Annotated in this window: 47 protein-coding genes, 1 pseudogene and 1 riboswitch (1 of these 49 cut by a window edge); of the genes and pseudogenes, 28 read left to right on the forward strand and 20 right to left on the reverse strand. The window is 58.7% G+C overall.

Features of this window, described 5'->3' with window-relative positions; translation table 11 throughout:
• Positions 1-263 precede the first annotated feature (263 nt).
• The 6 genes and pseudogenes from GJT30_11790 to flaF all read left to right on the forward strand — a co-directional run bounded on the left by GJT30_11790 (position 264) and on the right by flaF (position 5,681).
• Positions 264-1,370 (forward strand): annotated as a pseudogene (locus GJT30_11790) (glycosyltransferase).
• 773 nt (positions 1,371-2,143) lie between these two features.
• On the forward strand, positions 2,144-3,220 hold the full coding sequence (locus tag GJT30_11795) for a hypothetical protein (protein ID MSM40291.1): 1,077 nt from the start codon (positions 2,144-2,146) through the stop codon (positions 3,218-3,220).
• Between the two features lie 107 nt (positions 3,221-3,327).
• Positions 3,328-4,188: a flagellin gene (locus GJT30_11800; GenBank protein MSM40292.1), complete on the forward strand. Its 861-nt coding sequence runs from the start codon at positions 3,328-3,330 to the stop codon at positions 4,186-4,188.
• A 75-nt stretch (positions 4,189-4,263) separates the two neighbouring features.
• On the forward strand, positions 4,264-4,851 hold the full coding sequence (locus GJT30_11805; GenBank protein MSM40293.1) for a hypothetical protein: 588 nt from the start codon (positions 4,264-4,266) through the stop codon (positions 4,849-4,851).
• 40 nt (positions 4,852-4,891) lie between these two features.
• A complete protein-coding gene (locus GJT30_11810) occupies positions 4,892-5,290 on the forward strand; it encodes a flagellar protein FlbT (GenBank protein MSM40294.1) in 399 nt (132 codons plus the stop codon).
• Complete coding sequence (gene flaF / locus GJT30_11815; GenBank protein MSM40295.1) at positions 5,271-5,681, forward strand: flagellar biosynthesis regulator FlaF; 411 nt, start codon at positions 5,271-5,273, stop codon at positions 5,679-5,681. Before GJT30_11810 ends, flaF begins: the two co-directional genes overlap by 20 nt.
• Here the strand turns inward: flaF and GJT30_11820 are convergent.
• From GJT30_11820 to GJT30_11910, 19 genes are all read right to left on the reverse strand, one after another.
• Positions 5,678-9,991, reverse strand: a complete 4,314-nt coding sequence (locus tag GJT30_11820; protein MSM40296.1) for a glycosyltransferase — start codon at positions 9,989-9,991, stop codon at positions 5,678-5,680. The two genes, flaF and GJT30_11820, sit on opposite strands and share 4 nt — an antisense overlap.
• A 329-nt stretch (positions 9,992-10,320) precedes the next feature.
• On the reverse strand, positions 10,321-11,394 hold the full coding sequence (locus GJT30_11825; protein MSM40297.1) for a tetratricopeptide repeat protein: 1,074 nt from the start codon (positions 11,392-11,394) through the stop codon (positions 10,321-10,323).
• Between the two features lie 80 nt (positions 11,395-11,474).
• Complete coding sequence (locus GJT30_11830; protein MSM40298.1) at positions 11,475-16,529, reverse strand: glycosyltransferase; 5,055 nt, start codon at positions 16,527-16,529, stop codon at positions 11,475-11,477.
• A gap of 2 nt (positions 16,530-16,531) precedes the next feature.
• Positions 16,532-20,875 (reverse strand): glycosyltransferase, encoded by a 4,344-nt coding sequence (locus GJT30_11835; GenBank protein ID MSM40299.1) that lies wholly within the window; start codon positions 20,873-20,875, stop codon positions 16,532-16,534.
• 7 nt (positions 20,876-20,882) lie between these two features.
• Positions 20,883-21,830: an NAD-dependent epimerase/dehydratase family protein gene (locus tag GJT30_11840; protein MSM40300.1), complete on the reverse strand. Its 948-nt coding sequence runs from the start codon at positions 21,828-21,830 to the stop codon at positions 20,883-20,885.
• A 1-nt stretch (position 21,831) separates the two neighbouring features.
• Positions 21,832-22,794 (reverse strand): NAD-dependent epimerase/dehydratase family protein, encoded by a 963-nt coding sequence (locus GJT30_11845; GenBank protein ID MSM40301.1) that lies wholly within the window; start codon positions 22,792-22,794, stop codon positions 21,832-21,834.
• Positions 22,791-23,786: an NAD-dependent epimerase/dehydratase family protein gene (locus tag GJT30_11850; protein MSM40302.1), complete on the reverse strand. Its 996-nt coding sequence runs from the start codon at positions 23,784-23,786 to the stop codon at positions 22,791-22,793. Before GJT30_11850 ends, GJT30_11845 begins: the two co-directional genes overlap by 4 nt.
• A gap of 18 nt (positions 23,787-23,804) precedes the next feature.
• A complete protein-coding gene (locus tag GJT30_11855; GenBank protein ID MSM40303.1) occupies positions 23,805-24,869 on the reverse strand; it encodes a glycosyltransferase in 1,065 nt (354 codons plus the stop codon).
• 14 nt (positions 24,870-24,883) lie between these two features.
• Positions 24,884-27,220 (reverse strand): hypothetical protein, encoded by a 2,337-nt coding sequence (locus GJT30_11860; protein MSM40304.1) that lies wholly within the window; start codon positions 27,218-27,220, stop codon positions 24,884-24,886.
• Between the two features lie 19 nt (positions 27,221-27,239).
• The gene (locus tag GJT30_11865) at positions 27,240-28,448 is read right to left on the reverse strand and encodes an aminotransferase class I/II-fold pyridoxal phosphate-dependent enzyme (GenBank protein MSM40305.1); all 1,209 of its coding nucleotides are present in this window, start codon (positions 28,446-28,448) and stop codon (positions 27,240-27,242) included.
• A 16-nt stretch (positions 28,449-28,464) separates the two neighbouring features.
• A complete protein-coding gene (locus GJT30_11870; protein MSM40306.1) occupies positions 28,465-29,967 on the reverse strand; it encodes a radical SAM protein in 1,503 nt (500 codons plus the stop codon).
• Between the two features lie 53 nt (positions 29,968-30,020).
• Positions 30,021-30,608 (reverse strand): crotonobetainyl-CoA--carnitine CoA-transferase, encoded by a 588-nt coding sequence (locus GJT30_11875; GenBank protein MSM40307.1) that lies wholly within the window; start codon positions 30,606-30,608, stop codon positions 30,021-30,023.
• A gap of 201 nt (positions 30,609-30,809) precedes the next feature.
• Positions 30,810-31,733, reverse strand: coding sequence for a transketolase (locus GJT30_11880; protein MSM40308.1), 924 nt, complete (start codon positions 31,731-31,733; stop codon positions 30,810-30,812).
• Positions 31,734-31,744: 11 nt separating this feature from the next.
• Positions 31,745-32,584: a transketolase gene (locus GJT30_11885; protein MSM40309.1), complete on the reverse strand. Its 840-nt coding sequence runs from the start codon at positions 32,582-32,584 to the stop codon at positions 31,745-31,747.
• Positions 32,581-33,651 (reverse strand): kinase, encoded by a 1,071-nt coding sequence (locus GJT30_11890; protein MSM40310.1) that lies wholly within the window; start codon positions 33,649-33,651, stop codon positions 32,581-32,583. Before GJT30_11890 ends, GJT30_11885 begins: the two co-directional genes overlap by 4 nt.
• Positions 33,648-34,391, reverse strand: a complete 744-nt coding sequence (locus GJT30_11895; GenBank protein ID MSM40311.1) for an NTP transferase domain-containing protein — start codon at positions 34,389-34,391, stop codon at positions 33,648-33,650. Before GJT30_11895 ends, GJT30_11890 begins: the two co-directional genes overlap by 4 nt.
• Positions 34,391-35,329, reverse strand: a complete 939-nt coding sequence (locus GJT30_11900) for an NAD-dependent epimerase/dehydratase family protein (GenBank protein ID MSM40312.1) — start codon at positions 35,327-35,329, stop codon at positions 34,391-34,393. Before GJT30_11900 ends, GJT30_11895 begins: the two co-directional genes overlap by 1 nt.
• 26 nt (positions 35,330-35,355) lie before the next feature.
• Positions 35,356-35,814, reverse strand: a complete 459-nt coding sequence (locus tag GJT30_11905; protein ID MSM40313.1) for a hypothetical protein — start codon at positions 35,812-35,814, stop codon at positions 35,356-35,358.
• Positions 35,811-37,049, reverse strand: coding sequence for a methyltransferase domain-containing protein (locus GJT30_11910; GenBank protein ID MSM40314.1), 1,239 nt, complete (start codon positions 37,047-37,049; stop codon positions 35,811-35,813). Before GJT30_11910 ends, GJT30_11905 begins: the two co-directional genes overlap by 4 nt.
• A gap of 220 nt (positions 37,050-37,269) precedes the next feature.
• Between GJT30_11910 and GJT30_11915 the strand changes: the two genes are divergently transcribed.
• On the forward strand, positions 37,270-37,509 hold the full coding sequence (locus tag GJT30_11915; protein ID MSM40315.1) for a hypothetical protein: 240 nt from the start codon (positions 37,270-37,272) through the stop codon (positions 37,507-37,509).
• Here the strand turns inward: GJT30_11915 and GJT30_11920 are convergent.
• A complete protein-coding gene (locus GJT30_11920) occupies positions 37,506-38,354 on the reverse strand; it encodes an HDOD domain-containing protein (GenBank protein ID MSM40316.1) in 849 nt (282 codons plus the stop codon). The genes GJT30_11915 and GJT30_11920 overlap by 4 nt on opposite strands.
• 134 nt (positions 38,355-38,488) lie before the next feature.
• On the opposite strand from GJT30_11920, the gene GJT30_11925 reads away from it, so the two are divergent.
• The 21 genes from GJT30_11925 to cobD all read left to right on the forward strand — a co-directional run.
• Entirely contained in the window at positions 38,489-39,103 is a 615-nt protein-coding gene (locus GJT30_11925) for a YihA family ribosome biogenesis GTP-binding protein (protein ID MSM40317.1), read from the forward strand.
• A 37-nt stretch (positions 39,104-39,140) separates the two neighbouring features.
• A riboswitch (cobalamin riboswitch) is annotated at positions 39,141-39,366 on the forward strand.
• A 300-nt stretch (positions 39,367-39,666) separates the two neighbouring features.
• Complete coding sequence (gene cobU, locus GJT30_11930; protein MSM40318.1) at positions 39,667-40,185, forward strand: bifunctional adenosylcobinamide kinase/adenosylcobinamide-phosphate guanylyltransferase; 519 nt, start codon at positions 39,667-39,669, stop codon at positions 40,183-40,185.
• Positions 40,186-40,229: 44 nt separating this feature from the next.
• On the forward strand, positions 40,230-41,288 hold the full coding sequence (gene cobT / locus GJT30_11935) for a nicotinate-nucleotide--dimethylbenzimidazole phosphoribosyltransferase (GenBank protein MSM40319.1): 1,059 nt from the start codon (positions 40,230-40,232) through the stop codon (positions 41,286-41,288).
• Positions 41,289-41,345: 57 nt separating this feature from the next.
• Positions 41,346-42,089 carry an adenosylcobinamide-GDP ribazoletransferase gene (gene cobS / locus GJT30_11940; GenBank protein ID MSM40320.1) on the forward strand — a complete coding sequence of 248 codons (744 nt, stop codon included), beginning with the start codon at positions 41,346-41,348 and terminating at the stop codon, positions 42,087-42,089.
• 17 nt (positions 42,090-42,106) lie between these two features.
• Positions 42,107-42,709, forward strand: a complete 603-nt coding sequence (cobC, locus tag GJT30_11945; protein MSM40321.1) for an alpha-ribazole phosphatase — start codon at positions 42,107-42,109, stop codon at positions 42,707-42,709.
• 12 nt (positions 42,710-42,721) lie between these two features.
• Complete coding sequence (locus GJT30_11950; GenBank protein ID MSM40322.1) at positions 42,722-44,113, forward strand: cobyrinate a,c-diamide synthase; 1,392 nt, start codon at positions 42,722-42,724, stop codon at positions 44,111-44,113.
• On the forward strand, positions 44,113-45,420 hold the full coding sequence (thiC, locus tag GJT30_11955) for a phosphomethylpyrimidine synthase ThiC (GenBank protein ID MSM40323.1): 1,308 nt from the start codon (positions 44,113-44,115) through the stop codon (positions 45,418-45,420). Before GJT30_11950 ends, thiC begins: the two co-directional genes overlap by 1 nt.
• 65 nt (positions 45,421-45,485) lie before the next feature.
• The gene (locus GJT30_11960; protein MSM40324.1) at positions 45,486-46,205 is read left to right on the forward strand and encodes an energy-coupling factor ABC transporter permease; all 720 of its coding nucleotides are present in this window, start codon (positions 45,486-45,488) and stop codon (positions 46,203-46,205) included.
• A complete protein-coding gene (locus tag GJT30_11965) occupies positions 46,198-46,491 on the forward strand; it encodes a cobalt ABC transporter permease (GenBank protein ID MSM40325.1) in 294 nt (97 codons plus the stop codon). Before GJT30_11960 ends, GJT30_11965 begins: the two co-directional genes overlap by 8 nt.
• Positions 46,492-46,539: 48 nt before the next feature.
• On the forward strand, positions 46,540-47,292 hold the full coding sequence (gene cbiQ / locus GJT30_11970) for a cobalt ECF transporter T component CbiQ (protein ID MSM40326.1): 753 nt from the start codon (positions 46,540-46,542) through the stop codon (positions 47,290-47,292).
• Positions 47,289-48,137 carry an ATP-binding cassette domain-containing protein gene (locus tag GJT30_11975; GenBank protein ID MSM40327.1) on the forward strand — a complete coding sequence of 283 codons (849 nt, stop codon included), beginning with the start codon at positions 47,289-47,291 and terminating at the stop codon, positions 48,135-48,137. The genes cbiQ and GJT30_11975 overlap by 4 nt, the downstream gene beginning before the upstream one ends.
• 310 nt (positions 48,138-48,447) lie before the next feature.
• Positions 48,448-48,831, forward strand: coding sequence for a sirohydrochlorin cobaltochelatase (locus GJT30_11980; protein MSM40328.1), 384 nt, complete (start codon positions 48,448-48,450; stop codon positions 48,829-48,831).
• Complete coding sequence (locus GJT30_11985; GenBank protein MSM40329.1) at positions 48,831-49,466, forward strand: precorrin-8X methylmutase; 636 nt, start codon at positions 48,831-48,833, stop codon at positions 49,464-49,466. The genes GJT30_11980 and GJT30_11985 overlap by 1 nt, the downstream gene beginning before the upstream one ends.
• Positions 49,467-49,491: 25 nt before the next feature.
• A complete protein-coding gene (locus GJT30_11990) occupies positions 49,492-50,586 on the forward strand; it encodes a cobalt-precorrin-5B (C(1))-methyltransferase (protein ID MSM40330.1) in 1,095 nt (364 codons plus the stop codon).
• Positions 50,587-50,692: 106 nt separating this feature from the next.
• Entirely contained in the window at positions 50,693-51,910 is a 1,218-nt protein-coding gene (cbiE, locus tag GJT30_11995) for a precorrin-6y C5,15-methyltransferase (decarboxylating) subunit CbiE (GenBank protein ID MSM40331.1), read from the forward strand.
• A complete protein-coding gene (gene cobI / locus GJT30_12000; GenBank protein MSM40332.1) occupies positions 51,910-52,632 on the forward strand; it encodes a precorrin-2 C(20)-methyltransferase in 723 nt (240 codons plus the stop codon). The genes cbiE and cobI overlap by 1 nt, the downstream gene beginning before the upstream one ends.
• 8 nt (positions 52,633-52,640) lie before the next feature.
• Positions 52,641-53,000, forward strand: a complete 360-nt coding sequence (locus tag GJT30_12005; protein MSM40333.1) for a hypothetical protein — start codon at positions 52,641-52,643, stop codon at positions 52,998-53,000.
• A gap of 9 nt (positions 53,001-53,009) precedes the next feature.
• Positions 53,010-53,795, forward strand: coding sequence for a precorrin-4 C(11)-methyltransferase (gene cobM / locus GJT30_12010; protein ID MSM40334.1), 786 nt, complete (start codon positions 53,010-53,012; stop codon positions 53,793-53,795).
• A 74-nt stretch (positions 53,796-53,869) separates the two neighbouring features.
• A complete protein-coding gene (locus GJT30_12015; protein MSM40335.1) occupies positions 53,870-54,919 on the forward strand; it encodes a cobalt-precorrin 5A hydrolase in 1,050 nt (349 codons plus the stop codon).
• Positions 54,916-57,234: a cobyric acid synthase gene (locus GJT30_12020; protein MSM40336.1), complete on the forward strand. Its 2,319-nt coding sequence runs from the start codon at positions 54,916-54,918 to the stop codon at positions 57,232-57,234. The genes GJT30_12015 and GJT30_12020 overlap by 4 nt, the downstream gene beginning before the upstream one ends.
• Positions 57,234-57,671, forward strand: partial view of a cobalamin biosynthesis protein CobD gene (gene cobD, locus GJT30_12025; GenBank protein ID MSM40337.1) — the beginning only. The gene runs 519 nt beyond the window's last position; the window shows 438 of its 957 coding nt (coding positions 1-438); it begins with the start codon at positions 57,234-57,236; its stop codon lies beyond the right edge, outside the window. The genes GJT30_12020 and cobD overlap by 1 nt, the downstream gene beginning before the upstream one ends.

The following is a 57,671-nucleotide window of genomic DNA, read 5'->3' on the forward strand; positions in this document are numbered from 1 at the left end:
TTGACGGCAGGGCACGGGTCGCCTGTCTGGCAAAAGGGTGGGAGATGCTCGACCCGCAAGGGTTCATGATCCTGCACGATGCCCAGCGTCCCGAATATGCACGGGGCATTCCTTGCGGTGGCTATATACTCAGGATCACGAACAGCAACAAGTCGCTGGAAAACCGAAATATCGAGACCTTGTTCATTGCAAAGAGCCGGGAGCGGATCACCTCTCTGGCAAGAAAACTGTCCAGAGTGCTCACTTCTTCCATAGATGTCGAGATGAGTGCCCTCCAACAACCCATCCAGGGTTCATCAGCCCAGAATCCGCGTTCCCGACGATGCGTCTTTCTGAATACCTATTATCCCGCATTTGTAGATGCCTTTTATCGGTCGAATCCCTCTGTGGCGGGGTTCTCATATGCTGATCAACTGACGGCCCTCTATCAGACCCTGTTCGGAGACAGCGATTTTTATTCCCACGGCCTGAGGGCGGCTGGCTGGGATGCTGCTGATCTCATCCTCAATTGCAGTTCGCTTCAGCAGGCGTGGGCTCGGGAAAACAGCTTTCACGGCTCATTGGAGGAGATTGCCGTAGAGCAGGTCAGACGGGCCAAACCCGATGCGGTCTATCTTCAGGATATGCACTCGGCCAGTCGGGACTTCATTGCTGCGATCAGACCCCATACGCGTTTGATCGTCGGGCAGATCGCATCGCTTGCCAGTCCTCGGATCCCGTTCGATCACTATGACATGATTTTCAGTTCCTTTCCCCATTATGTCGAGTTGTTTCGCAGATATGGCATGACGGCCTACTATCAGCCTCTTGCCTTTGATCCTCGGATTATTGCGGTCATCCCTGCTCTCCCTTACGGAATGCGTCCCGTCGAATGTTCTTTTGTCGGGGGGATATCCCCGCTGCACGCAGGCGCAAACGAGCTGTTCGACCACCTGGCGCGACATGTCCCGATCCGTTTCTGGGGGTACGGTGCTCATTCCCTTCCGGAAGATTCGCCGGTGAGGGAGAAGCACCAAGGGGAGGCATGGGGGAAAGAGATGTTGTATCTCCTGGCCGCATCCAGGGTTACCATCAACCGCCATGTGGATGCTGCGGAGCAGTATGCCAACAATATGCGACTGTTCGAAGCCACCGGATCGGGAGCGCTTCTCATAACAGACTACAAGTACAATCTGGGAGATCTGTTCGATATTGGGGAAGAGGTTGTCGCTTACCGCTCCCCGGATGAATGTGCCGCCTTGGTGTCATATTACCTGGCTCATCCCGAAGAGGCTGCCCGCATTGCCCGCGCGGGGCAGGCAAGAACCTTGAAAGAGCATAGTTACCAGGCAAGGATGGCACAAACTGCCGAGATTCTTGAGCGCCATCTGAGCTACAGGGAAGAGCGGTACCGTTTCAGCACCGTGGATCTGAGCGGGATGAACACCGGTCATACCGTCATTGAGCCTGCAGAGATTACTCCAGCCATGACACATGCCTGGCAGCATGGAGATATTCCGGTTCAGCAGCGCGCATTGGTGCAGAAGCAACTCGAAGAGATGTATGCCGGGTCATCTGCTGCCCCATTCAGGATTCTAGCTCAGGCTCTCAAAGCAATTCTCTCCCCTGGGGGTTCCGTCCTCGAAGTCGGCTGTGCGAGCGGCTACTATTACGAAATCCTCGAGTATCTGCTCAATGCTCGTTTTCGGTACTTGGGCGTTGACTATTCGGAACCGATGATTGCCATGGCTTATCAGTACTATCCGAGGACACCGTTTGTGGTCTCTGATGGTGCCGCCCTCCCATTTACCCGCGATAGCTTCGATTGCGTCATCACGTCGAGCGTGTTACTGCATGTGCCAAACTATCAGGAGCACATCGCTGAAGCGGTTCGCGTGGCACGTGAATACGTTGTTGCACACCGAACCCCTGTCTGTCGGCAGCGAACGACGCACTATCTGAAAAAGCAGGCATATGGAGTGGAAACAGTAGAGTTGATTTTCAACGAGAAACAGATTCTCGCCGAATTTCAGACACAAGGTCTGCTACTGGTAGATGTCTTTGAGATCAATTCTTCACCAGAAAACGACAGCTACGAAATGACTTATCTGTTTGTCCGGCATAAAGATGAGCCGACAGACCGAATACAGTTATTGAACTAACCATGCGACGATATTATTGCACGTTTTTCGATAGGAATTATCTCATAAGGGGGCTTGCGCTCATTGATTCCCTGAGGCGACATGAACGGCAACCTCATACCGTTTTTGTCATTTGTCTGGACGAACTGACACGCATAGTACTCACCCGGCTCGCACTCCCACAGATTGTCATCATTCCTCTTCACCGGGTGGAAGCTCGAAATGCAACTCTGCTGGCAGCCAAATATAATCGTTCGCACATGGAATACTGCTGGACTTTGACTTCATCCATCATCTCCTGGCTTTTGGATGCATATCCTGGGGCTGAGCTTCTTACCTACCTGGATGCAGACCTCTACTTTTTCTCATCAACTGAACCTTTGTACCTGGAATTGGGCGGGGATTCAGTTCTTATCCACGAGCACCGCTACTCTGCTCGAATGCGGGATTATTTGGCTTCTCAGTGCGGCGTGTCGGATGCGGATGAAAGTTATGGTGCCTATAATGTCGGGTTGCTCTGTTTTCGCAATGACCGGAACGGCAGGTATGTGGCACGTTGGTGGCGGGATCGATGTCTTGAATGGTGTTATCAGCATCTGGAGCCGGGCAAATATGGAGACCAGCGATATTTGAATGACTGGCGCGAGATGTTTCCCGGAGTGCATGTGCTCGACAGCATAGGTGGAGGCGTTGCCCCGTGGAATATCGACTCTTACGCCCTTTCGACTTCATCAGGTGTTGCTTCAGTCGATGGGGTGCCAATCATCTTCTACCATTTCCACAGTTTAAAGATATTTCCTCACGGCATCGTGGTGCCTGTCTGGTATCCACAATACAATCCCGTTTCGCCGAGTCTGTTGAGCTGTTGCGTCCTCCCATATGTAAAAGACTTGTTCCGCATGTATGAATTGGTACGGCCATTCCTCCCCGGCTATCAATGGGGAATGGTAGATGATGCTGCGCTTCCCCGAGGGAAAACCCTCGTATGCTCCATGGAAACGTTGCTGTGCTTGAAGCAGATGCTTGATTCTGAAGGTCGACAGTATTATGAAACAATCCTTGATGAACCTTCGTTGGGGGCAATTGTCTGCCAAGAGTAGTAACCATGCCGGCTTATTTTTTTTGTTAAAGTTTTATTGTAAGGCACCGATACCTGACATATAGAACGGCAAGAATGCCGTCATTATCCCCAGAAAGGAGAAGTAACATGGCACTCAACGACATCTCATTGACTTCAGGCATGAGGAACAACCTGCTTTCCCTGCAAGACACAAGCACCCTCATCAACAGGACCCAAAACCGTCTCTCCACCGGCAAGCGCGTCAACACTCCACTTGATAACCCCACCAACTATTTTGCGGCTCAGGGGCACGTGCAGCGTGCAACTGACCTCTCGACCCGCAAGGATGGTATGTCTGAGGCTATTCAGATGGTTAAGGCTGCTGATGCTGGTATCAAAGGGATCACGGCTCTGATCGAGTCCGCAAAAGGTGTTGCTCAGGCAGCTCTTGCAACAAGCAGCTTTACCGACCGTTCGGCGTACGCTACCACGTACAACACACTTCTGACCCAGATCACCCAGCTTGCCAGCGACTCCGGCTATCGTGGTACCAACTTCCTCACCGCAGGGACTCAGACCGTAGAATTCGGTCAGACAACCGGTGCTGCAACGTTGGGGATCACCGGATTTACCGCTACTGCTACTGGCCTCACACTGACAACAGCCGACACCGCTGTTGGTGGCACTGCAACGAACTCCTGGGGCACTTCGACCATAGCTACCGGTAACACCGCCATTCAGTGTTCTTCCGGTCAGCTTGAGTCTGCTCTCAGCGAGATCCGTCGCCAGTCTTCGAGCCTTTCCTCCAACCTGAGCGTCGTAACTTCCCGTCAGGACTTCACGAACCAGATGATCAACACCCTGACCAACGGTTCCGACAACCTCACCTTGGCAGACATGAACGAAGAAGGTGCCAACATGCTGATGCTGCAGACTCGTCAGAACCTTGGCATCACTTCACTCAGTATGGCATCCCAGGCGGCTCAGGCGGTTCTCCAACTCTTCTAATCCTCCTGACCTAGTTGACGTGAAGCGGGGAGAAGGCAGAGTCCTTCTCCCCTTTTTTCGATAAGGGGGTGTGCTATGTCAACGGTCGACCCTATCCAATCTGCACAGACAGCACAGATGGTGCAGGACTTGGCGCACAAGAAATTGGCTGGAACGGGACAATCTTCGCCTCAAGAAATGAAGCAGCCGGGGCAGGATTCCGTTACTGTGGCGGTTCCAGCAAGTACAAAATCACTTGAAAGACTTGAGTCTGTCACCAATGAACTGAATCAGGTCGCAAAGCAAGTGAGGGCTACTGACTCGGCCTTACAGGAAAGGCACTCGTTAATTTCGCAGATGAAAGTGGAACTGAACAAGATTGTAAAAAATTACCCGCCATTCCTTATGGATAGTGACGAGCGAAAAGAAATTCTTATGAGTTATCGCTCGTTGAGACAGTTTATCGAGAAGCTGATTGTTCCTCCTCCTCCAGATCCGATATATAAGCAGGAAAAACATCTCTGGGACAAGTTGACCACGCAGGATGCGACAACTGCAGATACTCCGGACCTCACTCTAACTGCTTCGGACGGACAAGTGGCTTCGGCGTTGGAAAGCCTCGGAGCTGATCAGGCGGCAGTGGAAAATGGCCGTGAGGCCCTTGCTAAAACCAGCCAGCTGTGATAATAGTTTAACTCCTCAACATGTCAGTAGGCTGGAGATCATGTCCCTCAAACTCAAATTGAAGCCGGACGAAAAGCTGGTTATCGGTAGAGCTGTAATTAGAAATGGCAGTAAACCGGCTGAGCTTCTTATCGAGAACGATATCCCGATCCTTCGTGAGAAAGACATTCTCAGTGAAAAGGATGCGAACTCCCCTGCCCGAAGGGTATATTTCACCATTCAGTTGATGTATATTGATCCCGAGAATCTTGTTTCATATCATAACAGGTATTGGGAATTGGTGCGTGATATCATTTACGCTGCCCCAAGCACCAAAGAGCACCTCGAACAGATTAGCGAACAGATTCTCAATGCACATTATTATCAGGCCTTAAGATTGGCAAAGAAACTCATTGATTACGAAGAGGAGTTGCTTGCACATGTCACAAAATCCCTTTAATGCCTATAGCGAAATACAGAAATCCGGTATGTCAATGCGCGAATTGGAGGCATCTGTCCTTACCAAGGCTGGCATGATGCTGAAGTCTTGCGTAGACAGCTGGGATGCTCCAGACCGAGACAAGAGGCTGGATGAAGCTGTAAAGTATAATCAAAAAATCTGGAGTTTTTTCCAGAGTGAATTAACCATGCCCGACAACCCCTTACCCAAAAAAATCCGGGAAGATATCCTCAGTTTGAGCCTATTTATCGACAAGAGGCTGTTTGATGTTCTTGCATTCCCCGACCCTCAGAAACTCAAGATCATAATCGATATCAATTTCAACCTTGCCGCTGGTCTGCGCACAAAAGCCGAAGGACAAGAGAACATAGTGGAGGATGCCGCAATCTAGCGTTCCTGGCGTTCTGCTAATTCTTTCAAAAGCCCTTCTGTCTGTTCATTCACTGCATGCGTTTTTATTGCTGCTTCCAAGACCTTCAAAGCACATTCCTCTTGTTTGCCTTCCAACAGTTTAGTGACGGCATCATTGATAAAATCGCTGAAGACAACCCGTTTTTCCGTAAGGTCTTGATATATTTTCAGCCCTTCAACTGAATCTCCTGCGCAGAGCTTTGTCGTACCTAGCATCAGGAGTAGCGTAGGCGATTGGGCATGTGTGTGCAGCGATTTTTCCACAAGTTGCAGTGCCTTTTGGGTATTTCCCAAACATAAGAGGCACATGGCGAAGTTGGTGATAACTTCAGAATAATCCGGATCAAGATCCAGCGCTTTCTTACAAGCTTCAGCCGCTTCTGTAAATCTTCCCAACTGCAGCAATACATATCCCATGTTGAAAAAGGCAAGAGGATAATCTGGTGCTTTCTGCACAACAGTTTGCCAAAGTCTCAAGGCTTCATCATATCTACCGACACCTCCTGCCTGAACCGCCAATTCGCATAAGGCCTTGAAATCTTCCCCTCCGCTTTCTGCCAATTTACGCTTGCCCAACTCGTAATAATGTTCTCCCTTGGCTTTTTGCCGTGCTTCATCCAGGTAGCCATAGTGGTGAACCGGAATATCCGAAGGCTGGATGGAAATTCTCATCTGTACGACCGTTTCGTCAACGAGTTCATGGATCGGATTTTCGAAGCGGATCTTGGGATGGCGGGGGAAGAGCCGCACTTTTCCGCTTGGTGTCCAGCCTGCTCCTGCTTCTTCAAGGAGGTAAATGCCTTCGTTGGGGTGCCAGTTTTCGAGATTTACCTTCCCCATGTAATTTCTCGTTTCAATCTCGTAGGCAACAGTGTCATGGGGAGTGTTGGCAATCAGAGCCCTGAATCGGTCATAGTCTCGGGACGAGATAATTTCATCTGCATCCATGACAAGAATCCAGTCTCCATGAGCTGCATCAAGAGAGGCATTACGTGCGTCTGAAAAATTGCCATTCCACGGGAACGATATGACCTGTGCACCAAACATCTGAGCGATTTGTGCGGTTAGATCTGTCGAGCCCGTATCAACGATTACCATCTCATCAACGATTGGCTTGAGTGATTGCAGACAACGGGGCAGATTCGGTTCTTCATTTTTAACAATCATGCAGAGTGTGACGCTGCTGAGCACATCCTGAGAGATGGTGAGAGGGCCAATCGATTCCCGAAGTTGGAGCCCTGCGGAGAGCAAACCTTCCGTGGCCCCAAAAAGAACAATTACGTCTTCGATTTCCTGCAAAGCCTTTTCCTGTTCGTCATGGTGCATCAGAAGATCGATCAGCAGGAAACGAAGTCTCTTGTGGTTAGGGAAAAGGCGGCACGCCTCACGGAACAGGGGGATGGCTCGATCGTAACGAGCGCTTTCGGAGACGGCAGAATGATAGTTTGTCAGAGAAAACGTATCCGTTGGAGAAAGAACGAAAGCTTGCTCAAAAAGATCGAAATTCTTGTCAGGATTTTCGGGTGAAGGGAGAAGCGCAAGTTGGGTATATGCTGGACCGTACCCTGGATCTGCCGCAATGGCTTGACGGAAAAAATTCTCCGCGTCTTGAAACTCGGAGCGGGTCAGGCAGATTGCCCCCATGAGCGATAAAGACCGGGGGGAACCGGGAAAGCGAATCAGGAGATCTCGGACGATAGTTGATGCTTCATCAAGGCGTTCCAACCCAAGCAGTGCCGTTGCCCGCAGGGAGTAATACAGTTCCTCGCGTTGGTCATCCGGATGTTCGTCCAATGCCTGAAGAGCAGATGAATAGTCGCCCTCTTCGAGTAAATAATGGGCTAGTGCAGTATAGAAGCGGTGTTCTCCCGGGATGCACGCGATACCTTCCTTCAGGATCGTATCCACGCATGCGGAAAATTCGCCACGCTGGAAAAGGAGATCAACCTTCTCCAGGGTTTTGAGGGTGACGATCTGGCGGGACAAGTCAGGATCGGTCACCGGCTTGCTCCACTTTTCAGAGAAAAGAGCATGGTTTTTCGCCATGGCAGCGCTGATATCGATTTTGTTGCCAGTAAAGCTTGCACTGCCATGGTGATGGATAAAGACGTCGCCGGCGATCACATTCCGGAATCCGGCCAACGAGGCTCGGATGCAGTAGTCATCATCTTCAAAATTGCCTGAGCCGAATCGCTCGTCGAGGAGGCCAATGGTATCCATCAGTGTGCGGCGAAAGAGCATGCTGAACCCAACGATGCGTCTCGATGGAATACGGCGATGGTGATACCGTGAGTGGAACGCTTCAGCAAAAGAGTCGAGGGCATCGAGTGAGCTGTAGCCGATCTCCGGCAACCTCTGGATGCCACTGATATTATTGGTCATCGGACCGACGATCCCCCCCCGCTCGGTCAGCCGTAAACATTCCAGCATGCCTGACAGCCATTCTGGAGTAACGATCACATCATTGTTCAGAAGAAGGATGTAAGCCCCGCGAGCTGCCCGCATTCCCTGGTTGCACCCTGCGGCAAATCCCAGATTCTGGTCATTGAGGATCGTACGGATTGTGGGATCAGTCGACTGTTGCTGCAACCATTCGACGGTGCCGTCAGAGGAGGCATTATCAACGAAGATAATTTCATGCGGCAGCCGGGTATGCCGGCGGATGCTTTCCAGGCATTGTTTGGTGTAATCGAGTTGGTTGTAGGTCAGAATCACCATGGAAACAAGAGACGGGTCAGGTGCTGCAACGATTGATGGGACAGAGCATGGGGGGGGGATATACGGGCGAACGATGCCGGCGGATGTTTCAAGGCATCTGTTGTCACTCGTGACGATGAAATCGGGTGACACCTTACCTAGCCAGTTTGCATGGAGTTGTTCGATATTGTGCTGAACCTTTACAAAACGTTCGGGTCCGCTTTTGGATTCATGGTGAATGAGAACACTTGTCGGGACGTAGATAAGAAAATATCCTTGTTGCTGCAGTTTCAGGCAGAGATCAACATCCTCATAGCCGTTCCAGTACCGTTCGTCAAAGCCCCCGACTTCTTGAAATATGTTGTTCCTCACCATAAGGGCGGCAGCAGTAAGTGCCTGATAGTGCATCGCCCGGTTTGCGGCCGGAAAATCTGCCGGCTTGCCGTAGTACAGATGCTTTGCCACGAGAGGGTCGCCTCCCGGTGCCTGGTCATCTATCATGACAACTCCGGCATGCTGGATGGTGTTATCGGGGAAGAGGAGTTTGCATCCGGTTGCGGCGACCCTGGAGTCGTTGTCCATCAGGTCGATCAGCGGCTCGAGCCAGCCGGGGAACGGTTCAGTGTCGTTATTGAGAAAGAGAAGGTAGGGTGTGTCGGCTGCTGCAGCCCCCTGGTTACAGGCATGGGCAAAACCGAGGTTCTGTTCATTCCGGATAACTTTCACGCTTGCAGATTGTGCATCCAGGAGTGCCCCGGTCTCATCGTTTGAGCCGTTGTCCACCAGGATCAGCTCGAAGAGGTGCGCAGGGGTTGATGCTTTGAGCGTTTCCAGGCAGCGCCTGGTGTATTCTGCCTTGTTGAAAAGCGGGATGATGATTGATGCCTTCGCGGTTGACGAAACCGGCAGCGGCAGCCGGGGCTCAGCAACAGGTGAAGGAACGAGTCCGTCTGATTCATAATAGTGACAATCGTCGCGGACGATTCTATCGCCCCACTTGGAGAAAAAGCGGCTCCTGTTCTTGTTGAAGCGGCTGCGAACCTTTACCAGTTCCTCTTCCAGGGCTGCATAGACGGAAAGGGTCTGTTTTGCCTCTCTCCGTTGTTCCGCAGTAACTGAAGAATCGGCCAGCACTGCATTGAGCTGACCCAACGTTTTGCCATCGGGTAATCTCTTTTCGAGATCACGAATCTTCTCATTGAGCGTTCTGCTCTGGTGGTGGATTATTGTGCTCTCTGCGCAATAGAACACCCGTTTCCCAATGGACAGATAGGCGTAGCAGAGATCGTCGTCTTCCCAGCCGTTATCATATCCTTCGTCAAAACACCCGACCTGATAGAACTCTGCCCGCCGCAGCAGGATGCAGGCAGCGGTCACCATCTGGTAGTCGCGGCTTTTGTTTACAGCCGGGTGGTCCGCGGGTGCTTTGTAGTAGATATGTTGCGGTTGTGAACGGGGTGACTCGATCTCCTGCCATACCTTGCCGCAGTGCTGGATGGTATGGTCAGGGAAGATGAGTTTCGGGGCGACGATGCCGATGTCTGCATGTTCTTTCAAGACATTCAGAAGCGGGGCGAACCAGCCGTCGAGCACCTCAGTATCGTTGTTGAGGAACAGCAGGCAGGTGCCCTGTGCAACTTGCGCTCCCTTGTTGCATGACCGTGCAAAACCGAGATTTGTTTCATTGCGTATGATGGTTATGTTGTTTTGGGAGTTTAACTGCGTGAGATAGGCTGCAGTTTCATCATCGGACGCATCGTCGACAATGATGATTTCGTAGGGGGTGGCAGGTGGAAATGTGGCAAGTGCTGTGAGGCACTGGCGAGTGCATGAGACCTGGTTGAAAACAGGGATGATAATTGAAACCGTTTCAGTGATGGAAGTGGAATGAAAGGGTTTTACGGATGAAGTCTGCTCCGGTTCTAGGGGGAGTTTAAAAAAAAACTGTCACTTGCATCCAATTGAGCTAAAAGATTGCGGGCATCGCTGTTCCCCGGGTTCAGTTCGAGGATCTTTTTCAGGAAAACGGTTGCCTCTTCCGTGCGGTTGTTTGCTATGCAGATGACCGTAAGGGCACTCAGAACTTCAATGTCGTTTGGCCATTCCTTCAGAAGCTCGACATACATCTGGATTGCTTCATCCGTCCGGCGCAATTCCTGGTAGTAGAGATTGGCCAGATTTTTTCGGAAGGTGGGGTTGCTGGGGGTCAATGCTACAGCTGTTTCATGATGTTCCAGGGATTTACGCAGATTCCCCTGCTGATAGGAAAGCACTCCCAGGTCATTGTGGGCAAGGGCGTTGGTCGGTTCAACGGCCAAAAGGTCTTCCAACTGGCGAATCGCCGCATCGCGGTTTCCAGTCTCTGCCAGTTCCAGGGCCTTTCGATACATGTCACTGGCAGTGACCGCTTCCAGTGAGGTTATGGTTTCACGCAAATCCGAAAGAATTGCATCGATCTCTACCGGTGCACCTGCAACAGGCTGCCCAGCCGGAGCAATAAGCGGCTCGGGTTGGGCAGGAGAGTCCATTTCATCCAACGTCTTGCGTACGGTGGTGTTCCAGGGAGCAATCTCCAGGATCCGTTTGAAAAAAATCCGTGCTTCGTCGGGTCTTCCCACCGCGAGACTTATGACACCGAGCGTTTCCAGGGTTTCAGTATCGGCTGGTTGCTTCTTCAGGATATCGGTATAGATCAGAATGGCGTCATCGGTCCAACCCAGTTCGGTGAAATAAAAATCTGCCAGGTTGCGGCGGAATGTCAGATTGTCGGGTGCGAGACGCACAGCCTTTTCATGATGGGCAAGGGCGCGGAGTTTATCCTCTTTGCGATAAAAGAGGACTGCTATGTCATTGTGGGCAACGGCATAGTCGGGATAGCTGCTCAGAAATTCTAGGATTGCTTCGATCCCACTATCAAGGGAGCTCGCATTGAGAAGAGGTTGAATCTGCTCATATGCGTTCTGTGCGGAATAGCCTGTTGGATCGAATTGTGCCATGTGATCGCCCCGGAAATAGTATAGTTTGCGGCATCATACGAAATTTTTACCGACCAGGCAACTCTTTCCTGGGAGAATGTTCACAGCTTTTTCAGTCGCTCCGCTTCGCTGAGGCAGCCAAGGGATTCGAGGGTGCTGATGAGCTGGGCACGAAGGGCCTTATCTGCGGGATTGCAGGTGAATGCATGCTGGAGTTGTTTGAGTTTTACTATCACAGATTGTGTCTGGTCTCGCATTTCATGTGACTGGTGTGCATGCTTCACGGGTGAGACAGTGAAAGTCCTGTCTGCTCCGTGGACCTTACTGTAACCGCTGTTGCGGTAATATTCTTCATCGTCGAAACGAATCCGACCGTGCCATCGATGTGAAAAATGCTGAATATTTTTAGTGTCATGGTCTTTTCGGCCTTCGCTGGCCTCGGCAAAATGGACCAGTCTGCACGAGGGGGCATAGAGGACTTTTGCCCCTTGTTCGCCTGCCCGCAGACAGAGATCAATATCTTCGAATCCATTCACGAATCCTTCGTCAAATCCGGCCAGCTTCTCGAAAAGTTCTTTTTTGATGAGCATGCAGGCACCCGTGACTGCCTGCATGAAGCGCTGTGTAGTCACCGCCTGGCTGTCTGCGGCAAAGCCGCTGAAGATATGGTAGCCGCATCCCTGCTCGCTGAAGGCGATGCCGGCGTGCTGAACCGTTCCGTCAGGGAAGAGGAGAAGGCCACCGGCGATGTCGGCTCCCGCTGACTCCAGGCTTTTCACCAGGTGCACAAGCCATCCTTTTTCAGGGACCGTGTCGTTGTTGAGAAAGAGGAGATAGCGACCGTTGGCGAGTTTTGCCCCCTGGTTGCAGGCGCGGGCAAACCCGAGATTGGCGCGGTTCGATACGACCGTTACGTTACCCGTCAAGGATTTCAGAAGCTCGGGAGTCTCATCGGTGGAGCCGTTATCCACGATCACCAGTTCAAAAGGGATGGCATTCCCGGTGTTGCGGGCCAGGGCTTCCAGGCACTGACGGGTGTATGTGGCCTGGTTGTAAAGCGGTATGACGATCGAGACGGCAATGGCCGGGTTTTCCGGGAGATAGACCGGATCGGTCTCCTGTTCGGCATAGCGTTCAACAAAATCGTGGAGTCCTGATATCCGGTATTTTTCCTGATCACGCTGCAGATAGCCGTATGCCTTGGAGTAATGGGTGCCCGAGGCGTGAAAACAGCGGATTCCCGACAGGATGCCCGCCCGGAGCCCTGCCTGCCGGACGCGATTGTAGAGAATGTCATCCTCACTTTTTGCCATGCTCAATGAGACATTCTCAAAACCCCCTATTTGGGAAAATATCTTGCGGGATATGCAGAGGCAGCAGCCGATAACCGGTCCCTCTTCCACAGTGAGGCCTGTGCGCACATCGAGCCGATAATACGTTGATTCCGGCTTGGCGCCGTTGGTGAACTGGTTCTGGATAACATCGAGTCCGAGGAGTCCGTAGTCGGGGAATGCCTGGAAATACCGCTCGAACTCGCGTTCGAAATGGCGGGGCAGTTCAAGGACATCGTCGTCGAGTTCGATGACGTAATCACCCTCGGCCTGGGCAAAGAGCTCGCGGTAGAGTTCCAGGCCGGTATTGGACTCCTTCCTGATGTACTTGTCGACGCGATAGCGCTTGAGAACCGCCTCTGTCTCATCTGTTGAGCCATTGTTCCCAACGATGATCTCACAGTCGAGTGGTGACGCCAGGCTGGCAAACAGGGCCTTCAGGCACTGGTCGAGCATGGCTGCCCGGTTCCAGGTCAGGATGATGATGGAGAATTTTTTGCCGGAGATAGTGTGCGTTCCTTTGTTGGCGGCATTACGGCTGCGAGAGGCAGACAGGAGTCGTTCATACAGGTCCAGAGCGGGATGTGCACCTTCGGTCAGGCAGAAGCGTTTCAAAACCTCGGCCTTTGCTGCGTGCGCAATCCGGGTCCGGATATCGGGGTGGTCGATGAGGAATTCCAATGCCCGAAACCACTTTTCTGGGTCCTGGCCAACAAGCAGGCCGGTCTTTCCGTGTTCCACGGTTTCATTATACGGGGGCAGATCGGCAAAGACCCCGGCAATGCTGCAGGCGGAATATTCCAGCCACTTGATGTTGCTTTTGCAGCGGTTGAACGGAGTGTCCTGAAGCGGGACTATGGCGATGTCAAAACCGCTTTTTGCAAGCGCCCTGGCATAGTCGAGGTAGTCATACTGGAAAGGCTGGAATGAAAAGCCCGGAAGTGTTGCGGCGCTGGCCGGGGCATATCCCATGAAGCGAAAATGGACCTTTTCCCCATACTTGTCGGCAATTCGCCGCAGGGCTGGCTCGATACGGGAAAGATCGCTGCCATGGGTGTCGGTGCCGCAGAATCCTATAACGACTCTGCCTGCAGTCGGAGCAGGTGATGGAATATCCCACTTTGCCCGGTCGAGCAGGTTCGGCACAAGATATGTTTCCGGATTGAACTGCTGATAGCGCTCTCTGAGAAGCTCGGATGAAACCGTTATGGCCGACATCTTCGGAAGCAGCTGGCGGAGGAGCACGGAGGTTTCATCGGCCCGTGCCTTCAGGGGATGCCCCATGGGGACGTCGAGCAGATAGTCGTCGGCTTCGTAGATGACCGGTTTGCCGCTGGCTAGCATCTGTTCGATGAACGGCATGGTGCCGTTTCTCGGGAAAAATCGTTGCAGCACGATAATGTCTGCCCTCTCCAACAGGCTGAGATCTGCCGTACAGGTCACTCCGTCATTGTGTGCCCCCCAGAACAACTCGACCTTTGCACCCCCCACGGCAAGAGGCTGTTTCAAGCGCAACTGTGCACATGCCGATCCGGGATCGTCCAGGGAATAGACCGCGACCCTCAATTGAGGGGATGCTTGCAGAAATGGTTCGTCACTGGACTGAGGAGTGGGAGGCGTCTTCATGCCGCAATGTGCCTTAAGATCGGTCAACGTTTGTGTAAAGCCTGTCTCAAGAGGATTCAGCTCGGAAAGCACGGAGAGTTCCGCAATGGCATCGGCGAACATCCCCTGTTCAATATACCTCGCGACGATGTCGGTTCGAGCGGGATGGTTCTGGCTGTCTTCAGACAGTGCCGTTTTCAGGAGCCGTATGGCGTCGTTTCTGTCAGCGGCCTGAAGCGCTTTTTGCCAGTAATGGGTCGATCTGATCTGCACGGGGGTGGCACCCGTAGCCTTCAACTCGGCATAGGGGAGCGACTCGATAGAACTCTGAGATGTGAGGTGGTCGGCAATGAAATGAAACGTTCTGAAATATGCTTCGAAAAGGGCTTTTTTTCTTTTGCGCGCAATATCGCTGTCTCGTTGAATCAGAGATTCATATTTCTCGTAGACTCTCTTGATTGTTGAGAGAAAGAGCGGCATCGAGCCACTGGTCATAGCGCTGCCATCGCAGCGATAGGTGAACTCGCAGGTCAGCTTCGGGATATGGGTGAATGTGAAGTGCCGCGACATCCTGATCCAGAGGTCCCAGTCCTCGTGCCGCAACAGGGTTTCATCGAACAGACCGGATTTTTCCAGGCATGTACGTCGGTGCATGATGCAGAGCACGGGAATGAAATTTTGTATCAGGACCTTGTCGTAGTCGAACTCCTGGGAGTAGGGGGTCTCCTTGCGGACCGTCACATAGCGGTCACCTTGCTTCTGTTGCACGTCCTTGTAGGCATCGGTGTAGGCGACATCCAGGTGCTCTCCTTCCAGAGCCGTCACCAATGTTTCCAGATGATTGGGGAAAAATACGTCGTCATCGTCGAGGTAGGCGATGTACTTCCCCCGCGCCGCACGGATGCCGGTATTGCGCGATGCAGCCAGCCCTTTGTTTGCTTCGTGGCACAGGTAGCGGATCTTTGGCGATGCAAAGCCATCCACAACGGCGCGAACATCCTCGCCGGCATCATTGACAACGATGATCTCGAAGTCCCGGAGCGTCTGGGCGAGAATGCTTTTCAGCGCGATTGCCAGCATGTCGGGGCGGTTGAAGGTCGGGACTATCACCGAAACGAGAGGGGCCGGACTCTCCTCGAATCCCTGCCACTGCATGAGGTGCGAGCGGATGTCGGTATGCATCATGATGTTGGCGCATTCGCCGCATTCGGGGATCGGGCCTGCCCCGCAGCGCCTGGATGAGACCCGTAGCGCACGGTAGGTCTCGTTGTTCCAGAACTCCTCGATCTGTTGGGTCAGGGCATTACCGAAATCGTATGTGCCCGATGCGACCTTCTCCTTGAAGTGGAGTTCGCCGCCGCCGCACGGGTAGATCTCGCCATCGAAACCGATCATGATCTCGTCTTCGGTCCAGAGGCAGGGCCGGGGGGCTCCGGGTTGCGAGAAGAGCGGTTCGTGCACGATAAAGACTCCCAGCTGCTCGCCAAGCGCCTTGGCCTCCAGCATCTTTTCATCTGAGAGTTGCTGGTGGAAGAAGAGGGAGGCCGAGTCCTCCAGCCGATAGGGAGCGGATTCGATGTTGAGCATCCTGATGCGTTCGGGGTAGAAGCGGCAGTAGAAGACATTGATCAATGGCACTTTCAGGGAATGAGCAAGCCGGACCAAGGCCGGCAATTCATTGATATTGTGGGTCGACAGGGCGATGGAAAACTGGATATGGATCGGGCTCTGGTACAGGTCTTTCAGGGCAGAACATGCCTTGACATTCTCGACCACCCGGTCGAAAGCGTCGACCTGCATCAGTCGTTCATAGGTGGCACGGGTGGCGGCATTGATGGAGACATTCACCGACTGGACGGTGCACTGCCCGATCATAGTCTCTGACAGCTGCCGAGACAGGGCGATACCGTTTGTTGTGATCGTGATGGCGCATTGAGGGTATACCTCGTTGATGTAGCGCATGATCGAGACACAATCCCGGTTGAGAAGCGGGTCGCCGGCCCCTGCGAGACAGACCGAACGGAAGCGTTCCAGGTGAATGTTGCGCGCCATGACCTTGAATTGTTCCAGGGTGATCGCCTTGCCGCTTCTGCTTCGGAAGTAGTCGCCGCCGCAGAAGACACACTTGGCATTGCAGGTGTCGTTGAGCAGGAAATGCGCGGAGTAAGGGAATTTGTCCGAATACCCGTCCGCCCGTTCGCTAATGGAGGTCGTTGTCATGGTTATTGGTTCCCGGCAAACTGTTTTGCGGCTAGAATCCGTCCATATCGTGCCTTCGGATTTTGCGGGTCCAACTGCAGCGCCTGCAGGAATGATTCTTCCGCATGCTTGAACTCTCCTTTTTCGAGCAGCGACATACCGAGGGAGATGGCGCTGTTCAGTCCGACGTATCTTGACCGCTCCTTGGCGAGGGTAGAGAACATCGCTGCATATTTGGCAACCTGCTGCTGCCAGGTCCAGCCATCAAGGATAGACTGCCGTGCATTGCGGCCCATGGCGTGCATATCTCCGGCCTTCAGGCGTTCGATTGCCGCTGTCAGCGCTTCTACTGAGCGATCGACGAGAAAGCCGTTGTAACCGTCACGGATGATCTCGGGCATGTTGCCGACCCTGGTGGAAATGACGGGCAGTCCACAGGCAAGTGCTTCCAGCGCAGGGTTCGGCGTCCCTTCCACGACCGAGGCACAGATATAGAAGGTTGCCTGGTGGTAGACCGTATCGCGTACCTGTTCCTGGGTAAGGAGTGATTCCATGTCCCTGCGCGCCTCGCGGTCGAGAAAGACCAGGCGTACCCCGCTTTGCCGGCAGGCTTCCCTGATGAGATCGAGGCCTTTTTCTCCCACCGAATCCGAATTGCCGACCCAACAGGCGATTGGTTCTTCGGGAGGTTCGGTTGCCGGGTGGAACAGTTCCTCATCGACGCCGTTCTGGCAGCAGAAGATGTTGGGGGCTTCCAGGGACCCCTGACGGAACATTTCCTGATTGTTCAGGAAGCCTCCGGCACAACGTGCCGAGGTGACGAGGCTGATGGTCTGCTCCAGATATTTCGGGCAACTGCAGCCGACTATGATTTTTTCCGGCGGGACGTTTTGGACCAGGGAAATCAGGTACGGATCGAAGATCATGATGAAATCGTACTTCCGATGGTCGAACAGTTGATCCATCCGCCGCATTTCCAGGGTCACTTCTGTGGGAAGGTGCCTGCGGATGTTCTGCGAACGATTCCACCATGCCCATCCTTCGATGTCATAGACGGCCAGCACGCGAATCCCCTGGTCCGGTTCTCGTTCCGGTGCGGGTTCCGGTTCCCTCCCAAGGATGATGCATTCAAAAGTACTGGTCAGGATGTCGGTTATTTTCTGTAGTGAGTGGGCAGAACTGATCTGGCTGCGGGCAGTAGCTCCGATCGTGCGACGCAATTGCGGAGAAGTGATCAACAGTTCGAGCTTTTCCTCCCATTCCTTTTCTGTCGATGCCAGCATCCCGGTTATGCCGTCACTAATGGCATCCATACATTCGCCGGCATTGAAGCAGACGGGAGGTACACCGGCGCTCATGTAGATCAGGGCCTTGAGCGCTCCGCGTACCACATAGTCCTCCAGGTCGAGAGGGGGAGGGAATATGCCGATATCAAAGGCTGCCACCTCTTCGATCATTCTCTGTTCATCGTACTCGGGAACTACGGTGACACGAGGGGAGGAAAAGTCGGGCACTACTGAACGGTCTGCTCCGACGATCCGGATCTCCAGGTTTTCGTGCCGTGCGGCAAGTCGGTCGAGTACCCCTTTGAGGCGGTTCAATCCAACGGCGGTCCCCTGGCTGCCGATCCAGCCGACGACTACGGAATCTTCCTGTTTTTCAGGTCTGGCAGCGAGATATTCTGCAAACTTCTCCACATGGGTCGCCGTGGGGACGATCAGCACCACTTTGCAGAACTTTTCGCCATAACGGGCGACATAGGGATTGTCGCTTATCACGGCATCGACCGTAGAGAGGATCTCGTCGAGATCATGCCAGCCATGCTGGCGGTGGTAGTCGGTCCAGAGTGCATCTGAGAGATCGAAGACCACCTTGGCCGTTGTCGACTTGAGGGCCTTGACGATTTCAAGGAAGGAGACCTTCAGCAGATAGGCGATGTCAGCAGACCTGGCCTGGTCGATAATGGCTTGCAGCGGCGTAGATCGGATATCGACGACCGCCACGTTCCACCCGCTGCGGGTCAGCGACTCTGTCAGCGCCAGCCCGCGCACCTGTGCCGTGGCATGCCCCAGGGCAGTATCGAGAACAAAGAGAACTGTCCGCTTCCTCTCGTGCTGTACGCCCCCTTTCTTTGCCTCGATCCGCATGTCGCGCCAGGGAGCATGGGTCTGGGGGGGAAGCACGCTGATTTCTCCAAAACCGGCTCGCCGTAACTCCTGCTCAAGATGCCATGACGACCAGCTGCAGGCATAGGGAGTGATGGCATCGTGTCGTTCAACCTGCCCCATGTCGAAGGCATGGAGAGCCCGTACCCCTTCGAGATACTCACCAAGGTTCCTTCCCTGTTCGATGGAAATCTTGCTGGCTGCCTTGAGGAGGTCCGGGGTTTCTATGATCAGGGTGCCGTCGTCGGTGAGGAGCAGTGCTGCCTTGTCGAGAAATTCACGGGCCTGCCACAGGTTCAGATAATTGAAGGAGTGAATCATCAGGATTTCAGTGAGGCTCTTCGGAGGGAAGACGCGATCGATATCCATGGCATCGAGATAGAGGTCGGCCCTGACGCTCTTGTCGGTGTCGATATTGATATGGCTTGGCAGATAGTTCTGTCCGCAGCCGATATGGAGTTTATCGCCACTGGTCGGCCCTGTCGGCTGAAGATTAGCTGCCGGTGCGACCTTGCGGGTGATGACCCAGCCGCACAGTTCGTTCCGGGCATTACGCTGGATGCTGTTGACATGGAACGGGAAACGACACAGGGACAACACCTCCGTGCAAGCCCTTCTCACCGACTCGTAGATCATGAAATCGTGGAGCCAGATGTAGCCTCCTTCGTTGACGATATCGAGGCATTTGAGGAAATCGTGCCGCACATCTTCATATTCATGGCTGCCATCGATCAGGATGAAGTCGAAGGTCGTGCTCAGTTTGGGCAGCGCCTTGTCAGCGGTAGAAATGATGAGGTGAATCCCTTCGTGCTGTCCGCTCGTTGTGACGTGCCGGTACCATTCGGAGAAGGTTTCGAGGCCATCGTTGTCGCCGGTGGGGAGGAAGGGGTCGATGCAGACGATGTCCACCGGCATGCCGTTGTCGCGCATGGCAAAGGCCATGGCCACTGCCGATGCCCCGATCTGACTGCCGATTTCGAGGATATTGCGTGGCTTCAGGTGTCGTATCAGCCGATAGAGCGTGTACTGGGGGGAGGATGACAACGGCAGCTCCGACATGGTCGGTGGCAGCGTAACCGGCTGCGGCTGGTTGGCATCATTGAGAAGCGCTTCGGGCAGATCCAGGCCTCCCACCCGTTTCGGCGTGGAGAATGCCGTTTCGCCGGATGCGGGTAGCGGTTGTACCGGTGCCGATGAGCGGATCTCCAACGGCAGCTCAACTGTTCGGTTGAAGAGCCGTGGCGCAAAGAATCGATAGAACTCCTGGGCGCGGGCGTGGCAGGAATGGCGCTGCATAGCCAGGCGGTAGCCTGCCTCGGCGATCTCCTCGCAGCGACCCGGTTGGGCGAGGTAGGAGCGGATGGTATTGACGGCCGTGTCTGAAGTGATTTTGACATAGTTGACGCCATCAACGAGACCCAGTAGCTCCGCCCCGTCCGGTTCCTCCGCAAAAAGGGCGGCTCGCGAGGCAAGGATTTCGAAATATTTCGGGTTGGGGTGCCGCAGCCTGCCGGCAGTGGTGATGAAGATGCGGCAGGCATTGATCGCCTTTGAGAATTCCTTTCCCACCAGCGGATGTGGCTGGGAGCGATACTCCCAGCCGGGATGGGGTGCCGAGAAATAAGAGAACTCCTTTTGCGCCGTCAGGGCCTGGTGTATGGCGAAACGTTCAGGATAAAACGGGCTCGGTTCGGTGGTGCCGGCGGCGAGGAAGCCGACGTCGTACCTCTTTTCCGACTGCCAGTCGTTGAACAGTTGCGGATCAAAGGTCGGCAGGATGTTGACGAAGCGCTGGCCGTACAGCGAGTCGGCAAAAAGCCTGAGCGGTTCGGGAAAGTAGGAAATCACGTGGGCAATGCGGTTGTCGTCGAGAAAGCGGAAAAAGGCGTCGGAATTGCCTTCGGTGACGTTCCAGTAGTCTCCCAGGACAATGGCGCTCGAGACCCCTGCCTGGTCCAGCCCAGCAAAGGGGAGACCAAAGGCGGGCGGGGTCAGGTCGAAGGCGGTGATGAGCAAGTCGGGCCGGACATCGGGGAAGGTGTGACGGATGATTTCGCCATAGCTTTTCAGAGAAGGGTCATACCCTTCGTATCCCTTCCCGAACATCCTGGTATCGAAGCTGCAGCGAAGACCAGTACGCAGTGCTTCGTGGCACTTGGCCAGATAATCGGCCTCGCAATCGCCTATGAACAGTATCCTCATCTGTCGGTCACCTTTTCGGTAAGGAATTCATCTGCCTGAGCAGATGGCATGTAGCTCTTACTCCCTGTTCCAAAGATCCGTTGAAGGTGAATCCCTTCGATTCCAACTTTGCCCGGCTCACATGGTAGGAGAGTTGATTCATGATTTCTGTGTCGACGAAAGTTACCTGCAATGAAGGGAACTCTTTCTTGATCTCTTCCACGATCTGGTTCACCGTGGCGTTGAGGGTGAGCACGTTGAATATCTCAGTATTGAAGAGATCCTGTTTGATCACGAAGGCAAGAGCAGTAACGGCGTCGGAGAGATCGAGATAGGGCCTGTGCTGGTGCAGGGCTGTACGCCAGACCGTGATCGGCTCACCCAGGTTGGCCTGCCAGACGAACTTGTTGATGGCGGTATGGAACCGCATGCCCGGAGAGATACCGAAGATAGTGCCGAAACGGAGAATCACGAACCGCAATCCCATTGCGGCTCCTTCCTGTTGCAGCATCTGCTCGGCTTTCAGTTTCGATTCTGCATAGGGGCTTTGCGGAATCAGCTCGGTGATGGGGCATGCCTCATCAACCACGTCACTCTGGCTTCCATAGACGCTGGTGGTGGAAATGAAGATCAAGCGACAGCCGTTTCGGGCGCATCCTTCGGCCAGACGGGCGGTTGCGGCATAGTTGATCTCCTCGACCGCATCGCGGTGGGCAAAGCTTGTGGTGGCATCGGTAATGGCGGCAAGATGGATCACCACGTCGATGCCGTCAAGGAGCTGATTGAGATCGCAGGTGGCAATGTCGGTACAGCTGAAGGAGTAGTTTCCCTGCGGAGGGAGGTTGAACAATGAGCAGTAACGTTGCGTCAGCATGTTATCAATCATGATGATCTGAGCGGCAGGGAAGATGTCCGGAAGTATCCTGATCAGTTGCGATCCGATGTGTCCCAGAGCTCCGGTGACGAGGATTTTCATCTTACTTTCCCCTTCCTTTTGCTTCCAGTGTCTTCCGTGTGGCCCGCAGGCCTTCTTCCAGGGAAAAGCGCGGATGCCATCCGGTCATTTCCTGGAGCCGTTGCGAGGAAAAGCGCACATTCTCGATCTCGATCCTCTTACGTTCGTCCGGCCAGGGGATATGGGTAAGCTGCCCCCTGCCCAGTTCGGCAACTATGGTCGAGGCGATCTCGCTGACGGTGCGGTGTTCGTTCCCGGTGGCGAAATACGTCTCGCCGTAGAGTTCTGAACGTTGGGCCGCTTGCCAGAGGATCTCGGTGGCGTCGTCAACGAACATGACATTTCTCGACTGGTCGCCGCTGCCGAAGATCTTGATCTCTTCATTGCTCCAGGCGAGATGGATGAAGTAGTTGATAAAGCCGAATTCCTGGAAACCCTTGCCGTAAGGCCCGAACAGGTTGGCAAAGCGCAGAACGACGGTCTTGAGATCGTGGATGGTATGGTAGATGCGGTAGTATTTCTCGGCAACCCCTTTATTGGCCGAGTAGATCTCCAGCGGACGCTCCCAGTGGTCTTCGTCGACGACCGAACTCAGCGCCTTGCCGACCACAGTGCTGCTGGAGGTATACACGACAATGGCCTGTGGGTTCAGCAGCCGGATCGATTCCAAAAGCTTCAGGTTGCCCAGGCAGTTTATCTCGGCATCCAGCAAAGGATACTGGATGGAGAGCGGATGGGAGGTCTGGGCAGCGCAGTTGAAGATGATGTCCTGCCCCTGCACCACCTCGGAAATGAGGTGTTCGTCGCGGATATCTCCGCGAACGAAGTGTATCTGTTCCCAGACGTCGCGGATGTTGTCCGTGGTGGAACGGAGGTGCGGTTCCAGCGCGTCGAGCACTGTAACGGTGACGTCTTTCTCGCGCAGGCACCTCCTGACCAGATTTGCGCCGAGAAAGCCGGCACCGCCAATGATGAGTATGTTCATGCGATATCCTCCAGCATGGATTCGATCCCTTGCGCAAGGTCGAAGGTGTGTTGCCAGCCGGTTGCCCGGATGAAACGGCTGCAGTCGGCCGTGTAGCAGCGGCTTTCGATGGGCGACTGGGGATGCTGCGGCGTGACCATTTCCACGCTCACAGTGGTTCCGCTCTTTTTCCCGACTACTTCTGCCACGAGACTGGCCGCCTCAATGAGCGTGTGCCCTGTGCCGGTGCCGATGAGGTAGTGCTGTCCGTTGGTGGCATCCGCATTGGCAGCGGCATGTAAGAATGCCATGGCAACATCGTCGATATGGACGTAGTCGCGGACAAAGGTCCCTGGTTTGTACACCGTCAGGGTGTTGCCCTGCTGCGCCCTGCGTACCATCTGGTTGAGGACGCCGCGGTCTTCCTTGCCCGACTTGGGACCGGGACCATAGACGTTTGCGAGCCGCATGCAGGTTCCCCTGGCGATGGAACGGGCGATGTAGCTGCGCAGGTACTGTTCCGCGAACAGCTTGTGCAGGTCGTAGACGGTGACCGGCGCATCGGGCACTGACTCGTCGATGAGTTGAGCTTGTGCGAGCCCAGCGATGGTAATCGTACTGGCAAGAACAATGAACGGTGAGAACTTCTTCTGGTGGCAGAGTTCAAGGAGGTGGACGATGGGGACCACGTTCAAACGCAGGTCCTCGACGGGAGCGCTGTCTGCCGCATAGGCGCTGGTCTGTGCAGCACAATGGAAGACCACGTCAACTGGGTGTTTCAGCGCACTTTCCCATGATGCGCGTTCCGAGAGATCACCCCGGATCCACGTCTCTCCGCCGGCATGGGTTGCAGGCGGAGCTGTCCTGGAGATGCAGATCAGCCGGGCGTCCAGGGTCCGGAGCAGCGACCGCAGCCTGGTTCCGATAAAACCTGCCGCACCGGTAATAAGGACTGTTTTCCCGCGGTATGCGGGGAGCAGGTCGGTAAACTGACTGTCGATGGTCCGAAACATGAAGAACGTCCTCCCCTGTTACAGGGTCTTGATGTGGTTGAGGATCAGGTCTCGGTTCTGTGGGACATCCCGGTAATTCTGGAAGATGTCTAGGAAGAGCTGATCGTGAAATGCCCGCAGCCGGTCGATTCGCGCCAGCGTGACTGTGTCGCCGAACACTTCGAGAAACCGCCGCAGCTTGATCCACGAGATGTCGGGGATCTGCCTTGCCTCGGCGATGCAGTTTTCCAGCGAACCGACCACGTGCTGGGTGTAGGAGCAGTTAGCATGCTTGAAAAGGTAGAACATGGGGGGCTCGTTTCCGGAGAGGACCCCGCGCAGCTTCATCTCGACGAAGAAATCGCAGAGGTTCAGGGACCAGGTCCGGAAATTTACGGCCGGATCCTGGTTCAACTGATGCTCGCGCGTCTGGTGCTCGTCCGGTGGCTCAACCTTGAGGAGCGGCGTCGCGGTGATCAAGGCCGGTTTGTCATGGAACAGCTCGAAGGTGACGGTGCTGTGGATCAGGGCGGTCTCGTAATTCAAGTGTCTGCACCAGTCAATGGCATTCAGATTTGGCCGACGGAAGATCAGGGAGGAGACGAAACAGAGGCTGCCGCCATAGCTCAGCTCGCAGCAGAGATCCATCAGGGTGTCCGCCCGGTCCTGGTCGAGGTGGAACATCCGGTCGCCGAGGGCGGGCCTGCAAGAGTAGGTTTCGCCGATGGCCTGATTGGCGATGATGCAGTCGAAGTTGTCCAGCTCGATCAATGCGAGTGCGGACGTGATTGAGTTTTCCAGGAAGTAATCGTCGTCGCCGAAAACCCAGACGTAGTCCCCTACGGCCATCTGCAGGCAGTTGAGAAAGTTGTAGTCGAAGCCGCGGTTGATCGGGCTCCTGTGAAACCGTAACCTGCCGATCCTCGTGAGATAGCGGCTGACGATTGCACCCATATCCTGAGGAGAGCCGTTGTCTGAGACGATCACCTCGACGTTGCGCGAAAGCTCCGGCGTGATGAGAGTTGCCAACTGTTCCAACCTCTCCATGAGGCACTGAGGCCGATTGAAGGTCGGAATGCAGATCGACAGCTTCGGTACGTTCATGCTCCTGCTCACTTTCAATGGTTGACTTCCGTAAAGATCAGGAGTTCCGATTCGTAAAGTTGTCCCACATCCGCAGTTATTCCGGTGGCGGCTTCCATTCCGGTCATGGTGAAAGAATCGCGGATGTTGTCGAAATCGACGCGGTAACGTGCCGACTTCCGCAACCCTTTCGGGTGGATCATGAGGGAGCCGCTATTTGCACCTGCGAGGCGGACAATAAGCACTACTGCCGAAGTCCCGGCTGGGTCGGCGTATTCGATGACGAACCAATCGTCGCGTACCTCGGTGTCGGTGATCGGGAGATGGTGGAAGACACGGCACTCCGACCGTAAAATAGGCCGTATCACATTCTTGAATATGTCGACGTAACGTTTGAAGAGTTTGATTCGTTCCGGTTGGATATGTTTCGAACCGGGTGGGGCCACGGCAACGTCTACCAGCATCGGCGGCGAGAGTAGGATGGCGATCCGCAGTTGCGTCGCTAGTGAGCCCCGCGGTTCCGAGGGGGGCCAGGGTAGTCCAGCGCCAGTCCTGAAAATCTCCGGGGGAAGAGCAATGGCCAGCCCGTTATGTACATGGAGCTGCCGGGGGAGGTGCGTCCCGTCGGTCAGGAATGCCTCGTGGAAGCGGGAGAGGATGCCGATGTCGTTCCGACAGCCGCCGGACGAGGCCTGCTGGAGGATGACATGGGGGAAGCGGCGGCGTATGCGCTCCCAGATGGCATACAGCGTTTCATAGTAGCGCCAGAAGGTGCTTTCCACGTATCCATCGGCAATCCGCTGCCCCCCCTCGAAGAGATAACGCACGTTCGCGTCGAGCCTGAAGAGGTCGAGATCATATTCCTGGATCAGCCGGGCGATTTCCTCCTCCATCCATTCGGCAACCTCTGGTTTGCTGAGGTCAAGCAGTCCCCGCTTGTCCCGTTGCCAGCCGGTGGCGCGCTTTCCGTCCCTCATCAGCGCCCAGTCGGGATGGTTGGCGTAGAGATCGCTGTCAAAGCCGATGGTTTCCATTTCCGCATAGAGCCCGAACAGCATCCCCTTGCTCCGGACGTACTCACGTGTTTCCTGCAGGCCTTTGCCGAGCCAGTCATTGGGATGCCAGTCCCCGGCGATGCCCCACGACCCGTGGGTAACCTGTTTTCCGTACCAGCCGCTGTCGATGATGAACAGCTCGCTACCGAGGTCGGCGGCAAGATCGACCTGTTCCCGGAGATATTCAGGGTAGAGTTCCTTGTCGCCGAAGTAATTGCCCGCCTCGTTAAGGGTGTCATACTGGACGAGAAACGAGCGGTCTTCCCGCAGGGGGGGGATCACGGAGCGGCGCAGATGCCTGTGTGACGCCTGGACGCAGGCGTCAAGGTCGCCGTGAATCGGGGCGAGGTGGACTTCCGGGGTATCCACCGATTCCCCTGCTGCCAGAATTCGCTGGGGTGCGAACCCGTCCGGCCCGGCGCGGAAGATCAGGTTAGCCTCTTCACCGTGGGGTTCCGCATCGCAGAGAAGCTCCACCGCCCAGTTGCCGGTCCAGGCCAGGTGGCAGACGAAATGCTCGCCGGTGGTGGTGTTACGGACGATGAAGAAAGGGAGCCCGTAGCCGGAGTGTCCTCGCCGGCCAGAGATCTTCTGGATGCCGTTTGAGAGGGGTTGCCAGGCAAAGTCCCCTTCCCAGTGGGAAAGGCTGCTGGCATAGTAACCGAGGTGGAAGGGGTGCTCCGGCTTCTCCTGGAGGTAGTACCCGGTGTATTTTTTCGTCCAGAGCGGGCCTGACCATGAAGCAACGGAAGAGAGGGCCGCCGGCCGGTCAGCCAGGTTGGTCACGGTCAGCCAGCGAGCGAGAAATGGCGTGCCATTGAGTCTGGTATGGATTTCAACTTCAACAGGGCGAATCTGGTGCCGGAGCTTGACGATACTATGAATGCTCCGCAGTTCCTGCTCCAGCCGGACTGTGGCCCCCTGCCACTCCCAGTGGGTATGCAGCGACTGCCCGTCCAGCTCCAGGCAGAAGGTGTGGAGCGGGAGTGTCACCATGGTGTCATATAACGGCTCGTTGACGTGAAATTCCGGTGAGATCTTTCCATCACTGGACCAGTAGCGGCAGACCCAGCGCCCCTTGCGGAGCGCCTCGTCATAGACCGTTGTCCCGGACTGATGACGTATGGAGGGGGATTTCCCTTCTGCGAGCTGGACATCGACATCGGCAAGCCCGATCACTTCTTTTGCCCGTTCGAGGACGATTTGGGCCGATGCATGGTCGTTTGACTGGAGATAGAATTGCACCAAATTTGAAAGTTCTTCAAAAGAGGTCTTTTCAGCAATTATATCGTGGATCGTTTGCTTCTTTGATTGCATGATGACTTATCCCTTCATGCTATGCTTGGTGAGTAGTCAGGAAACGATCAATAGTGGCGAGCACATAGTCCATTTGCTCGATACCGACATCTTGGTGAACGCCGATATGAAGGCCGTTCAGGCCCATGTATTCCGCCTGCGGGAACTGGCCGGGTGTATAGCCCAGGTATGCAAAGCCGGGACACTGGGTCGGCATGGAGGCGAACAGTGTACGGGTCTCGATGCCGTGCAGTTCGAGAAACTGCGTGAGTTCCGCCCTGGTGAAGCTCGCCTCTTCATTGACAACGATAGGAATGGCATGCGGTCCGATCTGTTCGTGAGCCTCCTCCCGGATGGTGGAAAGGTAGGGGGCAAATCTGTCGAACCTTTCGAGAACATGGATCAGGTTGTCGTGCCGTTTTTTCAAAATCGCCTGATACTCTTCCAGGGCGCCGATGCCGATGGCCGCCTCCAGTTCGTTCATCTTGCAGGAATAGCCGATGCGGTCGAAGGTGAAACGGATATCTTCTCCTCCTTCGCCGCGGAAGCGCTTGGCACAGTAGTCTGTGCCGCTGTTGAGGATGCAGTGCTTGCAGGTGCAGTTGCGGCCGTGGGAACGGAGCGAGCGGAGGATGTCGCCGTATCCCTCGTTGTTGGTGGTGACGATCCCGCCTTCGCCGGTGGTGATGATGTGGGCCACATAGGTGCTGAAGGCGGCCAGGTCGGCCAGCGTGCCTGCCGGTTTCCCCTTGTACAAGGCGCCATGTGCCTCGGCGGCATCTTCCACCACCAGCAGGTTGTACCGCTTGGCAATGGCATTGATGGTGTCCATCTCCGCCGGTTTGCCCATCAGGTGGACCGGCATGATGGCGCGGGTTTTTTCGGTGATGGCCGCTTCGATCCTGGTCGGATCGATGTTGAGGGTCTCCCGCTCGATATCGACGAAGACCGGGGTGAATCCTGCATGGACCACGGCGTTGCCGGTGGCGACAAAGGAGAGCGCCGGCACGATGACTTCATCTCCCCGCTTGGCCCCCAGATCATGGAGCACCGCCAGGGCTAGGATGTCCGCATCGGTTCCGCTGCTGACGGCAACCGCCTCTTGGACCCCGAGCAATGCAGCGAACTGGTCCTCGAATTGGCGCACCAATCTGCCGCAGGAAATGCGCTTGGTATCCAAGGCCTCGTTGATCAGGCGCTTGGCTGTGTCGGTAATCGTTATCGTTCCGAAAGGAACCTGTACTGCCATTGAAGACCCCTCGTCGTTACGCAAATTTCCGTTGCAGCTGTTGCTGCGTCATTGCCTTGATCTGTTCAAGTGCCTGTGTGCCGAATTTCTGCCCGATCAGGGATCGATAGCGTGGGTTGGTAAAATAGGCATGAAAGGCGGCATCGCGGAATCGCAGGACTTCTGCCGCGGACAGATGCCGTGTCGGGAGTGGCAGGGAGTTGAACGAATATTGGGAATAGCCGCTCCAGTCCTCGGGGAGTTGCCACCCCTCCTCCACCGCCTGCCGGTAGAGCTGCGAACCGGGGTAGGCCATGGCGCAGTTGAAGTTGGCCCACTCTGTATTCAGCTCCAGCGCAAGATTCAATGTTTCCTTCATGCTTTCGAGATCGTCTTCAGGCAGGCCGAAGATATAATTTGCACCGATATTGATGCCGGCCTGGCGGATTTTGTGGACGGCGGCCACAATTTTATTCCGATCAATCCCTTTTGCAACGGCATCCCGTACCCTGCTGCTGGCAGACTCGATCCCCAGGGCGAGCCAGTTGACCCCGGCTAACTTCAGCTTTTCGAGGGTGGAATCATTCAGGGTGTCGACCCGTGCATAGGCCCAGATATTGAGGTCGTAACCACGCTGGATGATCAGGTCGCAGATGCCTTCATAATGGTTCTGCTTGAGAATGAACAGCTCATCGGCAAATTTGATGTTTTTTACCCCGTATCGATTTACCAGGATGTCGATCTCGGCGATGACTGCCTGGGGGCTCCAGAGGCGGTAACTGTTGATTTCCCTCCCATAGCCGGATACCGGTTCACCGCTTTTGAATGGTGCCTGGATGCAGCAGAAGCTGCATCGGCATGGGCAACCGAGTGAGGTGTAGATCGCTGCATACGGCGTTCGCTCCACCCCGTTGAAACAATGCCAGTTATGCGCCCGGTATCTGCCCATCGGCAGGAGGTCCCAGGCGATACCGGGCATATCCTTGTCCAGGTCGGTAACCAGGGGCGCCGGGGAGGTATGTACGACGTTGTCTCCAGCGGAGTACAGCAGACCGCGTACTGACTCCAGGGGGCGGCCGTCCCCTCGCAGGTGGTGCAGCAGTTCCAGAATGGTAACAGGCCCTTCACCGTCGCAGACGAAATCGGCAGCTTCCTCACTAAGCGTCTGTTCCGGCAGAGCAGCGACATGGCCACCGACCAGAAGGGTCTTTGCTCCGGCATTCCACTGTTTGATCGCCGTGCAGATCGCTCCTGCGGATTGCATGACCTGGGTCGATGCAGAGGGGTTCTGGCCGTAGACGACAACCGCCGACAGCAGAGGAGAGATGGCTTTGATTCGATCGACCACTTCTTCAGGGCAAAGCTCCTCGGCATTGGCATCGAGAATCGCGACGGAAAAACCCTTCAAACGGAGATAGGTTGCCATCAATCCCGCCCAGACGGGGGGTTCGATTGCAGACAGTGTTGACCCCAATTCCTGGTAGATGCTCAAGCGTCCACCTGGGTTAATTAAGATCAGATCAATCCCGTCCTGTGTCATTCAATCTCCGTGCTTGTTCTGTTTCTACCGGCACCCATGTGATGTTGCCGGGATTACTCAATAACCGTGTATGACGTACGAGAATTATAGGGAAATCGCTTGATACGGAGATTGCCCAAGCCAAAGATCTCACGGACTGCCACTGTTTCGCCCGGGCAGAGAGAGTCATTGAGTTCATCGAAACCGAGCACGCTCCCTTTTGTCAGGTAGGGTCGGATAATCGAGAGACAATCGCGGGTCGGCTCATAGAGATCCATGTCGAAGTAGGCCAGGGCAACAACCGTTTCCGGGTGTTCCTGAAGGTATTTCGCAAGCATATCCGGGGCATTCCCCTTGATGATGTCAAACTTCTTGATATGGGGTAATGGGCTCTCCTGTTCCATCAGGGACAAGAGCCTCTCCAGGTAGTTTTGGTAATCTTTGGCAACGGCATAATCACCTTGAGACAGGGATTGGTGGTCCTTGTCGCTGACCTTGATGAACCCCTCGAAAGTATCGAAGCCGATGATCTTTCGTAAACGGTTGTACGGTTCGTAAATGCCACGCAATGAAGAGAACAGTGAAAGGTTCTGTCCCCATCGACAGCCGAATTCAATAACGACTCCCTGAACATCAAGGATCTGCGAGTAGAGATGGTGCATGAACAGGATACGCGAAAGGGTTTGCGGGGGCAGGAACAGCCCCAGATTGAGGAAAAACTCCTTGGGGTTGATGGGCCAGGCGTCAAACAGGTCCTTTAATCTGTCACGGCGAGTATCCTCTTCAGGAGGACCGAACGTCGTTATTTTGAATTCGTTTCGTTCTTGCATGGCAGCAGCTCCTTGGCTTGAGAAAGGGAGATGTCAGATATTTCTATACGCTTCAAGAACCTGCCTGACGATGGCGTGGCTATCGAACCCATAGCGTGTCCGCAGATTGTTTCGTTGCGGATTGCCGAGTACCCACTCATCCGGGGGGCCGAGGCGAACTATCGGGGTCCTGATCCCATGTTGTGCCATCTGCGCAATCACGGCTGCATACAACCCGCCTGATGGTGCGGATTCCTCAACAACGATAAGCTGGCTCACTGATTTGGCCAGTGCTATCAGTCGTTCCGCATCAATCGGTTTGACGGTATGAAATTGAAACAGCGCCGGGGACTTTTGGTGCTCGTTTCTGAGAGTGGAAAGTGCTGAAAGGGCAATGGGTGCCATTTCCCCGGTCGTTAAAATGGCCACACCCTCACCTGCTGCCAGACAACGGGCCTTGCCGAGCAATATCGCTTCATCGGCGCTGTACTTCGGCTCCCCGAATTTCCCGATCCGCATGTATGAAGGCGAATCGAGCTGAAGGAGTTGCGGCAACAATGCCGTGACCTCGCCCGGGTCTCCGGGGGCGACGACTGTCATCCCCGGAATCAGCGCCATAAGGGCAATGTCGTCTGCGGCGTGATGGGTCGGGCCACTGGCCGAATAGCAGTAGCCTCCGCCGGCACCGATGATGACGACCGGCAGGGACGGGTACCCGAGGGATATCTTGATCAGTTCATAGGGCCGGCCTGTGGCAAAAGAAGCAATCGAATAAATGACCGGCCTGAACCCTTCTAGGGCAAGACCGGCGGCAGCGCAAACCATTTGAGCTTCTGCAATACCGACATTCACATAGCGGCCGGGGTATTTTTGCGAAAACGCCTCAAACATTTCAAATCCCATGTCACCGGTCAGAAATACAACCCTGGGATCTTGTTCGGCCAGCGAATAGAGTGCATCTACAAATGCGCGACGCATGAAGCTACCTTTCAGGGTAATGACGGCTGCAGATCCTGCAATGCGGTCTCCAGCTCTTCAGCGGAAGGAACGCGATAGTGCCACAGGACCTTGCCGTCCATAAAAGGGACCATCGTGCGCGTCCGGGCGATGATTGCCGAGGGTTTGCCTTTGGTGAACGGAAACCGGGTAAGCGTTTCGAGAATCTGCGGTATGCTGTTGCCGTCAATGGTTACGGCGTCCCAGCCGAATGCCCGGAATTTTTCAGACAGATCGGTGTGGCCCATGATCTCGTCCGACTTGCCGACGGCCTGGATGCCGTTGTTATCGACAATGGCCAGCAGATTGTCGAGCTTTTGGGCAGCAGCAAACATGGCGGATTCCCACACACTCCCTTCGTTGCATTCCCCGTCACCCATGAGAACCACGCAGCGCGGTTCCAATTCTCTCTTGAGCCGTAGCCCATAGAGGATGCCGGTTGCTATCCCCAGTCCTTGGCCAAGGCTGCCGGCCGACGTGATGGAGACTGGCAGGGAGTGTTTGCACGGGTGGTTGGGAAGTGGGCTCCCTTCCCTGGCATAACTTGACAGCCATTCAGCAGGGATGTCGCCATGTTTCGCCAGGGCTACATACCACGAAAGGCATCCATGCCCTTTGGAGAGGATGAAGCGGTCACGCTGCTCTTGCGTACCGGATAGATTCATAAAGGCAAAATAGAGCGCCGTTAACAGTTCGATTTGGCAGAGACTGGAACTCAGGTGCCCTTCGCCGGACTGGTGTGCCAACGTGAGGCATTCGCCACGTATCTCCCTGGCGAGCTCTTCGAGTTTACCCACAGGGAGAGATGGGTTCGCGGTGCAAGCCATGCTCATTTCGCTCTTCCTTCAATCACGGACAACTCCCGAAAAGGGGCGATGGCGTCACTCCGCTGCTTTTCAATGCCTGAATAATCTTCCTCATGCTGGAAATAGACTATCTGGCTGCCGCTGGAATCGAAGGCAAACGGTACGTGGATGAGCTTGTCGAGCTTTTTGCGAACCGCGACCTGTTGGCTCGGCGGCACGAACAGCAGCAGGAACCCGCCACCGCCGGCACCGGTGATCTTCCCCCCGATGGCCCCGGCAGATCTTGCTGCTTCATACATCTGGTCCACATCACCATTGCTGACGCTGGTGCTCAGGGAGCGCTTGGCCTGCCATGCCTCGTGCATGAGGTCGCCGAATCCGGCAAGGTCACTGCCTCCGTTCAACAGTGACAGGCTTTCATCCACCAGGTCCTTCATGATCCGTAACTGGCGTCGTTTGGACTCGAGATCGTGCACATAGCTGTCGGCAACGTCGGCTGCCGTTCGCTTGATGCCGGTGTAGAACAGCATCAGGTGAGAATTGAGCTCGCGTACCCGTTCGGCGGTCATGATAACCGGTCGGACCGAGATTTCGCCATTCTGCAGGAACTGGATATGGTTGAATCCACCGTAGGCAGCCAGGGCCTGATCCTGTGAGCCGACGGTTTCCTTGATCATCTCCTGTTCGATATAAATGCTCTCTATTGCCAGTTGCTGCTTTGTCGGCATGTACCCTTTCAGGGCATAGAGCGCATTGAGTAGTCCGACCGTAAAGGCGGAGCTGGAACCCATGCCGCTTCGGGCAGGCAGGTCGCCGTCGTGATGGATTTCGATACCCCGATTGATCTTAAGAAAACGGAGGACCTCACGGACGGCTGGGTGCTGGATCTCGTCGATCGATAGGCAGCTTTCGATGCGCGAATAGACAATGCGGTTCCTGTGTTCGAAAAACGGTGGCAGGTAGCGGCAGGTGATGTAGCAGTACTTGTCGATGGTTGTCGCCAGCACTGCACCGCCATGTTTCTGGTACCAGCCGGGGTAGTCGGTACCGCCACCGAAGAATGAGATCCTGAACGGAGTTCTGCTTATGATCATGTTTCCCCCCTGTTGCAAAGAGTACCGGGAAGTTCGTTGAAAAATGCAGATGCGGCAAAGTAGTCGGATGGAATGCCGATATCGATGAACCTGCCCCTGGTGACTACTCCCTGCAGGTCGTGCCTGCTGATCAGTGCGGGAAAGATCTCCCGTTCCAGCGAAACCGCCTCGTTGCCGGTGATTGCTTCAATGACAGCACGGTTGATCAGATAGATCCCCGCATTGATCAACCCGTGCCCCTGGCGGCTCCCTTTTTCGGAAAAATGGGTGATGACCCCTGCCGTTGAAACATCCACGGCTCCGTAACGGCCAACGTCCTCCACCCTGGCAAGGACGAGCGACGCAGCGGCTTGCCCTGCCCGGTGGGCGTCCAGCAGCCGTGCGAGGTCGGACTGGCAATAGGAATCGCCGTTCATTACCAGCAGCGGATCTGATCCAATGAGCGGCAGTGCCAGCCGCAGCGCCCCGCCGGTGCCGAGCGGGGAGTTTTCCGGCGAATAGAGTAGCTCCATGCCGCGATAGCTTCCGCCGAGGGTAGCGCTGACCTGCTCCGCCATGTAGCCGGTGCAGAGGACGACCCGGTGGACCTCCGCATCGGCCAGTTGGTCCAGCAGGTAGGTGATGAAGGGCCGATCATTGACCTCTGCCAGCACCTTCGGGCGGTCGGCAACCGCATCGCGCAGCCGCGTCCCCAGGCCTCCGGCCAGGACGACGGCGGTGATGTCCGCATACCGGTTCATCAGATATTCTTGCGTGGGGTGCGCCCCAGCATGGCGAACCCCTTGATCAGCTCCCGAATGCCGATGTCAAGGGAGCGCCGGGCCTCGAATCCCGCTTCGCGCAGCCGCTGGTTGGAAACGATGTAGTTCCGCTTGTCCGGGTCGCTGCCGATCTCGGCGCAATGGATGAAGAAGCCGGGAACATGTTCCCTGATCTTCAGGGCGAGTTCTTCCTTGGAGAGGTTGGCATCGTCCAGACCGACGTTGTAGGGCCTTCCCACCATTGTTGGGGCGGTTTCTATGCAATGGATGAAGCAATCGGCAACATCGCGGATATGGACATAGTTTCGCTTGAAATCCTTTTCGAAGATGACCAGGTAGCGGTCGGTCAGGGCGGCATAGACGAAGTGATTGACCAGAAGGTCCATCCGCATGCGCGGCGACATGCCGAATACCGTTGCCAGGCGCAGGGTAATGCTGTTGGCAGTGGCAAGGACATCTGCTTCGGCGTCGGTCTTGGTCCGGCCGTAGAGCGAGATCGGTTCGAGTGGTGTCTCTTCGGTGCAGAAGAGGTCGCCGGTTTTGGTGCCGTAGCCGCTGTTGGTGGTGGGGTAGACGACCAGTTGGGAGGGGCTGCGGAGCCGGTTGATCATCCGGATGGCATCGAGATTCACTGAGGTAGCCATCAGCGGGTCGCGATCGCATCCGGGAGCGCCGACGATTGCTGCCAGTGGAATGATGACATCGGCCTTGGCCACGAGCCGGCTGACCAGCGCCTCATCGCGTGCGTCGCCATAGACGAAATCGAACTCAGGATTGGCGCAGAGGTGAAAGAGGTTCTGTTCCCCGTACATCAGGTTGTCCAGCACGGTTACCCGGTAACCCCGGTCCAGGAGGTGTTCGGAAAGGATGGAGCCGAGATAGCCGGCACCGCCTGTGATGAGGATGCGTTGAGTCATCTATTCTCCATAGGCAAGGGCCTGTGTTACGAAATCAGGGGGAGGCGTTGCCAATCGTACCCGATTGCCGGGTCGTCATGGGGGACTCTTCCTTCTTCCTTGGGATCGTAGGTCGTCGAGGTGACGTAAAAGAGATGCGCCGGCCCGCAGAGGCATCTGCAGCCATGGGCGACCCCCGGAGGGATGCGCAGCACTTGAGCCGGCTGGTTGTCCCCCATGAGGAGTTCCATGGTCTGCCCCTGCGAGGTCGATCCCTCCCGCATGTCGTGCAGTGCCACCTTCAGGACCCCTCCCGCCACGTACCACCAGTCCACCTGGCTTTGGTGGATGTGCCAGGCCTTTGCCACCCCCTGGTACATGAGCGAATGGCTCCACTGGCCGAACCCCTCCGCGAAGAAATCGTCGGTAACCCGGATGATCTCGCGGAAGAACCCCCGCTCGTCGGTGTGGGTCACCAGGGCCTTTGCCATCACGCCGTCGATCATTGGCTCGCCTCGCTGCTTCCCTGCATGATCTTCACCTCGGGGACATAGACGATCCATTTGCCGCCCGCTGCCAGGAACGACCCTTCCTTGGCCATGATCTCCCGGCTGTGGTTCCAGGCGAACAGCAGGGCATAGTCGGGATACTGTTGTGCGAATTCTGCGTACGGCCTGACCGGGATATGGGCGCCGGGGCTGAATTTTCCTTGCTTTATCGGCGTGGTATCGCTTATGAATGCCAGGTGGTCGGGCGTGATGCCGCAGTAGTTGATGACGGTCGTGCTCTTGGAGGTGGCACCGTAGCCGACGACCCGCTTCCCGTCCCGGCTGCATCTGTCGAGAACCGCTCGCAGGGCATCCCTTGACCGTTCGCAGTTTGAGCGGAACAGGTCGAAGGTCTCAGCCCTGTGCAGCCCGAGTGTCTCTTCCTTGGCCCGCTGACGGACCAGACGGTCGCTCACGGGCCTGGTCCCTTTGTAGGCAAGGATGTAGCGCATCGATCCGCCATGGGTCTCCTGCGGAGCAATATCCACCAGCTCGAAGCCGTGCTGTTCAAAGGCATGGCTGATGGATTTGAGGGAAAAGAGGAAGACGTGCTCGTCGTAGATCTGGTCGTAGGAGGTCCGTTCGATCACATCCCCCAGGTAGGGGTCCTCGAACATGACGACGCCTGACGGTTTGAGGAGCGTTTTGATCCCGGCGATGATCGAGTGGAAATAGGGGATGTGGCACATGACGTTGGCAGCGATGAAGGCATCTGCCTGGCCGTATTCGGCAACGATCTCCCTGGCCAGGGCATCGTCGAAGAAGCTGCAGACCGTGTTGACCCCTTTGGCTTTTGCCACTGCGGCGACATTGGCCGAGGGCTCGACCCCCAGGTGGCGGATGCCGGCGTTGGCAAAATGCTGCAGCATGATGCCGTCGTTGCTGCCGATCTCGACCACAAAGGGGTCGGGACCCTGCAGATGTCCGCTCTGAACGGTAGCGGCGAATTCCTGGAAATGCCGTGCCATCAAGGTCGAAGTGCCGGAGAAAAAGTGGTACTGTTCGTTGAACATCTGCTCCCGTGCCGGTTGGTCGATCAGCTGCACCATTCCGCAGGTGGAGCAGAATCCGGTGGCCAGTTCAAAGAAATATTCCGCGGCAAAGGCGTCCGGGGTGAGGAAACCGTTGGCTATCGGCATGTTCCCGAATGAGATGAACGGTTCGATGGGTGTTTCGCAGATTCTGCAGTGCATGCGCGTATCTCCTGACCGTTAGGTCGTAAGGTGCTGTCAATGGCTGACGCATCAGATCCGCAACTTTCATACCAATGGAAAGTTGCATGTAACATGCTGAATTGTGTGCTATATTCGATACGGACCCGGAAACATGTCAATATTTTGAAGAATATGCGTCAGAATTCACAGCCGGCTATTTGAATGGCGAGGACGAGCGGGAAGGCATGGAGGGAGAGATATGGGACAACCTGACGACCCGATTGGCGGCATCTGGGCGGTTCGACCGGTGGGGGCCGAGCGGAGGAAGCCTGAACGGCAAGGGGAGGAAGGGAAACTCCGGCGCAGGCGAAGTGGCCGGGATACGGTCACCTTGTCCAAGGAGGCGCGCCAGCTTTCCCGTGCAGAAAAGGATGAAGTGATTCCCGCTGACGTGCCGTTGCTGAAGGCGCCGGATGTCGATGAAAAGGGGAGTGACTAGGAAAAGGCCGGCTGGTCCCGCTCAAATGCCTCGCAGAAGATCTCCAGCAATTCGTTGATGCGGGCTTCGCCCAGTTTGGTGATTTCGGCGGCCTTGCTCTGGGTGGGGTCCAGATCCTCCCACGGCTGACGTTCGCCTATGCCGAGTCGCTTGCAGAACTGGTCGGCCAGGCTGACCACGGCCGTCAGCTTGATCTCGTAGTCGTCGTCGGAGGGGGAAAAGTCCAGGCTGTGATGTTTCATGATGACGTGGGTCAGCGTCTCGGGAAAGTTCCATTTGCGGATGACATAGGCGCCCACCTCGGCGTGGGAAAAGGGATAGATGCTTTTTTCCGCGTCCTCGAACGGGAGGCCGTCGTTGTAGCACCGCTGCATGACCACCTGGAACTTGTCCCGGTCCAGGGTGTTCATGATGATCTTGCCGATATCGTGGAACATCCCGGCAAGGAACGCCTCCTCCTCGTTGGCGAGACGTGTCCGCGAGGCAATGATCCTGGCTGCGAGCCCGGCGCCGAAGGAGTGTTCCCAGAGCATTTTTTCGGTGAGGCCGAACGGCTTGTAGACCTGCTTCACCGACGCCGCAATGACAAGGCTCTTCAGGGTGTTGAAGCCGAGCAGGACAATGGCGCTGGAGAGGGTCTGTACCTGGCGCTGGCAGCCATAAAAGGAAGAATTGGATATTTTCAGGACCCGTGCGGCAACTGCCGGGTCTGATGCCACGATCTTGGCCAGTTCATCGGCGGTCGCGCACTCGCTCTCGATCAGCTGCATGACGCGGGTGGCAACCACCGGGATGGTCGGCAGGTCACCTGCTGTCTGGATAGCCAGTTCTAGTTCCTTGTTCATCATTGTACGCGCTCCGTAATGGTTGCAACTGGACACTGCGCCCATTCATACTGTGTTGTATATTGAACTATACTATCAATCGGCAACTCTGCCAGCATCTTTAGCCGCCAGGGCACGGTCTGCCGCATAAGAGCGTGCAGCATAAGGAGAAATGCGTGGTCATAAAAAATGTCTCGTTTGTGAAAAGTGCCGTCAAGCCGGACCAGTACCCGGAGGCGGAGCTTCCCGAGATCGCCTTTGTGGGGCGGTCCAACGTGGGGAAGTCGTCTCTGATTAATCTGCTGGTCAATCGCAAGAACCTGGTGCGGACCAGCAATACACCCGGCCGAACCCAGCTGATCAATTTCTTCGTGGTCAACGAGGCCTTCATGCTGGTCGACCTGCCCGGCTACGGCTTTGCCAAAGTCCCGCTGGCTGTGAAAAAGGGATGGGGGCCGATGATGCAGGCGTATCTCGGTTCGCGCCCCACCCTGCAGGGGGTGGTGCTCATCCTCGACGTCAGGAGGGTGCCGAGCGCCGAGGATCTCCAGATGCTCCAGTTCCTCCAGTCCTTTGGCATCCGGCCCGTTTTCGTGGTGACCAAGTGCGACAAGGTGTCGAAGAACGAGCGCAAGCGGCAGGCCCAGGTCATTGCTCGGACACTGCAGGTCAGCGAGACGGAACTCCTCTTTTTTTCGGCACTTTCCCGCGAGGGGATCGAGGAGATCTGGCAGGCGGTGGAGCCCCTGCTTGCTCCACAATCCGTTTGACTTTATCCCAACTCGTCTGTTACAACTACGGCCATAATCGAATAGTCGGTAACCAGGTGCACCCTCGCCGCAAGAGCGGCATGGGTGATAATAGGGAAGGGGGTGCGAATCCCCCACTGTCCCGCAACTGTGAACGGTGATGAACGCCGCACAACGCCACTGGATTCCATTTTGAAAGCGAGCAGCAGCGCTTTCGACCGGGAAGGCGCGGCAAGTAAGACGACCCGTAAGTCAGGAGACCTGCCTGGTTGCTTGTCGGCACGTGACCTCCGAGGGAGAGGCGCCGGGCGGCTTTCTCCATCCCGTGAATCCACCCCGCTCCCTATCGGAGCGGGGTTTTTGTTTATCTAGTTCCCGTCCGGAAAGGGTTCTTTTCCGCCCTGGCGGCGTCAATCTGCGGGATTGCTTGTGCGGCGTACCGATGTACGCCTCCGCGCAATCCCTTGATTTCCTTGCCAGGACGAAAAATCCCTCCTTTCCGATCCGGGAACCAATAGTTTCTCATCCGGAGTTTCCGGATGGAAACTATCTGCGCCTCTACAGGCGCGTCCGGAGAAGAGGAAATGGGAAAGACCATACTGGTCACCGGCGGTGCCCGCAGCGGCAAGAGCCGGCTCGCGGAACAGCTTGCCGAGGCGTGCGGTGCGCCTCTCGGCTATATCGCCACCGCCACGGCCGGCGATGCGGAGATGGCTGCACGGATCAGCCGTCACCAGGAGCGTCGCGGCGACCGCTGGCAGACCATCGAGGAGCCACTGGAGCTGTCACGCGTCCTTGCAGAGCACGATGGCCGTCATGCTGCGCTGCTGGTCGATTGCGTGACCCTCTGGCTCACCAACCTGTTGCTGTGCGCCGATGACCCGGCGCCGGCCCTCGCCGCTGTCAAAGAGTTGACGAGGCAGCTTCCCGCTTTGCAGAGCACGGTGGTGTTGGTGACCAACGAGGTGGGACAAGGGATCGTGCCGGAAAACCGTCTTGCCCGGATCTTCCGCGACCTGAGCGGTGAGGCGAACCAGCTTCTGGCCGCGGCTGCCGACGATGTCTATGTCACGATCGCCGGGCTGCCGCTGAGACTGAAATAGTTCCCGTCCGGAAACACCGGATGAGAAATAGGAGGAGACAAACGATGAGCCTGTTACAGGATACGCTGGCTGCCATCTGTCCGGTGGATGCCGATCTGATGGCCCGTGCCCAGGCAAAGCTGGACAACAAGACGAAACCGCTGGGTTCCCTGGGACGGCTGGAAGAGTTCGCCCGTCGTTTCGCAGCCATCAGCGGCACCCTCGCTCCCGATACCTCTCGCAAGGTCATCTACACCTTTGCCGGGGACCACGGCATTGTCGAGGAAGGGGTTTCCGCCTTTCCCAAGGAGGTGACCCCGCAGATGGTGTTCAACTTCCTGGCCGGCGGCGCCGGGGTCAATGTCCTGGCCCGTCACAGCGGAGTCGAGGTCAGGGTGGTGGATATGGGGGTCGATCACGACTTTGGGGTTCTTCCCGGCTTGTTGGGCCGCAAGGTGGCATGGGGGACCCGCAACTTTGCGAAAGGTCCGGCCATGACCCGCGAACAGGCGACGGCGGCCCTGGAGGCGGGGATCGGCCTGGCGATCGACGCCAAGCGGGAAGGGATCGCTATGCTCGGCACCGGCGAGATGGGGATCGGCAATACCACCCCTTCGTCGGCGATCATTGCCGCCTTTTCCGGCAAAACGGTGCAGGAGGTTACCCACCGCGGCACCGGCATCAACGATGCCGCCCTGGCCAACAAGGTCCGGGTGATCGAACAGGGGCTCGCCCTGAACCGGCCCGACCCCGGCGACCCGCTCGATGTGCTGGCCAAGGTGGGTGGGCTGGAGATCGCCGGTATTGCCGGGCTGGTGCTGGGGGCGGCGGCCAACCGGATTCCGGTGGTGGTGGACGGTTTCATCTCCACTGCCGGGGCGCTCGTTGCCTATGAACTGCAGCCGCTGGTAAAGGAGTATCTCTTTGCCGCCCACAATTCGGTGGAGATCGGTCATGCCTTCATGCTGGAGCGGATCGGGCTGGAACCGATCCTCGACCTCCAACTGCGGCTCGGGGAGGGGACAGGCGCAGCCCTGGCCATGGGGCTCATCGAGGCGGGGGTGAAGGTGCTCACGGAGATGGCGACCTTCGATCAGGCCGGCGTGGCAGAACAGAACATGTAGGGGCGGCCCTATGTGGCCGCCCAGGGCAGGCACACAGGCCTGTCCCTACGGAGAACCATGCGCCTCTATTTCATTGCCCTGCAGTTTCTCACCATCATCCCGCTGCCGTTCCAGCTTCGCTGCGACGAGCGGGACCTGGGGCGCTCCATGGCCCTGTTTCCGCTGGTGGGGCTGACCCTGGGGCTTCTGCTGGTCGGTGCCCAGTGGCTGCTCGATCCACTGCTGCCGCCGGCCGTGGGGGACCTGATCCTGGTGGCGCTCCTGGCCCTGGTGACCGGCGGGCTCCATCTGGACGGCCTGGCCGATGTCTGCGACGGTCTGGCGGCGCGCGGGGGGCGAGAGCGCTTCCTGGCGGTGATGAAGGATTCCCGGATCGGCGCGGTGGGGGCGGTGGGGCTTCTGCTCGTCCTTGCGCTCAAATACCAGGCGCTTCTGGCCATGGCACCGGAATGGAAACGGGGGAGTCTGCTCCTCTTCCCCTGCGTGGCCCGCTGCAGCCAGGTACTCGTAACCGTCGGTGCCCGTCGGGCGCGTCAGGACGGACTGGGCGCGGCGTTCATCACTGGCGTCGGCGGCGTGCAGCTCGCCGTCGCATTCCCGGTGACCCTGGGGATTTCCTTCCTGACCCTTTCCTGGCCGGGGGTGGCCGCAGCCGCGGCGGTCTTCGCCTTTGCCGGGCTCTGCCGCTGGTACTTCCAGCGCAGGCTGGGGGGGATCACCGGCGACGTCATCGGCTGCGTCAGCGAACTGGGCGAGGTCGGCTGCCTGCTGGTGCTGCTGGCGCTGCACCGGATTTCATGAAAAGCAAGGAGAACGATGTGACCGCCAGGACGAGACTCTACCTGATCAGGCACGGCGAGGTGCAGGGTGCCGGTACCCCGCGCTACAACGGCCATGCCGACGTTTCCCTCAGCGAGCGGGGGGTGGCGCAGTACCACGCATTCAAGGAACGGCTGGCCGGGGCTAAGATCTCTGCCTGCTACTCCAGCGACCTGACCCGTTGCCGGGTGGGGGGGGAGATCCTCGGCGGCTATCTCGGGCTGCAGCCGGTGCTGGACCCGGCACTGCGCGAGCTCAACATCGGTCTCTGGGAGGGGATGACCTGGACCGAGATCCAGGAGAAATATCCGGAGCAGTGGTCTGCCAGGCTGGCAGATATCGTCAACTACCGGGTCCCCGGCGGGGAAAACCTGCTCGATCTGGAGGCGCGGCTGATCCCCGCCATCCAAGGGATCGTCGCCCGCCACCGGGGGGAAGAGGTGCTGGTGGTTGCCCATGGCGGCGCCAACCGGGTGGTGCTGCTCAATGCCATCGGTGCCCCGCTGTCGTCGCTCTTTGCCATCGAGCAGCAGTACTGCTGCCTGAACATCATCGACTATTACGCGGATGGCGCCACGGTCGTGAAACTGTTGAACGGCTGAGAGGGGATCTCCTTGAAATCCATCATCATTGCCGCCCCCCAGAGCGGCTCGGGCAAGACCACCGTCACCATCGGCATCATGGAGGTGCTGAAGCTGCGGGGGCTGCGGGTTGCGCCGTTCAAGGTCGGCCCCGATTTCATCGATCCCGGCTACCATCGCCTGGTGACCGGCCGGCCCTCCATCAACCTGGACGGCTGGATGTGCGGTCCCGCGTTTGTCCGGGAAACCTTTTCCCTCCATGCCGAAGATGCCGATATTGCGGTAATCGAAGGGGTCATGGGGCTGTTCGATGGCTTCGGTGGCCGTTCTGAAGAGGGGAGCACGGCCCAGATCGCCAAGCTGACCGGCGCGCCGGTGGTCCTGGTGGTGAACGCCCGCGGCCAGGCCCGCAGCGTGGCAGCCCTGGTCAGGGGCTTTGCCTCCTTCGATCCCGATGTCCGGCTGGTCGGGGTGATCTTCAATAACGTGGCGAGCGACAGTCACGCCAGAATTCTCCGTGAGGCCATGGAAGCGGCAGAGCCGGCACTGCCGGTGCTCGGCTGCATTCCTGCCGACGACCGGCTGGATATCCCGTCCCGCCACCTGGGGCTGGTCACCGCCGAGGAAAACCGGCTGCCCGCCCAGTTTCTCGACCATCTCGTGAATGTTATCAAGGATTCGCTGGACCTCGGCCTGCTCTGGGCTGTTGCCGACTCCCCCGGACCGGCGGCCGGGACGCTTCGGGATCTCCCTGCCGCTGCCGGCTCTGCGCCGGTGCGTATCGGTGTCGCACGCGACGAGGCATTCTGCTTCGTCTACGAGGACAACCTCCGCCTGCTGGCTGCTGCCGGGGCCGAGATCGTCCCGTTCTCGCCCCTGCGCGATGAAACGCTGCCGTCCGATCTACAGGGGCTTTACCTGCCCGGCGGCTATCCCGAGCTCTTTGCCGGGGAGTTGGCGGCCAACCTCTCCATGAAGGAGGCCATTGCCCTGGCTGCGGCGGACGGGATGCCGGTCTACGCCGAATGCGGTGGCTTCATGTATCTGACCGAAGGGCTGGTGCCGCTTCAGGGGCCGATCGAGGCGACCCACCGTTTTGTCGGGGTTTTCCCGGTGACCACTCGCATGCTCCCGCGGCGCAAGGCCCTGGGCTACCGCGAGATCGAGCTTGCCGGGAAGAGCGTCATCGGCGGGCCGGGCATGGTTGCCCGCGGCCACGAGTTCCATTACTCGGAGATCAGCGAGATGCCGGCCGGGATCGAGCGGCTGTTCCGGGTCAGGCGGGGCAGCGCGGAGCTGGGGATGGAGGGGTACCGGGTGCGGAACTGCCTTGGTTCGTACCTGCACCTGCACTTCGGCAGCTGTCCGGAGCTGGCAGGGCATTTTGTGGAACATTGCCGGAACTACCAGAGACAGGAGCAGTGATGAAGACCCAGATCGAACACGCCCGCCAGGGCACCCTGACCCCCCAGATGGAAGCCGTTGCCCTAGACGAGCAGGTCGCTCCCGAATATCTCCGGCAGATGGTGGCCGAGGGGAAGATCGTCATCCCCTGGAATCACCTGCGCAAGCCGAAGGCCATCGGGATCGGCAAGGGGCTGCGGACCAAGGTGAACGCCTCAATCGGCACCTCGTCGGATATCGTCGACTACCAGGCCGAGGTGCGCAAGGCCAGGGCTGCGGAAGAGGCCGGGGCCGATACCCTGATGGAGCTCTCCGTGGGTGGGGACCTGAACCGGGTCAGGCAGGAGGTGATCGCCGCGGTCGACCTGCCGGTGGGAAACGTCCCGCTCTACCAGGCCTTCTGCGAGGCGGCCCGCAAGTACGGCGACCCGAACCGGCTGGACGAGGAGATGCTCTTCGACCTGATCGAACAGCAGTGCGCCGACGGCATGGCCTTCATGGCGGTCCATTGCGGCATAAACCTCTACACCATCGAGCGGCTGCGCAAGCAGGGCTACCGCTACGGCGGGCTGGTCTCCAAGGGTGGAGTGAGCATGGTGGCCTGGATGCTGGCCAACAAGCGCGAGAACCCGCTCTACGAAAGATTCGACCGGGTGGTGGAGATACTCAAGCGCTACGACACGGTCCTGTCGCTGGGGAACGGCCTGCGCGCCGGCGCGATCCACGACTCCTCCGACCGGGCCCAGATTCAGGAGCTGCTCATCAACTGCGAACTGGCCGAGATCGGCCGGGACATGGGGTGCCAGATGCTGGTGGAAGGGCCGGGACACGTTCCCCTGGACGAGGTGGAGGGGAATATTCAGCTGCAGAAGCGGATGAGCGGCGGCGCACCCTACTACATGCTCGGCCCCATCTCCACCGATGTGGCGCCCGGCTTCGATCACATCACCGCCGCCATCGGCGCGGCCCAGTCGAGCCGTTTCGGTGCCGACCTTATCTGCTACATCACCCCGGCCGAGCACCTGGCTCTCCCCAACGAGGAGGATGTCCGCCAGGGGGTGAAGGCCGCAAAGATCGCCGCCTACATCGGCGACATGAACAAGTATCCGGAGCGGGGGAGGGAGCGCGACAAGGCGATGTCCAAGGCCCGCCGCGACCTGGATTGGGATACCCAGTTCCAGCTGGCCCTCTATCCGGAGGATGCCAGGGCGATCCGCGCCAGCAGGACCCCCGAGGACGAGGCCACCTGCACCATGTGCGGCGATTTCTGCGCCTCCCGCGGGGCCGGCAAACTGTTTGCGGCGGACCTGAGCGGCGACAAGATCTGAGGGAGCGAGGCATGCCCATGACACGAACTGCCAGGAATGTTTCTTTCCGTCTCTTTCTCTGCGGCATGGCCTGGCTGGCCTGTGCAGCTCCGGCCCATGCCATGCACATTGCCGAGGGGATTCTCCCCCTGCCATGGGCTGTGGGCTGGTTCGCGGTGGCGGTACCGTTCGTGGCGCTCGGCGTCCGGCGGCTCAATGCCCTGGGGAGGGAGGACCTCTCCATCAAGCCGCTCATCGGGCTGATGGCCGCGGTGGTCTTCATCATCTCCTGCATGCCGATCCCGGTCCCCACGGCCGGCACCTGCTCCCACCCCTGCGGCACCGGCATCGCCGCCATCCTGGTCGGCCCGCTCCTGAGCATCCTGATCTCGGCGGTGGCGCTCCTGATCCAGGCCCTCTTCCTGGCCCACGGCGGCCTCTCCACCCTGGGGGCGGACATCGTCTCCATGGGGGTGGTCGGCTCCTTTGCCGGCTGGTTCGCCTTCAGGGGGATGCGGGCCATGGGCGCGGGCCTGGGCCTGGCCGGCTTTGCCGCGGGCCTGGCCACCGACTGGGCCACCTACCTGACCACCTCGGTGGAGCTGGCGTCCGGCATCAGGGGGGATGCCCCGTTCCTCCCCCTGGTTGGCAGGATCGTCCTTGCCTTTGTCCCGACCCAACTGCCGCTCGGCCTGCTGGAAGGGGCCATGACCGCCGGGATGGTGCTGCTGCTCTATCGGAAACGCCCCGACCTCCTCGTCAGGATGAAGGTCATCAGCCAACAGGAGGGAGTCGTCCATGCCTGATCGTAAACGTCGTCTGAAGATATTTCTGCTGCACCTCGTGCTCCTGCCGACGCTGCTCTATACCTTCTATTTCTTCACCCTTGGCCCCAAGCCCTGGACGGGCGTTGACGAGGCGGTGGTGGAGAAGATCGCCGGCGAGCACGGCCGCGAGGCAAGCCCCCCCCTGATCAACACCGACCAGGGGGATCTGCTGCTGTTCGTGTTCCTGCTGGCAGGCGCAGTCGGGGGCTTTGTGGCCGGTTATTCCTGGCGCAAGTTGGTGAGCGAGAAGCGACGCGACAGTTGACCGTCCCTCCCAGGGCACCGTAATGAATCTTTTTGGACAGCCGCTACCATGAGAACGATCATCCATCACCAGGACGCCACGCATCTCCTCACCCGCATCGACGCCAGGGTCAAGCTCTTCTGCACCCTGGCCCTGCTGGTGATGGTGCTGAGCTACCGCGGGCTGGCCTTCCCGCTCCTGGTGGCGTTCCTTGGCACCGGGCTCTGCCTCGCCCTGGGGGTCCGCGTGCGACTGCTTATGGCGCGCTTTGCCCAGCCGCTCTTCATTGCCGCCATGGTGCTGCTGTTAAAGCTCTTTACCAGTGGCCACGATCCGCTCTTTTCCTGTACCGTCGCCGGGCTGGAGATTACCGGCTACGGCGACGGGCTGCGAGAGGGGATGCAGATCGCGGCCAGGATCGTCGGCGCGGTCTCCGTGGTGGCGCTGGTCGGTTTCAGCACCTCGTTTACCGAGACCATGGCGGCGCTCGCCTGGCTCCGGGTGCCGCGGGGGCTGATCGAGGTGGCGCTCTTTGCCTGGCGCTACCTGTTCGTCCTGTATGAAGACGCCATGGTGGTCTACCATGCCCAGCGGAACCGGCTCGGTTACGCCGGATACCGGCGGGGGCTCTCCTCCTTCGGCACCCTGACCGGCGCCCTGGTGATCAAGGCGTTCGACAGTAGTCAGACCATCACCACGGCCATGGTGCAGCGGGGCTACGACGGCACCATGCCACTCATGAGGCATAAGCCGTTTCGCCTCACGGAGGTTGCTGCCGCGCTGCTGGTGGTGGCGGGCCTGGGGGTTTTGTGGCGGATCTGACGCGGATTGCGGTCGATCTCGACCGATTCGGCTACCCCGACGGCACAGTGGCGCTCTCGGACATCCGGCTGTCGGTGCGGGCCGGCGAGTTCTGCGGCATCCTGGGGGCCAACGGTTCGGGCAAGACGACGCTCCTGAAGATCATGGACGGTCTGATCAAGGACTATACCGGCACGGTCACCCTGGACGGCGAAGATGTGCGGCGGCTCCATCCGCGCGAGATCTACCGGAAGGTGGGGCTGGTGTTCCAGAGCCCGGACGAGCAGCTCTTTGCCCATTCGGTGGGGGAGGATGTGGCGTTCGGGCCGCGCAACATGGGGTTTGACGAACAGGAGGTCGGGCAGCGGGTGGAGGCGGCCCTGGCCCAGGTGGAGATGGCCGAATATGCGGCCAAGAGCATCCACGCCCTCAGCTATGGCCAGAAAAAGCGGGTCTGTATCGCCGGGCTCCTGGCCATGGGGCACGAGATCCTGCTGCTGGACGAGCCGACCGCCGGGCTCGACCCTATGGGGGAGTACCGGATGATGGAGCTTCTCCTCAAGCTGAACCAGGAGGATGGCGTGACCATCGTCATGGCGACCCACAGCGTCGACCTGGTGCCGCTCTTCCTCCATCGGCTCCATATCCTGAGCCGGGGGAGGCTGGTGCGGGGAGGGACGCCGGAAGAGGTCTTCACCGCGCCGGCGGAGATGGCCGAGGTGAAGCTGCGCCTCCCCCACATTGCCGAGCTGATCCACCAGCTGAAGGACGAGGAGCGGCTTCCGTTCCGGCGCCTGCCGCTCACCATCGGCGAGGCGCGGCGGGAGATCGTGGAGATGATGCGGGATACGGAGAAGATTGCGTAAAGTGCGTGAAGGGCCGGGCGTCCCGCTTCGCTCCCAGTCCCCTCGTTGCGCCGCTGTACGGCTCATTTCGCGCCTGTCGATCAACTCGCCCTTGCGGGTTCAGACAGGATCGACCGGCTTTGCTCCATTTCGCCTACAGCGGCTGCAACTCGGGAACATTCGCTACACGGGACGCCCGGCCCTTCACGGATGTCGTTTCCGGTCAAGGTTTGTCTTATCCAGTAGTTATCTGCGTTCATCCGCGTGCATCTGCGGTTAAATGCCGTTATGAGATTCAAGGCAAGGATTACACAATGGAAAAGGAGCGTGCATGAAGACCGCAATACTGCTGATGGCCCACGGGAGCCGGATTCCCGAAGCGAACGACGCCGTGCGCGAGATTGCCGCCATGGTCAAGGAGATGACCGGCTTCGAGATCGTGGAGGTTTCCTACCGCGAGCAGCACCTCCCCAACATCCAGCAGGGGATCGACGCCTGCGTGGCTCAGGGGGCACAGCGGGTCCTGCTCATGCCCTACTTCCTTTTTATCGGCGCCCATGTGCAGGAGGACCTTCCCGAGGAGATGGCAGAGGCGCGCAAGCGCTATCCCCAAGTCCAGTTCGCCATGGGGGGGCATCTCGGCGTGCACCGCAAGCTGGCCGAGGTGGCGGTGGACCGGATCGCCGAGGCCCTGACCGTTACGGGGTGGCATTGATGTCGGTCCACCTGCGGCCCGAGGAGATCGAGGCCGAATCGTTCCGGATGATCGATGCGGAGGTGGGGCCGCACCCGTGGGGGCCTGCCGAGTGGCAGGTGGTCCGTCGGGCCATCCACACCAGCGCCGACTTCGAGTATGCCCGGACCATGGTCATGTCGCCCGAGGTGATCGGCAAGGGGGTGGCTGCGTTGCGGCGGGGGAGGGGGCTTGTCACCGACACCACCATGGCGCTTTCCGGCATTTCCCGGCCGCGGCTGGACCTGTTCGGTATTGCTGCCGCCTGCTTCGTGGCCGACCCGCTGGTGGCAAAGACCGCACAGAAACTCGGGGTGACCCGCTCGCTCCTTGCCATGCGGACTGCCGCAACAAAGCCGGAGAACGGCATCTTCGTCATCGGCAATGCCCCGACCGCCCTGTTCGAGCTTATCAGGCTGATCCGCGAGGAGGGCCTTCGGCCCGACCTGATCGTCGGCCTGCCGGTCGGCTTTGTCGGCGCTAGCGAGAGCAAGGAGGAGCTGGTACGGGTGGCGGAAGAGTTTTCTGTCCCGTTCATCACCAACCGCGGTCGCAAGGGAGGGTCCAACGTGGCTGCGGCGGTGGTGAATGCCCTGCTGATCATGGCAGTGGGGTAGGGAGCATGCAGGAGGACCGGCCGACATGAAGCAGCTCCGCCACGGCTATACCACCGGCGCCTGTGCTGCGGCCGCTGCCAAGGGGGCGGCGCAGATGCTCCGGGAGCAGCGGCCGGTCGACGAGGTGGAGATCGTCCTCCCCCGCGGCGAGACGGCCAGGTTCCGGCTGCACGGCCAGGCATTCGACGAACAGTCGGCGAGCTGCCATGTGGTGAAGGATGCGGGGGACGACCCGGATGTGACCAATGGCGCACAGATCCATGTCACGGTCCGAGGGGAGAGGATCAGGCGCCCCGGCGGGACAACCATGGTTTTCGTGCGCGGTGGCGTCGGGGTCGGCCGGGTGACGAAGCCGGGACTGGCCGTTGCGGTGGGGGAACCGGCCATCAACCCGGTGCCGCTCCGGATGATCACCGAGGCGGTGAAGGGGGTCTACGCGCTCGTCTGCATCCCCCATGTCCTGTACGTGACCGTCTCGATCCCCAATGGCGAAGAGCTCGCCAGAAAGACCCTCAACGCCCGGCTCGGCATCATCGGCGGCCTCTCCATCCTCGGCACCACCGGCATTGTCCGCCCCATCTCCGCAAAAGCCTGGACCGACACCATCGATGCAGCCCTGGACGTGGCCCGCGCCTGCGGCTGCCGGACAGTGGTCCTCTCCACCGGCCGGACCAGCGAGATCGTGGCGGAGCGCCATCTCGGGCAGCCTGAAAGCGGCAACCCCCTCAAGGAGGAGTGCCTGGTGATGATGGGGGACCACGTGGGGTACGCCCTGCGGGCCTGCAGCACAAAAGGGATTGCACGGGTCGTGGTTGCCGGCCAGTTTGCCAAGCTCTTGAAGATCGCCTGCGGCCACGAACAGACCCATGTCTTTTCGTCGCAGCTCGATCTGGGCACCCTGGCGCAGTGGCTCTCGGCCAATCCAGCTACCATGGCTCTTGCGGAGCGAACCCGGTCTGCGAACACCGCTCGCCAGGTCCTCGACGAGTCGGGTGCCGACCCGGCGCTGATCCGCCTCGTCTGCGAGAGGGCGGCTTTGGCGGCGCGGCAACTGGCGCCGGAAACGGAAACAAAAGTTTTATTGGCAGGGTACGGCGGCGAAGTGCTATATTTCGGGTAAAATGTGTCAGGAACGGCGTTTCTCTCCGGGACGCGGCAGGCGGAGCAGCCAGCCCCGTCCCGGTCGGACGCGCATGATCCCGATGTTTTGGTAAGGGAGGGTGGACATGTCTCAACAGAAGATTTATCTGGTCGGTGCCGGCATTGCGGGATGGGAGGGGTTCGGCTCCAAGGCCCTGGAGGTGATCGACAAGGCCGAGGTGATGATCGGCCACCAGCGCCACCTGGACATCATCCCCCATTTTACCGGCGAAAAACAGGTGTTGGGCGATCTCTCCATCATGCTCGACTTCCTGAAAAAGACCGACAAGCGGACCGTGGTCCTCGGGTCCGGCGATCCCAACTTCTTCGGGGTCGCCCGCTTCCTTTTGCGCAACCTCCCCAAGGAGCGGATCGAGATCTATCCCAATGTCACCAGCGTCCAGTACGCCTTTGCCCGGATCAAGGAGCCGTGGGACGATGCCATCTTCGTTTCCGTGCATGGCCGTGGGCTGCAGCGGGCCATCGACCGGATCATCGCAGCCGAGAAGGTGGCGGTGCTCACCGATCAGGCCAATACGCCGGCGGCCATTGCCCGCGCGCTGATCGACCGCGGGGCAGAGGGGTATGATGCCTGGCTCTGCGAGGAGATGGGGCTGCCGGGGGAGAAGTTCACCAAGACCGATGTCAAGGGGCTCCTGGAGATCAAGGCCTCTCCCCTCAATATCCTGATCCTGATCAAGGCGTGGGAGCCGAACCTTGAGCACTTCCCGCTCATCGGCATCGACGATGACCAGTTCGCCACGGTCAAGAAGCTGATCACCAAGCAGGAGGTGCGGGCCGTCACCCTGGCCAAGCTGCAGCTCCAGGACGACCTGGTGCTGTGGGACGTCGGCGCAGGCAGCGGCTCGGTCTCCATCGAGGCGTCCAACCTGATGCCCAACGGCCGGATCTACGCCCTGGAGCGGAACCCTCAGTACATCGGTTTTCTGCGCGACAACCTGAAAAAGTTCGTGGCCCGCAACGTGCTGCTGGTGGAGGCCTTTGCCCCGGAGGGGCTCGACGACCTTCCCGACCCGGACCGGGTCTTTATCGGCGGTTCCGGCGGGATGCTGGAAGAGATCATCGAGGCTGCCGACCGGCGCCTGAAGTCGGAAGGGCTGATCGTCCTCAATGCCGTGACCCTGGACACCCTGACCAAGTCGGTGGAGTTCCTGGAGGATCATGGCTATACCGTGGAGGTGACCTGCGTCAACATCGCCAAGACCAAGGGGCTGACCGAATACAAGCTGTTCGAGGCCCAGAACCCGGTCTATATCGTTGCCGCCAGAAAGGAAACCGAATAATGGCCAGGGTCTATGCAGTCGGTGTCGGCCCCGGAGACCCGGAACTCCTGACCAGGAAGGCCGAGCGCCTGCTCCGCCAGTCCCCGGTGATTTGCGCCCCCACCGGCAGCGCCGACGCCGCCAGCTATGCCCTGGTGATCGTCGAGCAGTTCATAGACCGGGACCGCCAGGAGGTGATCAGTCAGGTATTCCCCATGCAGAAGGACCAGGCCGGTCTGGGGGAATTCTGGGAGCGCGCTGCCGCCCAGGTGGCGGACCATGTGCGGGCAGGCCGCGACGTGGCCTTCATCACCATCGGCGACCCGTTTCTCTACTCCACCTTTCTTTATCTCTACCGGATCTTCCGCACGAGCTATCCCGACATCGAGGTGGAGGTGGTCCCCGGCATCTCCAGCATCAATGCCGCCTCAGCCGCTGCCGGCCTGCCGCTTGGGATGGGAGGGGAGCGGATCGCCATCCTGCCGGCCGTCTATGCGGACGACGAGCTGCGCAAGGCACTGCAGGATTTCGATACCGTGGTAATGATGAAGGTCCACCGGGTCTTCGACCGTGTCTACGGACTGCTGCGGGAGCTAGGCCTGGAGCGGAATGCCGTCTTTGTCCGCCGGGTCGGTTCGCGCCAGCAGGAGGTGGTCGTCGATCTGGCCAGCCTGCTGGGAAAAGAGCTGGACTACCTCTCCATGCTGATCGTCGCCAAGAATCCCTCATTCACCCTGTCGTGAGGTACACCATGCAGATCGCCCGTTTGTCATCCCTTGTTTTCGTCGCCCTGTCGCTTACCACCCCCCTGTGCGCCCAGGATGAGCTGGAAGCGGAGATACTTCCGCAAGCCGAAGCGCCCTCGTATGCCGCACCCACCGGTGAGATCGGCCGCTACCAGCTCTTCGAGGGACAGTTCGCCGTCATCAGCTCCAAGGAGCCGGAGAGGGCAGAGAAGCACCTGTACCGGGTCGATACCGCCACCGGCAAGGTCTGGATCGGCAAGCAGGTCCAGTATCAGGACAAGAAGACCGGCCGCCTGGTGCAGCAGCGCTACTGGGAGCCGTTCGAGCAGTACATCGAAGCGCCGTCCGCGGCTCCGGCAAAGTAACCGTTCTCCATGGGTATTTTGCATCCGCATATCGTCCATTTCATCGGCGCCGGACCCGGCGATGCCGAGCTGATCACCGTCAAGGGGGCTCGCCTGCTCGGCGAGGCCCAGGTGGTGGTCTATGCCGGCAGCCTGGTGGACCGGGAGCTGGTTCGCACCTATGCTCCCGACGCCGATCTCTTCGATTCCGCGGGCATGACCCTGGCCGAGACGACGCAGGCTCTTGCCGAGGCGGTGCTGGCGGGCCGACGGGCAGTCAGGCTCCATACCGGGGACCCTTCCATCTATGGCGCCATCCAGGAGCAGATGGCGGAGCTGGACCGGCTGGGGATCGGCTACGAGGTCGTTCCCGGCGTTACCAGCGCCTGTGCCGCCGCTGCGGCGCTCAAGCAGGAGCTGACCCTTCCCGAGGTCTCCCAGACCGTCGTCATCACCCGGCTGGCGGGCAGGACCCCGGTGCCGGAACGGGAGCAGCTCGCCGGGATCGCCCGGATCGGTGCGACCCTGGTCATCTACCTCTCCGTCGCCATGATCGAACAGGTGGTGGAAGAGCTGCTGCAGGGGGCATATGCGCCGGAGACCCCGGCAGCGGTGGTGGCCAGGGCAACCTGGCCCGACGAGCGGATCGTCGAGGGGAGCCTTGCCGACATTGCCGCAAAGGCCAGGGAGGCGGGCATCGGCAAGCAGGCGGTCATCCTGGTGGGAGATGTTCTGCGGGCTCGCCGCGAGGGGTTGCAGGCCGTCTCCCGGCTCTACGACAGCGGATTCAGCCACGAATTCAGGATTGTCACCTAGGAACAACCTGAGTCTTTCAACAACTTGCCAGGAGCGGTCATGACCCGGACCCCGTTTCCCGTGCCGGTTGCTCCATGAAGCCGGCCGTCATCGCCATCACCCGCAACGGCGCCCGTCTGGGGGCGAGGCTTCGCGAGGGGCTCGGGGCCGAGCTGTTTGTGCTCGTGAAGTACCGCGGCCAGGCAGGTCCGGCAGCGCAGGGGTTCGACGACCTCGGCGGACTGCTTGCCCGCCTCTGGGGCGAAAAACGCGGGATTGTCTGCATCATGGCCGCCGGTATCGTGGTGCGGCTGGTGGCGCCGCTCCTGGAGGGGAAGGATAAGGACCCGGCCGTGGTGGTGATGGACGAGCGGGGGAAGTTCGCCATCTCGCTTCTGTCCGGCCACCTGGGGGGCGCCAACGAGCTGGCCGAACGGTGCGCCTTCGTGAGCGGTGCACGGCCCGTCATCACTACTGCCACCGACGTGAACGGGCTCCCCTCCTTCGATATGCTCGCCAGGGACCACAGCTGGGGGATCGACGACCTGGGCCGGGTCAAGCTCCTGAACAGCCTGCTCCTGGACGACGAGGAGATCGCCGTGGTCGATCCCTCCGGCCAGGTCCATTCCTATTTCCATGGCCGGGGTAAACTCGTTTTTTACGACACGTTCGTCGCCGGGATGCGCAGCGGAGCCCGCGGGGTGCTTGTCGTTACCAACAGCATCGTGCCACCCCAGCTTGCGAGCGGGAACCTGCTGGTGCTCCGGCCGCGCAACCTGGTGCTCGGGGTCGGTTGCAACAGCGGCACGAGCCGGGAAGAGATCGAAGAGGTCATCCTGACCAGCCTGAAGCGGCTCCTGCTTTCGCCGCAGAGCATTGCCTGCCTGGCCACGGCCGAGGCGAAGCGGGAAGAGCCGGGGCTGGTAGCCTGCGCAGAGTCCCTGCAGGTGCCGCTTCGCTGGTTTACGAGTGTCGAGCTGAACGGGGTGCCCGTGCCGAGCCCGCCGTCGAAGCATGCCCTGAGGGCCATCGGCGCAACCGGGGTGGCGGAGCCGGCTGCCCTGCTTGCCTCCGATGGGGGTAAGCTGCTGCTCGGCAAGGTAAAGAGCGGCAACGTGACACTTGCCATTGCGGAGATTCCATGAGCAAACTATTCGTCGTCGGGATCGGTCCCGGCGGCCTGGAACAGATGACCTTCGAGGCGCGAAGCGCCATGGAGGAAGCATCGGTGGTGGTGGGGTACACAACCTACCTCGACCTGGTGAAGCCTCTTCTGGCAGGGAAGCAGAAGGTTTCGTCCGGGATGCGCCAGGAGATCCCCCGTTGCCGCGAGGCGCTACGTCTGGCTGCGGAAGGTGCCGTGGTGGCCCTGGTCTCCGGCGGCGACGCCGGGATCTACGGTATGGCCGGGCTGGTGCTGGAACTGGCGGCCGAGATGCTTGAGCCGCCGGAGATCGTTGTAGTGCCGGGCGTCTCCGCGGTGCAGGCCGCTGCAGCCGTACTGGGCGCGCCGCTCATGCACGACTTTGCCGTGATCTCCCTCTCCGACCTGCTCACCCCCTGGGAGGTGATCCGGAGCCGCCTGCAGGCCGCGGCTGCCGCCGATTTCGTCATTGCCCTCTACAACCCCCGGAGCAAAGGGCGGACCAGCCAGCTGGTCGAGGCCCGCGATATCCTCCTGACTGCGCGGCCCGCCGCGACCCCGGTCGGGATCGTCCGTAACGCCTGCCGCAGCGGCGAGGAGAAGACCGTCTGCACCCTGGCGGATCTGCCGGACCATCCGGTGGACATGTTTTCGCTGGTGATCATCGGCAATGCTTCCACCCACGTGGACGATGCAGGCCGGATGGTGACCCCCCGGGGGTACCGGACCACAGCTGTCCCGCACAGGGCAAAGGCGACCACGGCCGGGGTGCCCGCAGCCGTCGCCTCCCCCGCGGCCACCGATTCCGGGGCGCTCATGTTCTGCGGTACCGGCTCTGATGTGGGGAAGTCGGTGCTCACGGCCGGCTTCTGCCGCATCCTCGCCGATCGCGGCATCAAGGTGGCGCCGTTCAAGTCGCAAAACATGGCCCTCAACTCGGCGGTCACCCCCGAAGGCGGGGAGATCGGCCGGGCCCAGGCGCTGCAGGCCCAGGCCTGCCGGATCGCCCCCCACACCGACATGAACCCCGTCCTGCTCAAGCCATCCTCGGACACCGGGAGCCAGGTGATCGTCCAGGGAAAGGCCGTGGGGCACATGCGGGTGGCCGAATACACCGCCTTCAAGCCGCAGGCGTTCGAACGGATCAGGGAGAGTTTTGCCCGGCTGCGCCGGCAGTACGAGTTCGTGGTGATCGAAGGGGCCGGGAGCATCGCCGAGATCAACCTTAAGTCCCACGACATCGCCAATCTGAAGATTGCTGCGATGGCCGATTGCCCGGTGATCCTGGTGGCCGACATCGACCGGGGAGGGGTGTTCGCCCAGATCGTCGGCACAATGGCGCTGTTGGACGAAGAGGAGCGGCGCCGCATCGGCGGGGTGATCATCAACAAGTTCCGGGGCGATCCGTCCCTGCTCGGGCCGGGGATTGCCGAGGTGGAGCGGATGACCGGGGTGCCGGTGCTGGGGGTGGTCCCCTGGTTCAGCGGGTTCCGCCTGCCGGAAGAGGACAGCGTGGCCCTGCAGAGGCGGGCCAAGGTGGTGCGCATCCGTCCCAGGAAGGAAAAGCTGGCGGTGGGGGTGGTCAGGCTGCCCCGGATCTCCAATTATACCGATTTCGACCCGTTCGAGGACGAGCCTGATGTGGCGCTCCATTACGTGGAGAGTCCCGAGCAACTGGCAGGGCTCGACCTGCTGGTGCTGCCGGGGAGCAAGTCCACCATCGCCGACCTTAATTTTCTCATGGAACAGGACCTGTTCGCGGCGATCCGGGCTTTTCCCGGCCAGATCGTCGGCATCTGCGGCGGCTACCAGATGCTGGGCAAGCTGGTGCTCGATCCCGACGGCGTGGAATCGGAACTCCATCATGCCGAAGGGCTGGGGCTCCTGGATGCGGTAACGGTGATGCGTGCCGGAAAGCAGACCCACCAGGCAGTGGCGACTCTCCTGGGTGAAGCCGGGCTCAGCACCTCCCCGCGCGGGGGGACCATTACCGGTTACGAGATCCATATGGGTGAGACGCTCCTGGGGGACGAGGTTTCCCCCTTTGCCCGGATCGTGAGCCGTTCCGGCGAGAAGGCCGACCTGCTGGACGGGGCGGTTTCACGTGACGGCCGGATCATGGGGACCTATCTGCACGGCATCTTCGACAACGCCGGTTTCAGGGCGGCCCTGCTCAATCGCCTCCGTCGCCAGAAGGGGCTCTCCACGGTCACCCCGGTGACCGCGTCGCAAGATCCCCTCGAACTGTTGGCGCGGCACCTGGAAAAGAGCCTGGACATGAACCGGCTATTCGCCCTCGCAGGGATTGCGACGTGATGATGCTCTCCCCGCCGGCATTGGTCGGCGCCGTTCTCCTCGACCTCCTGCTCGGCGACCCGCGCTGGCTGCCCCACCCGGTGGTCTTCATCGGCCGCTTCATCGCGGGGTGCGAAAAGCTGCTGCGGCGACTGGCGCTCAATGAGCGGCTGGCAGGCCTGCTGCTGGTGGTGCTGACGGTGGGGGTTACCTGTGTCGTTGCCGGGTCGATCCTGCACGGTGTCGCGCTGATCCACCCCCTGGCAGCGGAGGTTGTGGGGGCGATACTCGGATTTACCTGCCTTGCTGCCCGGTCGCTGCATGCCGAATCGGCTGCGGTGGCCGGTGCGCTCATCAGGGACGACCTGCCCGCTGCCCGATCGGCCCTGTCGATGATCGTGGGGCGCGACACCGACGGACTTTCCCCGTCGGAGATCTGGCGGGGTGCCGTGGAGACC

The sequence above is a fragment of the Geobacter sp. genome, from assembly GCA_009684525.1.
Taxonomy (GTDB): Bacteria; Desulfobacterota; Desulfuromonadia; order Geobacterales; family DSM-12255; genus Geoanaerobacter.

What these genes read in the sequence shown, in the direction of transcription:
- flaF (MSM40295.1), top strand. Translation starts at nt 5,271, where the DNA reads ATGTCACAAAATCCCTTTAATGCCTATAGCGAAATACAGAAATCCGGT.
- GJT30_11860 (MSM40304.1), bottom strand. Translation starts at nt 27,220, where the DNA reads ATGCAATCAAAGAAGCAAACGATCCACGATATAATTGCTGAAAAGACC.
- GJT30_11885 (MSM40309.1), bottom strand. Translation starts at nt 32,584, where the DNA reads ATGAGCATGGCTTGCACCGCGAACCCATCTCTCCCTGTGGGTAAACTC.
- GJT30_11905 (MSM40313.1), bottom strand. Translation starts at nt 35,814, where the DNA reads ATGATCGACGGCGTGATGGCAAAGGCCCTGGTGACCCACACCGACGAG.
- cobI (MSM40332.1), top strand. Translation starts at nt 51,910, where the DNA reads ATGGCCAGGGTCTATGCAGTCGGTGTCGGCCCCGGAGACCCGGAACTC.
- GJT30_11805 (MSM40293.1), top strand. Translation starts at nt 4,264, where the DNA reads ATGTCAACGGTCGACCCTATCCAATCTGCACAGACAGCACAGATGGTG.
- GJT30_11960 (MSM40324.1), top strand. Translation starts at nt 45,486, where the DNA reads ATGGCCTGGCTGGCCTGTGCAGCTCCGGCCCATGCCATGCACATTGCC.
- thiC (MSM40323.1), top strand. Translation starts at nt 44,113, where the DNA reads ATGAAGACCCAGATCGAACACGCCCGCCAGGGCACCCTGACCCCCCAG.
- GJT30_11880 (MSM40308.1), bottom strand. Translation starts at nt 31,733, where the DNA reads ATGCGTCGCGCATTTGTAGATGCACTCTATTCGCTGGCCGAACAAGAT.
- GJT30_11800 (MSM40292.1), top strand. Translation starts at nt 3,328, where the DNA reads ATGGCACTCAACGACATCTCATTGACTTCAGGCATGAGGAACAACCTG.
- GJT30_11895 (MSM40311.1), bottom strand. Translation starts at nt 34,391, where the DNA reads ATGAACCGGTATGCGGACATCACCGCCGTCGTCCTGGCCGGAGGCCTG.
- GJT30_11810 (MSM40294.1), top strand. Translation starts at nt 4,892, where the DNA reads ATGTCCCTCAAACTCAAATTGAAGCCGGACGAAAAGCTGGTTATCGGT.
- GJT30_11890 (MSM40310.1), bottom strand. Translation starts at nt 33,651, where the DNA reads ATGATCATAAGCAGAACTCCGTTCAGGATCTCATTCTTCGGTGGCGGT.
- GJT30_11795 (MSM40291.1), top strand. Translation starts at nt 2,144, where the DNA reads ATGCGACGATATTATTGCACGTTTTTCGATAGGAATTATCTCATAAGG.
- GJT30_11900 (MSM40312.1), bottom strand. Translation starts at nt 35,329, where the DNA reads ATGACTCAACGCATCCTCATCACAGGCGGTGCCGGCTATCTCGGCTCC.
- GJT30_11855 (MSM40303.1), bottom strand. Translation starts at nt 24,869, where the DNA reads ATGAACGTACCGAAGCTGTCGATCTGCATTCCGACCTTCAATCGGCCT.
- cobS (MSM40320.1), top strand. Translation starts at nt 41,346, where the DNA reads ATGCGCCTCTATTTCATTGCCCTGCAGTTTCTCACCATCATCCCGCTG.
- cbiQ (MSM40326.1), top strand. Translation starts at nt 46,540, where the DNA reads ATGAGAACGATCATCCATCACCAGGACGCCACGCATCTCCTCACCCGC.
- cobM (MSM40334.1), top strand. Translation starts at nt 53,010, where the DNA reads ATGGGTATTTTGCATCCGCATATCGTCCATTTCATCGGCGCCGGACCC.
- GJT30_11865 (MSM40305.1), bottom strand. Translation starts at nt 28,448, where the DNA reads ATGGCAGTACAGGTTCCTTTCGGAACGATAACGATTACCGACACAGCC.
- GJT30_11980 (MSM40328.1), top strand. Translation starts at nt 48,448, where the DNA reads ATGAAGACCGCAATACTGCTGATGGCCCACGGGAGCCGGATTCCCGAA.
- GJT30_12015 (MSM40335.1), top strand. Translation starts at nt 53,870, where the DNA reads ATGAAGCCGGCCGTCATCGCCATCACCCGCAACGGCGCCCGTCTGGGG.
- GJT30_11985 (MSM40329.1), top strand. Translation starts at nt 48,831, where the DNA reads ATGTCGGTCCACCTGCGGCCCGAGGAGATCGAGGCCGAATCGTTCCGG.
- GJT30_12005 (MSM40333.1), top strand. Translation starts at nt 52,641, where the DNA reads ATGCAGATCGCCCGTTTGTCATCCCTTGTTTTCGTCGCCCTGTCGCTT.
- cobU (MSM40318.1), top strand. Translation starts at nt 39,667, where the DNA reads ATGGGAAAGACCATACTGGTCACCGGCGGTGCCCGCAGCGGCAAGAGC.
- GJT30_11840 (MSM40300.1), bottom strand. Translation starts at nt 21,830, where the DNA reads ATGAAAATCCTCGTCACCGGAGCTCTGGGACACATCGGATCGCAACTG.
- GJT30_11990 (MSM40330.1), top strand. Translation starts at nt 49,492, where the DNA reads ATGAAGCAGCTCCGCCACGGCTATACCACCGGCGCCTGTGCTGCGGCC.
- GJT30_11965 (MSM40325.1), top strand. Translation starts at nt 46,198, where the DNA reads ATGCCTGATCGTAAACGTCGTCTGAAGATATTTCTGCTGCACCTCGTG.
- GJT30_11830 (MSM40298.1), bottom strand. Translation starts at nt 16,529, where the DNA reads ATGACAACGACCTCCATTAGCGAACGGGCGGACGGGTATTCGGACAAA.
- GJT30_11870 (MSM40306.1), bottom strand. Translation starts at nt 29,967, where the DNA reads ATGACACAGGACGGGATTGATCTGATCTTAATTAACCCAGGTGGACGC.
- cbiE (MSM40331.1), top strand. Translation starts at nt 50,693, where the DNA reads ATGTCTCAACAGAAGATTTATCTGGTCGGTGCCGGCATTGCGGGATGG.
- GJT30_11845 (MSM40301.1), bottom strand. Translation starts at nt 22,794, where the DNA reads ATGAACATACTCATCATTGGCGGTGCCGGCTTTCTCGGCGCAAATCTG.
- cobT (MSM40319.1), top strand. Translation starts at nt 40,230, where the DNA reads ATGAGCCTGTTACAGGATACGCTGGCTGCCATCTGTCCGGTGGATGCC.
- GJT30_11910 (MSM40314.1), bottom strand. Translation starts at nt 37,049, where the DNA reads ATGCACTGCAGAATCTGCGAAACACCCATCGAACCGTTCATCTCATTC.
- GJT30_11920 (MSM40316.1), bottom strand. Translation starts at nt 38,354, where the DNA reads ATGAACAAGGAACTAGAACTGGCTATCCAGACAGCAGGTGACCTGCCG.
- GJT30_11850 (MSM40302.1), bottom strand. Translation starts at nt 23,786, where the DNA reads ATGTTTCGGACCATCGACAGTCAGTTTACCGACCTGCTCCCCGCATAC.
- GJT30_11915 (MSM40315.1), top strand. Translation starts at nt 37,270, where the DNA reads ATGGGACAACCTGACGACCCGATTGGCGGCATCTGGGCGGTTCGACCG.
- GJT30_11875 (MSM40307.1), bottom strand. Translation starts at nt 30,608, where the DNA reads ATGCACCATCTCTACTCGCAGATCCTTGATGTTCAGGGAGTCGTTATT.
- GJT30_11835 (MSM40299.1), bottom strand. Translation starts at nt 20,875, where the DNA reads ATGAGGATACTGTTCATAGGCGATTGCGAGGCCGATTATCTGGCCAAG.
- GJT30_12020 (MSM40336.1), top strand. Translation starts at nt 54,916, where the DNA reads ATGAGCAAACTATTCGTCGTCGGGATCGGTCCCGGCGGCCTGGAACAG.
- GJT30_11825 (MSM40297.1), bottom strand. Translation starts at nt 11,394, where the DNA reads ATGGCACAATTCGATCCAACAGGCTATTCCGCACAGAACGCATATGAG.